Here is a 56,870-nt window from a genome sequence, read left to right on the forward strand (position 1 = left end):
CCAAGGCCGCCCCTACTAGGGGCGGTGGCATCCCGTAGGGATGACGGTGGGGTTTGACCCCAGCTGCTGCTTACGGCTCAGCCCCCGCTAGTAAGGAGCCCTTGTCAAAACCAGAACCTCTCCTCTTCGCGAGAGGGCTTCACAAAGGAGGAACCGCCCTTGCATCATCTGCTTTCACTTCTTTGCCGTCTTTATTGCTTTCTGTTGGCCCCTTCTGCCGCCCACTACATCAACGGCGGGCCCAGCCTGCCGCCGCCGCTGACACCGGAACAGGAAAAGGCCCTGCTGACCCGGATGATGGCGGGGGATGCCGCCGCGCGCGATGACCTCATCACCCACAACCTGCGGCTGGTGGTCTACCTTGCCAAAAAGTACGAGAACAGCGGCGTGCCGCAGGAGGACATGATCTCCATTGGCACCATCGGGCTGATCAAGGCGGTGAACACCTTTACACCCGCGCGGAACATCAAGCTGGCCACCTACGCCAGCCGGTGCATCGGCAACGAGATCCTGATGTACCTGCGCAAAAGCTCCAACCGGCGGCAGGAGGCCAGCATCGATGAGCCCCTGAACACCGACGGCGACGGCAACGAGCTGCTGCTCTCGGACGTGCTGGGCAGCGACGAGAACCTTGTGGGCCTGCAATTGGAGCAGGCCGCCGAGCGCGCCACCCTCCGGCGCTCCGTGGAGCAGCTGGCCCCCCGGGAGCGGCAGATCATGGAGCTGCGCTTCGGCCTTGTGGACGGCGTGGAGCACACCCAGAAGGAAGCCGCCGATGCCCTTGGCATCAGCCAGAGCTACATTTCCCGGCTGGAAAAGCGAATCATCCGTCAGCTGAAAGAGGTGCTGGAGCGGGAGTAACCCCACCGACATCCCTGCGGGATGCCACCGCCCCTAATAGGGGCGGCTTTGGCATAATGGGTAACTTTATGGGTACTGCCAAGGGCCCCACTATTAGGGGGGCTGTCACGCAAAGCGTGACTGAGGGGTTTAGTCTCCAAAAAGTTCCTCGTATTCCCCGCACGTTCCGTGACCATACTTCCGGTATCAACGTAACCGGAGGTTCGGGGGATGTACAACAAAGTGGAATTATGCGGGGTGGACACGTCTCAGCTGCCGGTGCTTTCAGAAACGGAAAAGCGGCAGCTGCTCACCCGGGCGCGGGCAGGCGATGCCGCCGCCCGGCAGGCCATGATCGAGGGCAACCTGCGGCTTGTCCTGAGCGTGGTGCAGCGGTTCGCGCAGCGGGGGGAGAATCTGGACGACCTGTTTCAGGTGGGGTGCATCGGGCTTATTAAGGCCATCGACAACTTTGACCCGGCCCAGCCGGTGCGTTTTTCCACCTACGGCGTGCCCATGATCATCGGGGAGATCCGGCGCTTCCTGCGGGACAACAACGCCCTGCGGGTCAGCCGCAGCCTGCGCGATGCCGCCTACAAGGCCATGCAGGCCCGGGAAGCGCTGGAAAAGCAGCTGGGCCGGGAGCCCACCGTGGACGAGGTGGCCCGGCAGGCAGGACTTTCCCGCCGGGAGGTAAACGCGGCGCTGGAATCGGTGGTGGAGCCCATCAGCCTGGAAGAGCCCCTTTACACCGATGGCGGCGATGCCATGTATGTCATCGATCAGGTGCGCGACCCGGACAGCGAGGACAGCTGGATCAGTGGGTTGGAGTTCCGGCAGACCGTGGCCGGGCTGACCCCGCGCGAAAAGCGGATCATGGAGCTGCGCTACCTCAAGGGCGAGACCCAGATGGAGGTGGCGCGGGAGATCGGCATCAGCCAGGCGCAGGTCTCCCGGCTGGAAAAGGCCGCGCTGGAGCAGTTCCGGCACAAATAAACAGGAGAGCGGCACAGGCCTCCCTGCACCGCTCTCCTACTTTTTGTATTTGCGTCTGGTCGCCGCCCCGCCCCGCAGATGGCGCTCGGCCTTGTTGCGGGCCAGCACGGCCTGCACCCGGGCAAACAGGGCCGCATCCACGGCCCGCAGGCGGGTGGATACGTCCTTGTGCACCGTTGATTTGCTGCACCCGAACGCCCGGGCGGCTGCCCGCACCGTGGCACTGTGCTCTGCAATGTACTCTCCCAGCAGCGCCGCACGCTGCTCCGGCTCCACGTTCATCCGGTCACGCCTCCCCTGTTTGCGGTCTCCCTAAAAAATATGAGCCATCAGCCGCCAATATGCCCGCCGGGGCTTGACATTTGGGCGCTGGCCGCTATACTGGGAGCTGGACATAAAAACAGGGGCGCTGAAAAGCTGAGATCCGCACCTGAGCGGAGTACCCTCGAACCTGATCCGGGTAATGCCGGCGTAGGTAGTTTGCGGAAAGGTCCACCCTCTTCACAAACGAAGCCCATGCGCCTGCTTTTTTGTGCGGGTGCATTTGTTTTTGTGTACTATTATCTGAGAAGAGGAATCTCCCATGTCAAAAACCTATTCCAAGACCCGCATTCTTGTGGAGTGCGCCCTGATGATTGCCATTGGTACCGTGCTGAGCAACATCAAGTTCTTCACCCTGCCCAACGGCGGCAGCGTTACCCTGCTGAGCATGCTGCCCTTTGTGCTGGTCTCCTTCCGCCACGGCGTGAAGTGGGGCCTGTTCACCGGCTTTGTCAACGGCTGCCTGCAGATGCTGCTGGGCTTCTGGGCACCCCCGACCCCGACCTTCCTGTATTTCCTGGGTGAAGTCCTGCTGGACTACCTGGTGGCCTTTATGGCGCTGGGCACTGCTGAGTTCTTTGCCCGTCCCTTCAAGAACCGGATGGTCGGCGTGGCCGTGGGCACCTTTATGGCAGGCTTCCTGCGTTTTATGTGCAGCTTCCTGTCCGGTGTGCTGGTCTGGGGCAACCTGAACGAAGGCCTGTCTGCCTGGACTTACAGCCTGGTGTACAACGGCAGCTACATGCTGCCCGAGACCCTGCTGACCATGGTGGCCGCCGTTCTGCTCTGCCGTGTGGCTCCGCAGATCTTTGACCGCCAGCACGCAAAGGCCTAACCCATCCTCACTTTGTTCCGCGCCCTGCCCGGCTCTGTGCCCGGCAGGGCTTTTTTGTTTTTGCAGACTTTTTCAAATTGGGTGTTGACAACCGCCCGCCCAGCTGGTATAATAACTCACGTCGCAAGACACCAACCGAATATGTGGGGGATTAGCTCAGCTGGGAGAGCGCTTGCATGGCATGCAAGAGGTCAGCGGTTCGATCCCGCTATTCTCCACCAAAAAAGCACTGTACTTCGTAGGAAGTATGGTGCTTTTCTTTTTTGTTCCGACAAAAAGATCAGGGGTGCACCGCTCGCCATGCAGGCGGGCCAGTGACACCCCCGATTTCAATCGAAACCGTTATCTGATTTAACGCTTGCAGTGTTTTCCGCGCCGCGCCGCCAGCTCCATGCCAAGGCCCGCCAGCGTATCTCTACGCTGACGGTCTTTTATGGGCGCGGGTGGATTACGCAAGCCGCGCATCTAAAAAAGCCCCGCAGGGGCTTTTTCCCCCGCCGGACTGTTCGGCGGGTCGATGCTGTTCGAATCCACCCGCCTAGCCTCCGGGAAGGTTATTACAAAACAGAAACTCCAGTACCCGGTTCGGATACTGGAGTTCTTGGTGGGCGCGGGTGGATTCGAACCACCGAAGCTGAAAAGCAGCAGATTTACAGTCTGTCCCCATTGGCCACTCGGGAACACGCCCATATCTTATTTACAGTCATCGCTGACTGCCTGTATATTTTATCATCTGAAGTGGCATTTGTCAACTACTTTTTCCACGGATTTTCTCTTTTTCTGTCGTTCTCTATTTTCCTGCGTTTTACCGCAATAAAAGCTCTTTTCTATAACAGCAAAAGACCCCAAAACGTTTTCCGTTTTGAGGTCTTTTTGGAGCTAGTGACAGGAGTTGAACCTGCAACCCATTGATTACAAATCAATTGCGCTGCCATTGCGCCACACTAGCATCGGCTACCTAAATAGTATACCACCAGCGGGCGGGTTTGGCAAGGCTTGATTTCTGATTCTACGGTTATTCCACGGTCACGCTCTTGGCGAGATTGCGGGGCTTATCCACATCACAGCCGCGCAGAACAGCCATATAGTAGGCAAACAGCTGCAGCGGAACGATGAGCTGCAGGGGCATCAGCAGGTCATCGTAGTCATCCAGACGCACCACATAGTCGGCCACGCCATCGGGCACCACGGCATCCTGGGTGGTGAAGAGCAAGACTTTTGCGCCACGGCTCTTGGTCTCCTTGGCGTTGGAGATGGTCTTTTCGTAGACCTGCTTCTGGGTGGCAAGGGCGATCACCGGCACGCCGTCTGTTACCAGACTGATGGTGCCATGCTTGAGTTCACCCGCCGCATAAGCATCCGAGTGGACATAGCTGATCTCCTTCAGCTTCAGGCTGCCCTCCAGCGAGAGCGAATAGTCGAACCCGCGGCCGATGAAGAAGCAGCTCTGGGTATTGACGAAACGGCTGGCCAGATACTTGATCTGCTCACAATCGGCCAGGCGGGGCTTGATGACTTCCCCGGCCCGGAGCAGCTCTGCCGTCAGGCGGCGGATCTCGGCATCGGTCTGCATTCCCCGGGCGTAAGCCAGCCGCAGGGCGAACAGGTAGAGCACGCACATCTGCACCATATAGGCCTTGGTGGAGGCCACAGCGATCTCAGGGCCGGCATAGGTGTACATGACATAATCCGCCGCGCGGGCAATGCTGCTGCCCACCACGTTCACAATGGCCAGCACCGGCACGCCTCGGCTCTTAGCCAGCTTGAGGGCAGCCAGCGTATCGCTGGTCTCGCCCGACTGGCTGATGATGATGACCAGATCCTCCGGCCGCAGGATGGGATTCCGGTAGCGGAACTCGCTGGCGATCTCCACCTGTGCAGGCACCCGGGCCAGCGCCTCGATGGCGGCCTTGCCCACCATGCCCGCGTGCATGGCCGTGCCGCAGCCCACCAGATGCACCGTGCCGATGCGGCGCAGCCGCTCATCCGTCAGTTCAGGAACGCGCAGGTCGGGCAGACCGTTTTCCACACGGGGGCTCACCGTGGCCGTGATGGCCGCAGGCTGTTCGTTGATCTCCTTCAGCATGAAGTGCGGGTAGCCGCCCTTTTCAGCGGCTTCCTGATCCCAGTTGGCGGTCAGAACTTCCCGCTCCACCGGCTCCGCGAACTCATTGTAGAAGCGGATACCGTCGGCGTTCACCACCGCCATGTCCCCCTCTTCCAGCACGCTGTACCGGCGGGTATATTTCAGCAGCGCCGGGATATCCGACGCAATAAAGTTTTCCTCTTCGCCCCAGCCCACGATGAGCGGGCTCTCCCGCTTGACCGCGAACAGGGTATCCGGGAAATCCCGGAACAGAACAGCCAGCGCATAGCTGCCCCGCACCATGGCCAGAGCGGCGCGCAGGGCTTTGAGGGGCTCTCCCTCATAGCAGCTGTCGATGAGCTTGACCAGGACCTCGGTGTCGGTCTCGCTCTCAAAGGTATAGCCCTTGGCCATGAGCCGCTCCTTCAGCACACCATAGTTCTCGATGATGCCGTTGTGGACGATGCTCACCCGGGGCGTGGAATGCGGGTGGCTGTTCACATCGCTGGGTTCCCCGTGGGTCGCCCACCGGGTGTGGCCGATGCCGCAGCCGCTCCGGGCCAGGGCCTCCACCGCCAGCCGCTTGCGCAGCTCCGCCAGACGGCCCTTGCTCTTGACCACCCGGATGCCGCCCTCCAAAGCCAGCGCCACACCGGCGGAATCATAGCCGCGGTACTCCAGCTTTTCCAGACCATCCAGCAAAACATCCTGTGCATTCCGTTTTCCAACATAACCAACAATGCCACACATACAAAACACCTCCATGCCGACAGCCCGGCGCAAAAAACGCGCGCAGCACAGCTGTCAGCCTCCTGTAACAGTTTATGTTCTTGTATGGCTTTCTTTGAGGGGATCTGTTACGGTATCACTGCCGATTTTTGCCCCTCTCTGCGGCTGGTATAGCCCATGGTCAGCCGGAGAAACATCCGCCGAATTTTTCGATGATTCCTCTCCTCGTCACCCTCACGGCTGTCACCCGTGTGGCCCGGCGCTTTGTGTCAACTGGTGGTAGACATCACTCCTCTCAATTAGAATCCTCTTAGACAAAGCCCTGCTATTAACCCCCACCGTCATCCCTTCGGGATGACACCGCCCCTACTAGGGGCGGCCTTGGCAGAGCAATACAGTTTGTGTATATAGGGAAACTTTACGAAATGCCAAGGGCCCCACTATTAGGGGGGCTGGCGGGCGTAAGCCCGCCTGAGGGGTTTGACCCATTATCTTTTTCCCAGCATCTTATGCAGCTTCGGCCGCCACACCAGCTGATACACCTGCAGCAGGTTGTGGAGCGCCCGGTCATACAGCAGAAAGGCAACATTGCCCATGGCAAGGGTGGCCAGCGAGACCGCCAGCGCGGTGGTCTTCAGCTCCTGCGAAATGCTGCCCGCAGGCACCAGCAGCAGCACCAGCCCGTACATGGCCAGCACGGCACCGTTGCAGAGCAGCAGCTTGCACAGCACCCGCACCAGCGGCAGACGGATGCGCTCAAACCGGGGCTTGACCAGCGGGTAATATCCCAGCAGGAACACAAAGACCAGTGCCACCTCCTTATCCGGCACAAAGAGCAGGCTGAGCAGGCTCACCGCGCCGTAGGCTGTCAGGGCCATGGTCCTGCCGCACTCCACGCAGACCGTGGCGATGAGCAGGCTGGCCACCGCCGGGGCAATGAACATCAGCACCGGCACCACAGCCCCCAGCAGCATCAGGGCCACGCTCAGGGCAGCCGCCATGCCGCAGTAGGCCATCGCCCAGCTCTTGCGGGCTTTCACGGCAGCTCCCAGCGCACGGGCTGGTTCTCCGGGTCCAGCGGCTCCACCGCATGGCGCAGGCCCAGGATCATAATATTGTCGATCAGGCTCTTGTTCAGCTTGACATCCAGCATCCCGTAGGCGCGCACCAGATCGTTTGCCGCAGCCAGCGACTGCCGCCGGGCATTTTCCAGTGCAGCACCGGGGTCCTCGACACCATTGACCAGATACACATTGTACCGCTCGGCCCGCTTGTCATCGGCCACACGGCCCGCCTTATCCAGCAGGTAGAACACCCGCCCGATGCAGCTGCCGATATAGCGCATACTCTTGCGCTGGCTGTTCTCATCGGTGGCAAGCGTGGAGTAGAGCGCGCCGTAGATGTTGCTCATAGGCTCGGCAACCTCGGTGTAGTTCTTGGCGTTCAGGTTCATCTGAACGATCGCCTGCTCCTGCTCCTGTTCAAACAGCCGCTCCAGCGCGGGGTTCTCCCGCACGGCCTTTTCATAGGCGCGGCGGAGCAGGATGCGGTCGATGGTGCGCTTCACCCGCTGTTTGAAGGGCAGCTCGTCACTGCGGCGGTCCTGCAGCTTATGCCAGCCCAGCAGCACCTCCACCTGCGCGGCCAGCCGGATGCCCTGGGTCTGGCACATCATCGGCCTCCAGCAGAGCGTCCAGGGCAGGCGCACCTTTTTGCAGGTCGCCTCCCGCCCGGCCAGGCTGTCTGACAGCAGTGCGAACAGAACGCCGTTGTGCTGCAGCTGACTGCACGAGTAGAGCCCGTAGGTCGTGTTCAGCTGATACTGCACGCCCCGCAGATACCATTGGTAGATATTATAATCCCGGATGGTAAGCTCCGGAAGATAAGGCCGCATCCGACCGTCCATGTCTTTTTATTCTCCTGTTTACTTTTTCTTGAACTCGGCGGTACGCTTCCCGTCAAAGCCCTGCTTGGGCATCGGCTTTGCCTTGTGCTCAAACTTGGGGGCCTCGTAGTACATATACAGCTGGCAGGGGATCATACCGTTGTACATCTTGCGGCGCTTGTTGGCGCGCTTGCCGTAGTGGCTCTCAAACTCCATATCGGCAGTGATGGCGTACAGGCCCGCGCAGGGATGCTCGGCCATCTGCCGGCCCAGGGTGCGGGCCAGCTTGGCGGCACCCTCGATGGTGTTCATCCGCTCGCCGTACGGGGGATTGGTCAGAACGATGGCTTCGGGCTTTGCCGCAAAATCAGCGACATCGGCCACCTCAAAATGGCAGCGCTTTTCCACACCGGCCAGCTTTGCGTTGGCATTGGCCAGTGCCACGGCGGCGGGGTCGATATCGTAACCAAAGGCTTCAAAGCCCACATCCAGCTTGGACTCTGCCAGCGCTTTCTGGCGCTGCTCGGCCCAGAGGGAAGCGGGCACAAAGCTGTAACGCTCGGCGGCAAAGCGGCGCTTGAGGCCGGGGGCAATGTTCATGGCCTTCTGGGCGGCTTCGATCAGCAGGGTGCCGCTGCCGCAGAAGGGATCTTCCACCAGACTGTCGCGGCGGACACGGCCCAGGTCGGCAATGGTCGCGGCCAGCGTCTCACGGATGGGGGCCTCCATGGCGTTGCGGCGGTAGCCGCGCTTGTGCAGGCCCTCGCCGGTGGTATCCAGCATGATCTCGCAGACATTCTTGCGCAGCATGAAACGGATCTTGTACTCCGCGCCGGTCTCGGGCAGAACAGAGGTATGATGCTTGTTCATCAGGCGCTTGACCACAGCCTTTTTGATGATGCTCTGGCAGGCAGGCACACTGGTGAGCTGGCTGTTCAGGGAAGAGCCGGTCACAGGGAAGGCGGCATCGGCGGGCAGCAGCTCTTCCCAGGGGATGCTGTACACGCCGTCAAACAGCTCATCGAAGGTGGAAGCGGGGTAGGTGTTGAGGAGCAGCATCACGCGCTCCACCGTGCGCAGGTTCAGGTTGGCGGCAGCGATCATCTCCGGCCCGCCCGCAAAGGTCAGGCGGCCATCCCCTACCCGGATGTTCTCGGCCCCGATGCGGGTCAGCTCAAATTTCGCAGTTGCCTCGCAGCCAAAGAAGCAGGGTGCGATCAGTTCAAATTTTGCAGGCATTCTGGTTCCTTTCTTGTCCGTGGGCGTTGCCGCACCACCAAAAAACAGGCCCGCCCCGCTGGGGCAGGCCAGGTTCGTTCTATGGCTCAGCGGCCGCGGCGGGAGCGCGGTGCATAACCGCCGCCGCGGCGGTTGTTGGTCTCGTGGTCGAGGTCGGCCATCTTTTCCTCGCTCTGGCTCTTGAAGCGGCTCATCATATCCTCAAAGCTCAGGTTATCGCTCTTGGCCGGGGCCTTGGGCTGCCACACACGGGGTGCTGCATCCCGGGCAGGGCCGCGTCCGCCCTCACGAGGGGGCCGTCCGCCGCCGCGGGAATTACCGAAATGGCCGCCCTCGCGGGGGCCGTTCTGGCGCGGGCCGCCGGGCCGGGGCCCACGGTCACTGCGCGGCTGACGGGGTGCCGGCGGCAGCAGCCGCTTGATGGACAGCGCGATCTTGCCGTCCGGTGCAATGTTGATGACCTGCACCTTCACAGCATCGCCGTCGTGCAGCACCGTGTTGATATCCTGCACATATTCATTGGACACCTCGGAAATGTGGACCATGCCCGATTTGCCCTCAGGCAGCGCAACAAATGCACCAAAGGGCTTTACGCCGGTCACACGGCCTTCCAGTACGTTCCCTACCTCAATTGCCAAAACTCAATACTCCTTGCTCTCTTTTTGTGGGGGCACCGGGTCTGTCCGCAGAGCTGCCCGGCGGGGTGTGCCCTCAGTTGCCGGTCACATCCACAAAGATGCGCTCGTTGGGGGCTGCGTAGTTGTAAGAATCCCGGGCGACCCACTCGGTCACATCGTCGGCATCGCCGCTGAGGATGCGCTTCATCTCCTCGTTCTGGGTCTTTTGCTGTTCGATCTGCTCGCTCAGCGTCTGCAATTCCGCACGCCGGGAGCTGATGGACACCTGATTGGAGATGTAGGCCACCAGCATACTCAACAGCAGCAGAATGAAGAAAAGACGAAGGATCGTCCGCACAAACGGGCTGCGTCTGCGCTTTTTCCGGGTGGTATTTGCCATTTTTCAGCGCCTCCTGTGCTCAGCAGGCCCGAAACGCCTGTACTCTTACTTTGATACGTTAGAATTATACAACAACCGCCGTGTGCTTGGCAAGTTCTTTTTCGGTTTTTTTGCGCTTCTTTTTTGCGCGCGGCGCGCTCTGGCCTGCTCCACCCGGTTTTTGCGGGCTGCTGCCAGCGGCTGCAATGCCCGCCGGGCCAGCCGGAGCGGCCCCGCCGCCAGCCAGAGCAGCCCCTGTTCCAGTGCCTGCAGAGCAGGCCGCAGAAGCCGTTCGGCCCCAAAAGCGCAGAGAAAGGCGCTGCCCGGCATATACCACCGCAGCACGCCCCCGGCGCTCAGGGCGGCGGCATAGCTCTGCAGCCCCAGCAGGACAGCCCCTACAAGTGCCATATCCGGCAGGAACGCCGCCCGCCCCCTGACCGGAAACACCGCGCGCACGCTGCCCAGCACAAGGCCCAGCAGGGCGCAGGCAGCCGCCTCCTGCCCGATGAGCGCGGGCGCAAGAGCCGGTGCCATCAGCGGAGCAGCCGGGACAGAAAGCCGCCCGGGGTACGCGCGGCGGTATACTCCACCGCGTCGATGCGGCCCGTCAGCTTCACTTCCCCGCTGTCGAGGTCAAGGCTGGTCACGTTGAGCTGCGCCCCGGCCAGCTGCAGCACGCCCCGGGCTGTTTCAATGGCAGCACTCTCCGCGTTACACTGCAGCACCCGCCTGACCCCTGTTACCGTCAGCTTTTCCCGGTTCTCCAGGATGAGGTCGCTGTTCCCCGCCTGCTCTGCCATGCACCTCTCCCCCTTCTGGTGAAGGTTATGCAAACAGCTTGCGGGATAGAACCTCTCCGTCAGCCCTTCGGGCTGCCACCCCTCCCAATAGGCGAGGCAAGGATGCAGCAGCATAAACCTGGCACCCCTATTAGGGGAGCTGGTGCAAAGCGCCTGAGAGGTTATTCCGAAATGATCTCGTACATCTCCCGGGCCACATCCTTGGTGCGGGGCTCCACATCAGAGAGCACCTTTACCTTGATGGGCCGGTTGCCGAAGGTGACCTCGATGATGTCCCCTTCCTTGACCGCCTGGCTGGCCTTGGCGATCTTGCCATTGATGAGGATGCGGCCCGCATCGGCCACCTCGTTTGCCACGGTGCGGCGCTTGATGAGCCGCGAAACTTTCAGGTATTTATCCAGTCTCATGTTATGATCCTCCAGAAAAGCAGGCCCTCTCCATCATTGCGCTTTGTCCGCCGCACCTCCGGACAGGGGAACTGGCAGCGCGAAGCGTTGACTGAGAGGTTTTACAAAAAAACCGCCGGAACCACTGCGGCCCCGGCGGCAAAGATCAAACTTACAGGGTATCCTTCAGAGCCTTGCCCGGCTTAAAGACAATGCTCTTGGAAGCAGCGATGGTGATGGGCTCACGGGTGCGGGGGTTGATGCCCTGGCGCTCTGCGCGCTCACGGATCTCGAAAGTGCCAAAGCCGGAGATGGTGATCTTCTCACCCTCAGCCATTGCCTTGCTCAGTGCGTCGAAAGCGGCGTTGACAGCCAGCTCGGCGCTCTTCTTGCTCATCTCGGTGTTTGCTGCAACCTGTGCGATCAGATCGGTCTTGGTCATAATGGGGTACCTCCACAAAATTTTACTCAGCTTTTTCTATCAGACAGTGGCAGGGCGTTCCTGCCCGTCTGAATCTTCGGTCTTTTGCAGCAGCTCCTGACGGAACCGCCCGGATGCAAAGGTCAGGGCCTCTTCCGCGTCCACACCGGCCAGCCGCATGGCATTGGCCGCTGCAAACAGCAGCGCCCCGGCCCGCTCGGCGGCATTTTCCGGCACCGCTTCCTCCCAGCCGCGCTCGGCAGCCTTCAGGGCAGCGGCGGCATCCTCTGCCGTCTGCGCAAACGCGCCCTTGCGGGCGGCACGCTTCTGCATCTTCTGGGCATACATCAGGGCGGGCAGGGTGGCCGGAACCGTGTTCAGCTCATCCGCCAGCGTGGTGCGGCCCTTTTCCTTATTTTTGAGCGCATCCCAGCTGTTTATACCGGCATTTTCAGCCGCCGAAGAGGCAAAGATGTTCGGGTGCCGGAACACCAGCTTCTCGCACACCTCCCGGCAGACCTGCTCGAAATCGAACCGGCCCCGCTCTTCCTCAATGACGGTATGGAACGCCACCTGCATCAGCACGTCGCCCAGCTCCTCGCGCATCATGGCCACGTCGTCGGCATCAATGGCTTCCAGCGCCTCGCAGGTCTCCTCCAGAAAGTTCTTCCGGATGGATGCGTGGGTCTGCACCTTATCCCAGGGGCAGCCGTTTTCTCTGTCACGCAGAATGCGGATGATCTGCAGCAGATCCTCCGCCGTGTAGCGTTCCCGTTCGGGCCAGTCCTGCATGGGTGCACTCCCCTTTCCTCTGCTCAAAAACCTGAGCTCGATTGTACCGCAGAATCTGCGATTTTTCAAGGGGACAAGCGCATTTTCCGGCTTTTCATTTCAATTGTTTCCAGAATTTTCACACTTTACCCTGTTTCTGTGCAGAAAGGGCGGCATCCCCCTACGGGGACACCGCCCTTTCAAGGCTTTTGGGGTTACAGCTGTGCGCCGCACTTGTTGCAGAACAGCGCATCCTCAGAGACCGGCGCACCGCACTGGGGGCAGGTCTTTTTGTCCGTGTCAGGCTTTTTGTCCTTTTCCACGGTCAGCTCAATGGTGATGCCGCTGCCCTCGGCGGGCTCCTCGTCCAGATCGTGGGTGATGACCTCGGCAGCGGGGCCAAGGCTCTCTCTGAGGGCGTTCAGGTTGGCCTCGATGCTGCCGATCATCTCGATATACTTATCCACAAGGGGCTGGTTCTCCTCGTTGCCCTTGGCCAGGCTGTAGACCAGTGCACCCAGCTGACGTTGTGCCCGGGCAAGCTTGGTCTGCTCCGAGACGATCTTTGCCTGCGTTCTGCCGCGCTCTGCCAGATCCATGGCGGCATTGCGGCCCTTTTCCGCATATTCCAGACCCATTTCCTTGATCTTATTGAAATCCATAATGACACCTCTCTTACGGGCATTGGCCCTGTGTGTGCTGTCAGATGATGGTTTCATTATAGCGCACTCAGGCACTGATTGCAACGAATCCACCGCAACTTTTACAGTTTCGTGCGGATTTGGAAACAGTTTTTTCGCATTTGGACAAGAGGATGGAACATTTTCCCCGCAGAGCGCGATTTTATTTTACGGCACTGCCGTAGAACTCCCGCAGCATGCTGTCGGCGGGCAGAAGCTCCAGATCCAGCGGGACCACGTGCTCAAAGCGGCGGGCAGTCTCGTCCCAGAGCTCGGCGTTGTGGCCCTCCAGCGTAAACTGGCGGCGCACGATGCCCAGCAGCCTGGAGATCAGCCCAAGCTCATAGGTAAAGGAGGTGTCCAGCAGAAAGTCCGCCGTGGTCTTGAAGCCCTTGATATACCGGGTCTCGCCGTCCAGCACCCGGTCCCACATGGCAAGGGTCTTTTCGGGGCTGCGGCCCCGGGCGGCAGCGTCCCGCAGGGTGCGGCGGCACAGGCGGATGTCCTGGGTGTTGATGACCCGGCGGCCGTCGATGGCATATTCCTCCCGCAGGCCGGCGTAGATGCGGTAGACATCCTCCGCAGGCACAAGGCCGGTGAGCTCCGGGTTCAGGGCATGGATCCCCTCCACGATGCAGACACCGCCCTGCAGGTCCACGGCCTCGGTCTCGTCGGAGCGCCGCTCGTTGGCAAAATCATAGATTGGCAGGGTGGTCCGGCCCGTCTCGCTCAGCTCATGCAGGCACTGCCGGACAAGGGGCAGGTCCATGGTATCGGGGTTTTCGTAATCCAGGGTACCGTCGGGCAGGCGGGGGTAGAACTCCGCCCCACGGAAAAAATTATCCAGGCTGACCACATGGGCGTATGTTCCCTGCCGGATCAGCTCCTCAGCCAGCTTGTGGGCGCTGGTGGTCTTGCCGCTGGCCGACGGGCCGGTGAGCATGACGATCTTGGTGCCGGAAAAGCGCACCTTTTCGGCGGCGTACTTCACGCGGTCGCGGTAGCTCTGCTCACTCAGGGCGGCAAGTTCCTGCGGACTGCGGGCGGCAACGTTGTACAGCCCGACTTCAACCAGACGTTTCGGGACCCAAATCGTGATCATAAAAATCAGCCACTCCTTTTTTGCGCTCCAGTACCTCCGCAAAGCGCTGGATATACTCTGTCGGATACTTGAAATTGAAGATGCGCTGCATCCGTCGGCCACCGTCGGCCACCAGCTTGGTGCTGCCGCCTGCTCCGGCCGAAAGGATGGTCTGGACTTCCTCCATGATATAGATATTATAGTACCCCTCGTGGCCCGGCTTGCACCAGCCCACATTTTCCAGATTCTGCAGGGTGTTCTTCTGGCGGTAGAGGTAATAGGGGCGATATCCTGCATCGGCCAGCAGCTGGCATTTTTCCAGCATGGCCGCTACGTCTGCATAGTCGTTCTCCTTCTGGTCCTCGATGACGATGCGGGAGGCCCGCTTGAGGGTCAGGGTGTGAACGGTGATGTTCTCGGGGTCCAGCGCGATGGCCTGCCGCAGGCTGTGCTCAAAGCCCGCGACCGTATCGCCGGGCAGGCCCGCGATGAGGTCCATGTTGATGTCCTCATGGCCCGCCCTCCGGGCATCGGCATAGCAGTCCAGGATATCCTGCGCCGAGTGCCTGCGGCCAATGCCCGCCAGCACCTCGTCCGAGAAGGTCTGGGGGTTGATGGAAATGCGGGTGGCACCATACTCTTTGATGACAGCCAGCTTTTCGGCATCGGTGCAGTCAGGGCGGCCCGCCTCCACCGTGTACTCCACCACCTTGGAAAGGTCGAAGTTCTCCCGCACCGTGCCCATGAGCTGGCGGAGCTGGTCAGCGGACAGGCTGGTGGGGGTGCCGCCGCCGATATAGATGCTGCACAGCTTCAGTCCAGCCTTGTCGGCCTGCTCCCGGATGGCCTCTACCTCTCTGCACAGGCAGTCCACATAGGGCTGCACCAGCTTGCGGTCCCGGTCAAGGTTGCAGCTGACAAAGCTGCAGTAGCTGCACCGGGAGGGGCAGAACGGGATGCCGAGATACAGGCTGTACGTTTTGGGGGCGCTGCCCAGCTTCAGGATGGGTTCCTGCAGGTCGGCGATGGCCTTGGCCATGTCGTACTTCTGCCGGGAGCAGTCAAAGCGCTCCAGAAAGAACCGGTCGATGTCGGCTTTGGTCCAGCCCGCGGCCCGCTTGTCATGGATGAGCCGCACCGGGCGCACGCCGGTCATCTTGCCCCAGGGCGGTCGGATGCCGGTCCAGCTCCGCAGCAGGTCATAGGTCAGGCTGGCAAGGGTGAACTCCACCGTCTCGCCGCCTGCTTCCACGGGGCGGGGCAATGGAGCCGCCGCATCCCTGCTCTGGCCCTGCTCCCGCACCATGGCGTACAGACTATCCTCTTTTTTCTCGGCCCAGACACAGTCCTCGCCCTCTTCCGGCGGGGTAAGGGTGAGCGGAGCCATAGGGTAAAACAGGCGCACCAGATGCTCCACCTCGTAGCCGGAGGGCAGGCCGGTAATATAAATCTTCATGTTTTTCTCTCTTTATCCTTAAAAATCCGCATTCCCGCCGCGCAGGGCGCTGCGGATATAGAAATTGTTTGCCAGTTCCTCGCCAAGGGTAGAAAAATCCCCGTGGCCGGGCAGCAGCTGGGTCTCCTTGGGGATGGGCAGGCCCGCCAGCTTGCGCAGGCTGGCATCCATTTTCTGCATACTGCCGCCCTCCAGATCGGTGCGGCCAATGCTGCCCTGGAACACGGTATCGCCCACAAAGAGATAGTCCCCGCACAGCAGCACCACACCGCCCTCGGTATGGCCGGGGGTGTGCCAGACGGTAAAGGTCAGCTCATCCACGGTGAGCTTTTCCCCCTCCTGATAGCCGCTGTCCGCGCTTTTCAGGGGAAAGAGCTGGCTGCCCCTGCAGTCGGCAGGCTCACAGTAGATCCTGGCCTTCCACTCCCGGCTCAGCACCCCTGCACTGCCCACATGGTCATAGTGGCCGTGGGTGCAGAGGATGGTGGTGAGCGTCGCGTTGTTCTCTTTGAAAATTTTATCGTACTCCTGCACTTCGGCGGCAGGGTCAATGACCACTGCATGGCCCGCATCGGAGATCAGGACAAAGCTGTTGGTATAAAGCGGCGCAGCGCCGAGAAGATGAAATGCTTTCATATCCTATATCCTTCTAACTATTCAGATGTTCCGGCTTTGCCAGGGGCGGGCCGTTACGAGTGGTGCGCCCACTCGTCCGTGTCGATGACAATGGTACAGGGCCCCTCGTTCACCAGAGACACCTGCATATCCGCGCCGAACTCGCCGTGCTGCACGTCCCTGAGGCCCTGCCGGTTCATCTCGGCAAGGAACAGCTCGTAGGCATCCACCGCAAGCGGGGCACGGGCCGCTTTGATAAAGCTGGGGCGGTAGCCCTTTTTCGTGTCGCCGTAAAGCGTGAACTGGCTGACCACCAGTGCCGAATAGCCCAGGTCCTTTGCGCTGAGGTTCAGCTTGTCGTTTTCGTCCTTGAAGATGCGCAGGCCCGCGCACTTATCCGCCAGCTTGGGCACAATGTCCAGCGTATCGGTATCCCGGACACCCAGCAGGATGACCAGGCCGGGGCCGATGGAGCGGGGCTCCCCGCCGTTGACCCGGACAGAAGCGGAGGACACTGCCTGAATGACTGCACGCATGGTTTAACTCCTTGTCACTTTGAGCACATCCTTGACCTTGGACAGACGCGCCACCACGCGGTTCAGGTGCTCGGTATTGTTGATGCCGATGGTCAGGCTGACCACGGCGCAGTTGTTTTCCACCTGACGGGCGTTCATGGTGTAGATGGGCACCCGGATATCGGCCAGAGCGCTCAGCACATCCCGCAGCAGCTCGTTGCGGTCCAGCGCCACGATCTCAAGGCCGGCCTTGTAGCTGTCCTTGACGCTGTCGGCCCAGTAAGCCTTGACCCAGCGGGGGGCGTTGGTGGGGTCCTTCATGCTGGAGATGGCATTGACACAGCTCTGCTTGTGGATGGACACGCCAAAACCGCGGGTGATAAAGCCCACGATGGGGTCGCCGGGCAGCGGACTGCAGCACTTGGCGAACTTGATGGGGGTGTTATCGAAGCCCTCCACCACCACACCGTCGGTGGCGTGGACCTTGCTCAGATCCACCTTGGCCAGCTGCTCGTTCTTGCCCTCCTCGCTCTTCCGCTTCTGCCACTCTTCCTTCAGCTTTGGCAGGCAGTTGGCAATGGTGATGCCGCCGTAGCCGATGGCGGCATACAGCTCCTCGGCGTTGTTCTGGCGCAGGCGGCGGCAGCAGCTGCCGATGAATTCATCCAGCTCGTCGTCGGGGATGAAGATCATCTCCCGGCGCAGCTCCCGGGCCAGCGTGTCGCGGCCCTCCTGGATGTTCTCCTCCCGGCGCATCTTCTTGAACCAGTTGCGGATCTTGCTCTTGGCCTCGCTGGTACGCACGATCTTCAGCCAGTCGCGGCTGGGGCCCTTGTCCGCCGGGCCGAGGATGACTTCAATGATCTCGCCGGTGGAAACAATGTGGTCAATGGGCACCATCCGGTTGTTGACCTTGCAGCCCACCATCCGGTTGCCGACGGCGGAGTGGATGGCATAGGCAAAGTCGATGCAGGTGGCACCCGTGGGCAGGTTGATGACATCGCCCTTGGGGGTAAAGGCAAAAACCTCCTCGGGCAGCAGGTCGCTCTTCAGGTCATGGAGCAGGTTGCCGGAATCCTCGCTGACGCGCTGGTTTTCCAGCAGCTGGCTGACCCAGGCCAGGCGCTCGTCCAGCTTATCGTGGCCATCCAGCCCTTCCTTATACTTCCAGTGGGCGGCAACGCCGTACTCTGCCTGTTCATCCATCTTGCGGGTGCGGATCTGCACCTCAAAGGGGATGCCCTCGTGGCCGATGACGGTGGTGTGCAGGCTCTGGTAGCCGTTGGGCTTGGGGGTGGAGATATAATCCTTGAAGCGGTTGGGCAGCGGGTGGTACATATCGTGGATGAGGCCCAGGGTGCTGTAGCACTCGGCCAGCGTATCCAGAATGACACGGACGGCATAAATATCGTAGATCTCATCGAAAGACTTGTTCTGCATGATGGTCTTGCGGTAGATGCCGTAGATACTCTTGACGCGGCGCTTGATGGTAGCACCCTCGATGCCGCTCTCCTTCAGCCGCAGCTCGATGACACCGGACACTCTGGCAAGGAACTCCTCCCCTGCACGCTCGCTCAGCATCTTGCTGATCTCCTCGTAGCCCACGGGGTCAAGGTAGTGCAGGCTGCGGTCCTCCAGCTCCTCCTTGACGTTCAGGATGCCCAGACGGTTGGCGATGGGAGCATAGACCTCCATCGTCTCACGGGCCTTGTCGCGGCGCTTCTGCTCAGGCCAGGCATCGCCGGTGCGCATATTGTGGAGCCGGTCGCAGAGCTTGATGATCATCACGCGGACATCCCGGCTCATGGCCAGCAGCATCTTGCGCAGGTTCTCGGCCTGCAGCTCCTCGATGTTGGAGAACTGGATCTTGGTCAGCTTGGTCACGCCGTCCACCAGCAGGGCCACTTCCTCTCCAAAGGCGGCGGTCAGGTCCTCCAGCGTGGTGGGGGTATCCTCCACCACGTCATGGAGCAGGGCGGCGGCAATGCTCTCCGAATCCATGCCCAGATCCAGCACCAGGCGGGCCACGGCCAGCGGGTGGCAGATGTAGGGCTCGCCGCTGCGGCGGCAGACCCCGTTGTGCGCCTTGTTGGCAAGGTCATAGGCCTTGGTGATCATCTCCATGTTGTAGGCCTTGCCGCTGGCCTTGATGGCCTCGCAGAGCTTCTCCCAGGTAACGATCTCAGGCCGCACCTCGCTGGGCAGAGCACCCTCGGGTGCGTCGGCCGGCAGGGCCGTGGCGTTCACGGTAGACACCTCCGGCACCGGCTGATGCAGATGCGTTTTTGCGGAGTAAATATCCTCCGCCGGTTTCTTTCCCTCTGGCATATTTTTACTCCTCCAGACATTTCAGGATGGGGGCATCGGCCAGGTTTTTCTTGCCTGCCGTGGGAACCAGCTCCCAGAACTTTGCCCCGCCGCGCTCCACGGCGGCGATCAGGCCCACCTGTTCCAGGGCCGTCAGGGCCACCAGCGTTTTGCCGGTGTGCTCCTCCCCCAGCTTTGCAAACAGGGGCTGCATATCCTCGGCGTGCCAGCGCCGGGCCTGCAGTTCCCGGTAAACGGTAATGATATCACTGCGCTCCGGTGCGATCAGGGCGCGCTGCTGGGCAGTCAGCGGGCTGCCGCGGCGCAAGGCCTGCACCAGCGCGGTCTGCTGGGCGGCGGCGTTGCCAAAGCCCGCCGGGTGCAGCTCCAGAATGCGTCCCGAAAGCTGCGCGCCCCGGGCAGCCTCGTATACCGAGAGGCTCAGGGCCGCGTCCACCACATCGCCGGTGGCATAGGGCAGCTGCTCCGGGTGCATCCCGAACCAGACCGCATAGATGCAGGCATTGCCCTGCCGCAGGCGCAGGCGGCAGTGCCGCCCCTCCGAGACAGGGTAGACTCCCTCCACCACGGCCTTTTCCAGCAGGAACACCGGGGCGGGGTTTTCGGCACCGTAGGGAGCCAGCTGGTCCAGCCGCCGGACAGATTCCACGGTGATGCGGTCAAGATGGATGGACAGGTCGCATTCCAGCGGCGGAGTCACCAGCACCGGGCACTCCCGGGCGGCCCACTCGTTCAGGCGGCGGCGCAGCTCCGGCAGGTTCTCCTCCCGTACCGAAAGGCCCGCCGCCATGGCGTGGCCGCCGAAGCGGAGGAGAAGATCCTCGCAGGAGGCAATGCAGGCGTGCAGGTTGAAGCCCTGCACACTGCGGCCGCTGCCCTTGCCCTCACCGTGCTCATCAATGGACACCACGATGACGGGGCGGCCGGTCTTTTCCACCAGCCGGGATGCCACGATGCCAATGACACCGGGGTGCCAGTCCCGGCCCCAGATCAGGATGACCCGGTCCTCCAGAATGGCGGGTTCGGCCTCCAGCTGGGCCTGCGCGGCCTTGGCGATCTCGCCCTCGGTCTCCTGCCGGGCGGCGTTGATCTCGTTCAGTTTATGTGCCAGCTCGGCAGCGCGTTCCTCATCCTCACACAGCACCAGCTGCAGGGCGGTCACAGCGCTGTCCATCCGGCCCGCCGCGTTGATGCGGGGGGCAATGGCATAACTGACATTCTCGGCGGTCACGGGCTTGCCGCCCAGCCCCACCTCATCCAGCAGGGCCAGAAGGCCGGGCCGGTCAGAGTGCTGCAGCAGGTGCAGGCCCGCCTTGACCAGAGTGCGGTTCTCGCCGGTCAGGGGCATCACGTCTGCCACGGTGCCCACGGCGGCAAGGTCGCCGCAGTAGTCCAGCATCTCCTCGGGCGGGCAGCCGTCCAGCGCGGCACAGAGCTTGAAGGCCACACCTGCGCCGCACAGGCCCTTGAAGGGGCTGGTATCATCGGCGCGGCGGGGGTCCACCACGGCAACGGCTTTGGGCAGGGTATCATGGGGCAGATGATGATCGGTGACGATCAGGTCCACCCCCAGTGAAGCCGCAAACTCGGCCTCCTCCAGCGCGGAGATGCCGTTGTCCACCGTCACGATGAGCTGGTAGCCCTTATCGTGGATGGACTGGATGGCATTTTTGGAAAGGCCGTAGCCATCGCCTTCACGGCTGGGCAGCATACACTTGACGTTTGCTCCCATCCCCTTGAGGTGCTGGTAGAGCAGGGCGGTGGCGGTCACGCCGTCCACATCGTAGTCACCAAAGACAACAATGGTCTCCTCCCGGTCAATGGCATCGAGGATGCGGGCACAGGCCTTGTCCATGTCGGTCAGGAGCATGGGGTCGGTCAGTTCCTCCTCGCCCGACAGCAGGGTCAGGGCCTCGGCAGGGTCGGTGATGCCGCGCGCGGCCAGAATGCCTGCCAGCAGGCCCGCCTCCTTCTGCTGGGCGGCCAGCGTCATCTGATATTTTTCCTCGCTCCACGGCTCCGCATCCATCGTTTCCATGGCGCGGTTTTCCAGCTCCTCGGTGCTCTGCTGGGCAATGGCCGCGGTCAGCTCTTTCAGGGCAGAGCGGTCCAGCGGCTTCAGGTTCCAGGCCCGGTAGGTCGTCATAACAGTCCCTCCCCGGTCAGGCCGTCATTGGCCAGCATTCCCTGCAGCGCGGCAATCTCGCTGGAGACATCCATGGCAACGTCAGAAAGCAGGTTATCATACAGGTTGCTGTAAGCCTGATTCAGGGTGTGCAGGATGCCCGCGATATCCCGGCGGATGGTCTCTGCATTTTCGCCCTGCTGGCCCTGCACATCGTTGTAGGTGTGCAGCAGCTTGAGGGTGGTGGGGATATAGTATTCCGCAAAGCGGCGGGCCTTGGGCAGGCTTTCCGGGTGCGCTTCCAGCCACTCACAGATGGCGGTGGTGGTCTTTTGCATCGTTTCCAGCTCTTCCCTGCCCTGTGCGTCCTGCATGAGCTGCTGCTCCTGCTCCAGCACCTTGGCAAAGCGGCGGGCCGTTTCGAGGTTCAGGGGCGTTTCCGGCGCGGCCTCCTGCTCCGGCTGCGGAGCCGGGCGGGCGTGCTCTGCGGCGAGGGCCTCCTGTGCGGCGCGGTAATCCTCCGCCGTCAGGTACACAGTCTCCGTTTTCGCATCCAGCCATGCATTCAGCCAGCCCTTGCGGATGCTTTTTTTCAGCCGCTTGAGCGTTTTTTTCTTTTTCTGGTGGGTCAAGTCGGCCAGCATCTCCACCGGCAGGCCCTTGCCGCCGTCCATGCTGTCGGCAAGGTCGGCCAGCTGGCCCATCTGCCTGCCCGCTTCCCTCTGGGAAACGCCGCAGGCCGTCATCCAGCCAAAGCCCGCCGTGGCAAGGCCCAGCACGCTGCTGACGATGCCAAGCACATTGTAGGCGGTGTTCATAGCGTAGTCCGTGCCCGTCATCAGGATGCCGCCGCCCTCAGCAGTCGACACCACAACGTCGCCCAAAGCAGCCGGCGAAATAAAGCCCAGCCCGATGAGGCAGCCCAGCGTCCCCAGCCCGAAAAGCACCGCAAAGATGATGCCCACGGCCAGCAGAGCCACGCCCGAGCTGTAACGCTCCTTGGCGCATTTCCGCAGCTTTTCCACCGGGGTCAGCTCCGGGCGCGATGCAAAGAAATTTCTGGCCCACTGGGGCATCCCGGCGTACTGCTCTGCCGTGCCGCCGTTGGCATGGGCCTGCCGCCGGCTCTGGTAGTAGCTGTCCCGGGCCTGCCGCATGGCCTTGCCCGCCTCCGAGATGCCGTAATTGGCCGCATGAACAGCGGCCTTGCCCACATCAAAGGCCCGGTCGCCGATGTCCATGCCCCGGCCCTCAAAGCCGTGGGCAAAGGCATCGGACATGGTGTCGCCAAAGGCGCGCAGCTGCTCTTCCAGCTCCTGCTGCACCTGTTTTCCCTCGTTTTCTTGTGTTGAATCGTTTTCACGATGATTCATCAATATTCTCACCCTTCTGCCGGTGCATACCGGCCGATGATCGCACGGGCGACCCGCAGGCCGTCCACGGCGGCGCTCATAATGCCGCCCGCATATCCGGCCCCCTCGCCGCAGGGGTACAACCCCGCCAGCTGGGCCGATTCCAAGGTCTCCTCCCGTTTCAGCCGCACGGGGCTGCTGGTGCGGGTCTCAAGGCCGGTGAGGATGGCTTCCGGTGCGGTGTAGCCCGCAATTTTACGCTCGTAGGCGCGCAGGCCCGCCCGCAGGGTATCGGCCAGCTCCCCGGGCAGCAAAGCTCCCAGATCCGCATCCACAACGCCCCGGTCATAGGTAGGCTCCACCCGGCCGATGTTCAGCTGGCCTTTTCCCTCAAGGAAGCTCTGCACGTTCTCAGCCGGGGCCGCATACGCCCCGCCCCGGCGGCCTGCAGCGTAGGCTTTTGCCTCCAGCTCCCGCTGGAAAGCAATGGCCCTGCGCGGGTCGCCCGCAAAATCCTCAGCTCCCACGCTGACCACCACCGCCGCGTTGGCGTTTTTGCCGTCCCGGGCGTGGTAGCTCATGCCGTTGGTGACCACGTGGCCGGTCTCGCTGGCCGAAGCCACCACCTGACCGCCGGGACACATGCAGAAGGTGTACACGCACCGGTCTCCCACATGCTGGGAGAGCTGATACTCCCCGCGCGGCAGGGCCGGATGCCCGGCAGCCTCGTGGTACAGGCTCTTCTCGATCTCGCTCTGCAGGTGCTCTGCCCGGAAACCCACGCTGAAGGGCTTACACTCCAGCACAAGACCGCTGTCCATCAGCATCCCGAAGGTATCCCGGGCCGAGTGGCCCACGGCAAACACCAGCGCTTCACAGGGGAAGGTCCCGCCGGTGGTAAAGATGCCGGTCAGCCGTCCGTTCTTCTGCTCAAAACCGGTGAGGGCCGTGTTGAAGTGCACCTCGCCGCCCAGAGCTTCGATCTCCCTGCGGATGGAGGTGATAACACCTCGGAGCAGGTCGGTGCCCACATGGGGCTTCTGCTTCCAGGCGATCTCCGCCGGGGCACCGTGCTGCAGAAACACCTCGGTGACAAAGCCGCAGAGCTCATCCCCGATGCGGGTGGTCAGCTTGCCGTCCGAAAAGGTGCCTGCGCCGCCCTCGCCAAACTGGATGTTGGCATTGGGGTCCAGCTCGCCGGTGGCAGAGAAGTGCTCCACCGCCTTCACACGCTCGTCCAGCGCCGGGCCGCGCTCCAGCACGATAGGCTTGTAGCCCTGCCGGGCCAGCAGCAGCGCCGCAAACAGGCCCGCCGGGCCCAGCCCGCAGACCACAGGCCGGTGGGGCAGGCGCTGGGTGCCGTTCTGAACGCTGAGATCCGTTTTGCCGCGGATAGCAACGCAGGGCGAGGCCCCTGCATACGCAGATTCCTCACCCTCGTCCTTGAGCGTTACCGCTATGGTATACACCAGCTTTGGCTGCCCGTGGCGGGCATCCACCGACAGCCTGGCTACGCCCAGATGGGCCGCCTTGCTGCGGGGGATGCGCGCCAGATGCAGCGCTTTCTCGAATGCCTGCGGCTCCCCGGCAGAGAGCGGCAGGCGGATATCTCTTACTAGTATCATCTATCAGGTTTCGCTTTCTATTTTCAGCCTCCTCGCCCTCTCCGTCATTGCTAACGCAATGCCACCTCCCCCAAAGTGGGAGGCCTTGGCAGTATTTGCAAACTTCATCTTTATGCCAAGGGCTCTCCCTTCGGGAGAGCTGGCGAGCGAAGCGAGACTGAGAGGGTGAGCCAGCTCAGTTACTTTCTATCTTGCACTGGATGACATAGCTCCCCAGCGCAAAGATCTTACCATTGGAGGGCACATACAGGCGGCAGGCAATGTTCTGCTGCCCTGCGGCCACATAGAAATCATCCGCATCGATCTCAATGACCACCTGCTCGGGCACCAGCGTATCCAGCAGACCCGCCGGGCCGCAAAGGGTCACGTTCATCAGCCGCTCGGTCTGCACGGTCAGAGTATAGGTGGAGGGCAGATTGACCACCTGCACGCAGCTGGCGGGCAGGTTCATGGTCTTGGTCTCGAGCTTGGAGCTGTCGAAGCTGACCGTGATGCTGGAAATGTTGTCCAGCAGGCGGATATTGCCCGGCAGCTCGATGGGCAGCTCATACACCTTGTTCGGCGCAAAGGTGGAAAGATCGATGGTACCCACAGACAGGGTGGAGAGCTTTTCGATCTGGCTCTCAGGCCCGGCGACATTCAGGGTCTGCTTGCTCAGGGAGTAAACCAGCACCGAGGGATCAAAATTCCGGGGCGCGTTGATAAAGCTGACCGACACGGGCAGGGTGGCCATCTTGTAGACCTCCAGCGTGACCTCCACGCTGGACTCCTCCAGATTCGTGTATTCAAACTTGACCTCACTGCCGCTCTTGGTATAAAAGCGCAGGGCGGTGTCCAGCGTGACAGAATCGGTGAGCTCCCCCTTGTGGGTCACCTCGGCGGTGCAGGTCTCCACCTTATCGATCTCAGTGCTGGGGCCGGAGAGGGTCACTGTCTCCTTGGAGAGCTCGGTGCCATAGAGGATATAGCCGTCCGCAATGGTCAGGTAGTTGGTGGTCACGGTGATGGGCACCGTTTTCTCCTCCACCACGTCAAACACCACGTCCACGCTGTTGTCGCCGCCCTCAATGGAAACGGACACGCCATTGAGCAGGGTGTTCACGCCCCGCACCTGCAGGTGCAGGGTCTTTTCGCCGCTGTCCCGCACGCCGGACCAGTCCGGGTAGACCACGAAATCAGAGGAAGTCAGGCTGCCGATGGTGTAGCCATCGCCCGAGAGCTTCAGGCTGACGTACTTTTCCGGCGCGCTGACGATGCTCAGGCCCCGGGAGGTGTACGCGGCGGAATCATAGGTAAAATCCACCGGCACGTTGTTGATGGTGCGGGTGGTGCCGGGCTGGACGACGATGGTGACCACCATCCATGCCACAATGGCACCCACGATGGCCAGCAGCAGCCGGACGCGGCGGTCATTCAAAATGCTCTTGGTGTGCTGGATGGCAGGCTTTGTGCCGTTGGTACGATTGCTGCTCACTGCTGCTCATCCTCCTCTTTCTGGTTCATCCAGTTCAGCAGGCTCTTGACCTTGCCGCGCCAGCCGTCGGCAGCTGCCTTTTCGCTGGCGGTCTCCTTGGGGATCATCTCATCCACCAGCCGGGTGTACAGGGTCTGGCGGTCAAAGTGGCGGATCAACACACCGTTCTTTGCCATGGAGATGATGCCGGTCTCCTCACTGACCACAACGGCAATGGCATCCGAATTCTCCGCAATGCCCAGGCAGGCGCGGTGGCGGGTGCCCATATCCTTGCCCAGATCCAAGTTGTTGGACAGGGGCAGCACACAGCCCGCCGCCTTGATGCGGCCATTCTCAATGATGGCGGCACCGTCGTGCAGGGGGGTCCCCTCGTAGAAGATGGTGCCCAGCACCTCCAGATTGACGGCACTGTTCACGGGTGTGCCGGTGCGCACGATCTCAGAGAGGTTGGTGTTGCGCTCCAGCACGATCAGGGCACCGGTCTTGGTCTCGGAAAAGCGCTCGGCGGCATCGCAGATGGCAATGATGGCGCTGCGCCAGGCCCCCTTGAAGCTGGGGTCGTTATAGCGTCCCTTGATGTTGAAGAGCTTACCCGCCCACTGGTCGGTCTGGCCCATCCGCTCCAATGCGCGGCGGATCTCCGGCTGGAACAGGACCACCAGCGTCAGCAGGCCAACCTGCAGCAGCGAGTTCAGCAGCCAGGTGACGGTGCGCATGTTCAGCACGTTGGCCACCAGATAGACCGCCAGCACCAGCAGCGCGCCCTTGGCCAGCTGCCCGGCGCGGGTGCGGTTGATGATCCCCAGCAGCTGGTAGATCAGGAAAGCAATGATGACGATATCCAGCAGATCGGCCAGCTTGAAGGTCTGGAAATTGGCGATGATCGAATTCAGAGTCATCAGAGTGTCTCTCCCGTTACAGCTTCTCGATCAGGGCGACAGCATGGGCGGCAATGCCCAGGCCCTCGCCGGTAAAGCCCAGATGCTCCTCGGTGGTGGCCTTGACGCTCACAGCATCCACCGGCATCCCGAAGGCGGCGGCCAGATTTTCCCGCATGGCGGGGATGTAGGGGGCCAGCTTGGGCTTCTGGCAGAGCAGGGTGGAATCGATGTTCACGATCTTCCAGCCCTTCTCCCGCATGATGCGTGCCACATGCTGCGCCAGCTGCAGGCTGTCGGCACCGGCGTAGGCGGGGTCGGTATCCGGGAAGTGCTTGCCGATGTCGCCCAGCGCGGCGGCACCCAGCACAGCGTCCATCACGGCGTGGGCCAGCACATCGGCATCCGAGTGGCCCAGCAGGCCCTTTTCAAAAGGCACCTGCACGCCGCCCAGGATCAGCTTGCGGTCCTCGACCAGACGGTGAACATCATAACCATGACCAATGCGCATATCATTTCCTTCTTTCTGTTCGGCGCGGGGCAGATCCTCCCGCGTTGTAATCTTCAGATTGGCGTAATCCCCCTGGGTCAGCTGCACCGGGCGGCCGGTCAGTTCAAACAGGCTGCAGTCATCGGTGACCAGGCGGGCTTTTTCCGCATCCAGCTCGTCCAGCGCGGCCAGATACGCCGCGCGGTCGAAGCACTGGGGGGTCTGCACCGCATACAGGGTGCTGCGGTCAGGGGTATCAGTGACCATGCAATGCTCCGGCACAGTTTTGCCATCGCCCCGCACAGCCCGCTTGACGGTATCCTTTACCGGCACGGCGGGGGCGGCAGCACCGCAGGCAGCGGCTGCTTCCAGCGCCGCCGTGATGACAGCCTGACTGACAAAGGGACGGGCGGCATCGTGGACAGCCACCAGCTCTCCGTGGGCGGCCAGCACGCCGTTCTTCGCGCTCTCGGCACGGGTCGCGCCGCCCTGCACCACCTGCACCGGCTTTGTGCAGGCCGCAGCCTGCTGTTCCAGAAATGCCCGGTTCTTCCCGGCCACCAGAACGATCTCGCTGACCAGCGGACACTCCGCAAAGGCCCGGATGCTCCGCTGCACCACGGTCTCCCCGCCCAGATCAAAGCTGAGCTTGTCAAACCCCATGCGGGTGGAGGACCCTGCCGCCACCAGAACGGCTGATACTTTCTTTTCCAATTTCTGCACCTGCCCTGCTCTTATTCTCCCGGGAAATACCACCCGGGGCACAGATAGAATAAACCATGTTTTATTATACCGTATCGCCCGGCAAACTGCAACCGATTTTATACAGCAAAAATGCCCCTCTGCAGCAGGGCAGAGGGGCAAAAACGCTTCTTTTTTCAGGAGATCACTTCAGGATGGGCTCGATGGCGGCAGCCAGAGCATCCTTCTGTGCCTGGGCTTCCTCCAGGGTCTTGCCCAGGGTGGTGAAGTAGGTCTTGATCTTGGGCTCGGTGCCGGAGGGACGCACCACAACGGTCGCACCATTTTCCAGCGTGTAGATCAGGACATTGGCGGCGGGCAGGCCGGTCTCCTCGGGCTTCTTGTAGTCCATGACCTTGACGACCTTGTGGCCGCCGATCTCAGTCAGGGGCTCGTCACGCAGCTTCTGCATGATGGAAGCCATCTTCTCCATGCCGGTCAGGCCGGGGAACTCAAAGCTGTCCACCTTGTTCAGGTAGCGGCCGTACTGTGCGTAGATCTCTTCCAGACGCTGCTTGATGGAGGAGCCGATGCTGCGGTAGTAAGCGGCCATCTCGCAGATCAGCATGGAGCCGATCACGGCATCCTTATCGCGGACATAGGGGCCTGCCAGGTAGCCGTAGCTCTCCTCAAAGCCGAAGATGAAGCGGTCCACTTCACCGGCAGCTTCCAGATTGGCGATCTGATCGCCGATCCACTTGAAGCCGGTCAGAACGTTGCGCATCTCCACGCCGTAGTGCTTTGCCACAGCATCGGCCAGCGGGGTGGAAACGATGGACTTGACCGCCACGGGGTTTGCGGGCATGGTGCCCTTTTCAATGCGTCCGGCGCAGATGTAATCCAGCAGCAGAACGCCCATTTCGTTGCCGGAGACCAGCTCATAGCTGCCGTCCGGGCACTTCATGGCAATGCCCACGCGGTCTGCATCGGGGTCGGTGGCCAGCATCAGGTCAGCACCGGTCTTGGTGGCCAGCTCCAGACCCAGCTTCAGGGCCTCAAAAATCTCAGGGTTGGGGTAGGAGCAGGTGGTAAAGTAGCCGTTGGGGTACTCCTGCTCGGGCACGATGGTGATATCGGTGATGCCCATATCGTTCAGCACATGGGTCACAGGCACCAGACCGGAACCGTTCAGGGGGCTGTACACCAGCTTCAGGCCGGCAGTCCGGCACAGGCCGGGGCGCACCTGACGTGCCTCGATGGCATCGTACAGGGCCTTCTTGCAGTCATCGCCCACAAAGCGGATCAGGCCCTGCTCCACGCCAGCGGCAAAGGAGATGTACTTTGCGCCGGTCAGAACATCGGTCTTCTGGATCTCATCATAGACGATGGCGGCGGCATCATCGGTCATCTGGCAGCCATCCGGGCCGTAGGCCTTGTAGCCGTTGTACTTGGCGGGGTTGTGGGAAGCGGTGACCATGATACCTGCGTTGCACTCGTAGTAACGGGTGGCAAAGCTCAGGGCAGGCACAGGCATCAGGGCATCATAGATGCGCACCTTGATGCCGTTGGCGGCCAGAACACCGGCGGCGGTCTTGGCAAAGACATCGCTCTTCAGGCGGCTGTCGTAGCTGATGGCGACAGTCTGGCTGCCGCCCTGGGTCTTGACCCAGTTTGCCAGGCCCTGGGTGGCCTGACGGACAACATAGATATTCATGCGGTTGGTACCGGCACCCAGCACACCGCGCAGACCGGCGGTGCCAAACTTCAGGGCCACGGCAAAGCGGTCCTTGATCTCCTCGTCATTGCCCTCGATCTTGCTCAGCTCCGGTTTCAGATCCGCGTCCTCCAGATCCGCTGCCAGCCAGCGCTTATACTCATCCAGATACATATTGCACACCTTACCTTTAATTCGTATTTCGCACAGGGATAGTTTTCCAAACCTATTTATACTATAAACCCTTTCTTGGTACTGTGTCAATTCCATATTATGTAAGAATTTTTGCTCCGCAAATCATACAAATACTACAAAGATTTCAGCCTTTTCCATCATTCGGGGCTTTCGTGCTGTCCGCAGAGCCTGCGGCAGTGCCCGCGCATTGACAAGCCCCCTGCCCGACACTATAATTGGGACAATAGAATATTTTGCCGAGACCGGGCATTTTCCCGGTCATTTCCCCGTCGGGCCGCAGATGCGGCGTGAGGAGGCCCCCATGTATTCCGTTCTGAAAAGCTATGGTCTGAACGGCCTGAACGGCTTTGCCGTGGCCGTGGAAGCCGATGTCTCCGGCGGCCTGCCCGCCTTTTCGCTGGTGGGCCTGCCGGATTCCGCCGTGCGGGAAAGCGGCGACCGTGTCCGCTCTGCCGTGAAGAATCTGGGCTACAAATGGCCCGACCGCCACATCACGGTCAACCTTGCCCCGGCGGACATCCGCAAAAGCGGCCCGGTATATGACCTGCCCCTGCTGCTGGCGGTGCTGGCATCCTCCGGCCAGATGGAGGAGCCGCCCGCCGACGCGGCTTTTCTGGGGGAGCTGGCACTGGACGGCAGCCTGCGCCCGGTTTCGGGCGTGCTGCCCATGGCGCTGGCGGCGGCAGCAGACGGCATCCGCAGCCTGTATGTACCCGCCGAAAACGCCGCTGAAGCCGCCGAGGCGGGCGGCGACGCGATGCAGGTCTACCCCGCCCGCACGGCCCGGGAGGTCGTGGATGCGCTGCGGGGCCTTGTACCCCTCTCCCCCGCCGCGCCCATCCCCTTTGACCCCGCTTCCGGCTGGAATGCCGCCCCGGATTTTGCGGACGTGATGGGCCAGCCGCTGGCCCGCCGGGCCATGGTGCTGGCGGCAGCCGGTGGGCACAACGTGCTGCTCATCGGCGCGCCCGGCACCGGCAAATCCATGCTGGCCAAGCGCCTGCCCGGCATCCTGCCGCCCCTGACCCGGGAGGAAGCTGTGGAGACCACCAAGATCTATTCCATTGCGGGCCAGCTGCCCAAGGGGCGTGGCCTGATCTCTGCCCGGCCCTTCCGCAGCCCGCATCACTCGGCCAGCGCAGCGGCACTGGCGGGCGGCGGCACCACTTTCCGGCCCGGCGAGTGCAGCCTTGCCGACTGCGGCGTGCTGTTTCTGGACGAGCTGCCGGAGTTTTCCCGGGACAGTCTGGAAGTTCTGCGCCAGCCGCTGGAAGACGGCCAGATCACCGTGAGCCGCGCGGCAGGCAGCGCCACCTACCCCAGCCGGTTCCAGCTGGTGGCCGCCATGAATCCCTGCAAGTGCGGCTACTACGGCCACCCCACCCGTCCCTGCACCTGTTCGCCCAGTGCGGTGCGGCAGTACCGCAGCCGGGTGTCCGGCCCCCTGCTGGACCGCATCGACCTCTGTGTGGAGATGGACCCCGTTGCCTTTGACGAGCTCCACACCAGCACCCCCGCCGAGAGTAGCGCAGACCTGCGCAAGCAGGTACTTGCCGCCCGGGCCGTGCAGGCCAAGCGCTATGCCGCCCCCGGATACGAGGGCGTGCGCTGCAACGCCCAGCTCACAGCCGGGCAGGTGCGGCGTGTCTGCCGGATGACCCCTGCCGCCGAGCGGCTCCTCCGTGCCTCCTACGACACACTGGGCCTTTCTGCCCGCGCCCATGACCGCATCCTCCGGGTGGCCCGCACCGTGGCCGATCTGGCAGGCAAACAGCTGCTGGATGAGGAGGCCCTGCTGGAAGCATTGCAGTACCGCGCGCAGGAAAAGGTGGAGACGTTCTGACCCGCCATTTTACCGCAGCGTCAATGTTTCTCATCCTCACATTTCACGATCTGATCTCTGGATGCGATCCAGACACCGGAACAGCAAAGCTGAAGACCATCCATTTTCCTGACACCACAAAAGGGACGGCGTGGAGCACACGCCGTCCCTTTTTACTTGTTCTCTCAATCCACCACCGGGATATCCAGCCCGAACTCAAGGGGGCGGAAGCGGGGGCAGACATTTTCCGTGATGCAGATGACCGAGGCGGCCAGGCGGCTGCCGATCTCGCAGGATTCAGCCAGAGTCTTGCCGTAGGTCAGGCCGATGACGGTTCCGGCAAAGAAGGCATCCCCTGCACCGGTGGTGTCGATGACATCCACCTTTTTGGCGGGCACGATGCCGCACTCGCCGTTGGCGCGGGCGAACACAGCACCCTTGCCGCCCATGGTCACCACCATGCAGGGGATGTTGGCGCTGTGCACATTGCCCGCCAGCACCCTGCACATCTCCTCAGGCTCGAGATGGTCGTAATTGTCCGAGAAGAGCAGCCCAGCCTCCTGCTGGTTGCAGACAAAGCAATCGATCTGCTGCAAAAAGTCCCGGCGCTCCATGGCGATGCTCATGTTGGAAACGGCCGCATACACTTTTTTGCCGTACTTTTTGGCATATTTCAGGGTCCGCTTGACCGTCTCCTTTTCAAGGTCCAACTCCAGCGCGATACTGTCGCAGTCGGCAAAGATCTCATCCCCCTGCTCAGCCAGCAGGTCGATGAGCGGTGTGGTATCCGGCCGCTTGGAGATGGCGGCAGTTACATCACCCCTGTTGTCAAAGATGGCCAGCCATGTGCCCATGCCGTCCGGTACCTTTTTGATGAACCGGGTGTTGACCTTGTGATTCTCCAGCTTGTCAATGACATCCTGACCCATGCCGCTGTCATCGACAAGGCTCACGAAGGTGGGCCGGAGCTCCACATTGGCAATATCCTCTGCCACGTTGCGGCTCACGCCGCCGTGGACCTGCTCCATTCTGCCCGCGTTGCGCCCGCCGGGGATATAGGTGGAAAGCGGATATCCCTTGATGTCCACAAACACTGCGCCGATGACTACGATGCCCATAAATTTCTTGATTCCTTTCCGGATTTTACTTTGATATCTCCTATTATATAACAGCTCCTGACAAAAAGCCAATTTTTTCTCTCAAAGCCTACTCTGCCCTTGAAAAACTGTAGCAGAGCTGCCCCGAAGAAAGAGCCTCCGGCATCCACCGATAATCGCTGCTCAGGCTCAGGATCGCATCATACTTCACGCAGTCCGGCCGGGCAGGCGAGGCCAGCAGGTAATCCGCCTGCACAGGGGCCGCAAGCGCAGCACTGCCGCTCAGGGTAACAAAGGTCTGCCCGGCGGCGTGGATGCGGGCCACACAGCCGTTCCGGGTGCGGAGCACCTCCACCTCTGCCGGGCCGCAGCGGACACGGCGGGTGGCATAGAGCGCCATCCGGTCAACGGCAATGCGCTGTTCCGCCCCCATCCGCTGGGCGCTCCGGGGCCTGAGCCGCAGGTCGATCAGACACTCCACGGTCCGGATATTCCGGCGTTCCAGCGTGGTCTCCACGGCGCACCGGGTCACGTCGCCGCCGCGAAAGAGGATGACGGCGCTCTCGTTCCGGCTGATGACCACCGCCGGGGCATTCCGGCTGCCCACCAGCTCCACCCGGACAACATCCCGGTTCAGGGCATTGCCGGTGAAAACAGCAAGCCCCGCCGTCAGCAGAAGGGCAGGCAGGGCCACCCGCAGACGCACCCTGTTATGGAACGCCAGCCAGCAGAGCCCGGCCAGCAGCAGGCAGACCACAGCGGCATAGGCGGTGTCGAACCAGATCTGTGCCCCGGGCCAACCGGACACCCAGAGCGCCCAGCGGTCCAGCACCTCTGCCAGAAATTCCGCGCAGCACGAGCACACCCGCTGGGCCGGAGCCAATGCAGGCACCAGTCCCAGCAGGGCTGCTCCCAGACCGGTGAGCAGGATGGGTTCCACCAGCCAGAGCACCGCCGCACCGGACACCAGCGCGTACAGGCTGGTGCTCATCCCCCGTAGCACCAGCACCGGGAAGGTGGCCATGGAGGCGCAGGCCGAGATGCAGACCGTTTCCCACAGACTTCCCGCAAGCCCAAGCGCTTTCCGCTTCCAGAACCGGAGGCGGGGGTGCTTTTTCTTTGCCCGTTGTTTTTCCCAGGCTTCCTGACTGCGGCGCACCACGGCCCCACCGGCCAGGGTGCCCACCACCGCCGCAAAGGAGAGCTGAAAGCCCACGTCACAGACGGCGTAGCTGTTGCCCGCCGTCATCAGAACACCGGCCACGCCCAGCGAGGTCAGGGCATCCGGCGGGCCGTAGACCCAGACCCCCAGCGCACTGAGCCAGACGGCCCCCGCCGCGCGCAGAACAGAGGGCGTGAAGCCCGTCACTCCCACCAGCAGCAGCGCCAGCACCGCGCTGAACAGTGCCCTGACCCGGCGGCCGGTATAGCCGCGCAGTCGCTTTTTGCGGTTGGGCAGCAGCCTGCCCAGCACATCGCCGCACAGGATCGAAACATGCATTCCGCTGACCACCAGCACATGGGAAAGCCCCGCGCCCCGGTAGGCTGTGCGCAGCTCCTTGGAGAGATGGGTGCGGTCGCCCGTGACCATGGCGGCCAGCACGCCCGCCGGGCCGGATGCCATCCCCTGCCGCAGGGCGGCGCTCAGCCGCTTCTGGAGCCGGGCCGTCCGGGCGCGGAAGGAGGTGCTCTGCCCCAGCAGCGCAAAGCCTTTCTCATAAGCAGCGTTCAGGGCAATGCCATCGGCCAGGGCATTCAGGCGGGCGGTGTCATCGGGTGTTTCCAGCGCAAAGCGGCCCTTGACCCGGTCGCCGGGGCTGCAGGCGGGCAGGCTGGCGCACTCCACCCGGAGGGAGGCCGCCTCCCGATCCACCGTTTCCACCCGCAGGACCGCCCGCACCCTGCCGGGGAAATAGGAAGAGGTTGTACTCTCCACCTCCGCCTCCAGCAGGACACTGCGGCCATCGTAGGCGTTCTGGAGCTTTTCCCATTTTGCCTGCGTGGAGCCGGTCAGCACAAGGCCCAGCACTGCCCCCAGGATCAGGCAGATGCCATAACCCCAGGCCGGGCTTTTGCGCAAACGGCCCGCCAGCGCCCACAGCAGACCGGCAATAAAAAATGCCGCAAACGGCACAAAACGTCCCGTTTGCGGCAAAAAGGCGCACGCCAACTCCAGCCCCAGCGTTCCTGCGCAGAAAACACAGAGCGGGCGGCGCATCTTACTTAGTGGAAGAACAGGGGCAGCGGCTCAAGGAAGATGATATCCTTGCGCTCGGCTGCATCGCCCTCGGCCAGAACAGCAGCCTGGCCCACGATGGTGCACTGGGTCTGCTCTGCCAGTGCGTCCAGCGCCTTCAGGGAGCCGCCGGTGGAGATGACATCATCCACCACAAGCACACGCTTGCCGCTCATCTTGTCCAGCTCCTTGCGGTCGATGACCAGCTTCTGCTTGCCTGCGGTGGTGATGGACTGATCCTCCACCACGACAGGGTCGGCCATATAGAGCTTTTCGCCCTTGCGTGCGCAGATGTAGGGCTTGCCACTCTGGCGGCTCATCTCGTGTGCCAGAGGGATGCCCTTGGCCTCAGCGGTCAGCAGGATATCAAACTCGGGGCACTTTTTCAGCAGCTCGGTGGCAGCAGCCACGGTCAGCTCTGCATCGCCCAGCATGATGAAGGCCGCAATGTCCATGTGGTCGTTCACCTTGCAGATGGTCAGTTCACGGGTCAGGCCCGCAACATTCAGGGTATAGGTCTTTGCCATAACAATTCCCTTTCTTTTGTTCGATCCGTTATTTTTATGCGCGGCTCAGACAGGCAGCTTCTCGCCGCCCAGCACATGGAAATGCAGGTGCTTCACGGTCTGGCCGGCATCCTCGCCGACATTGGAGATCACGCGGTAGCCGTTGTCCAGACCGACTTCCTTGGCCAGCTTGGCGATCACGGCAAAGATATGGCCCAGCAGGGCACCGTCCTCCTCCGTCAGGGCAGCGGCACTCTGGATGTGCTTTTTGGGCACAACAAGAAAGTGCACCTTGGCCTGAGGGTTGATATCGTAAAACGCCACGACCTGATCGTCCTCATACAGCTTATTAGAGGGGATCTTGCCCTCGGCGATCATGCAAAACAGACAATCTTCCATGGGAATTGCTCCTTTCGATATTTATAAACAGCCTCGCCCTCTCCGTCACGGCTTACGCCGTGCCACCTCTCCCAAAGTGAGAGGCCTTGGCAGTACGGTAAACCTTCTGGTTTTGCCAAGGGCTCCCCCTTTGGGGGAGCTGGCGAACGAACGTGAGCCTGAGAGGGTGAGCCCGCTTTCACTCAGCCCAGCTGCTTCTCAACGATGCCCTTGACAGCGGCCAGAGCCTCGTCGATCTTGGTCTCGTCCTTCAGGCCGGCCATTGCAAAGTCGGGTTTGCCGCCGCCCTTGCCGCCTGCGATGGCGCTGATCTCCTTGACCAGCACGCCAGCCTTGAGGCCCTTTTCCTGTGCCAGCTTGTTCACGGTGACAGCCATGGTGACCTTATCCTCAGCCTTGCCCACCAGAACAGCGACCACAGGGTTGACAGCCTTGTCGCGGATGCTGTCGCACATGCCGCGCAGGGTGTCGCCGGTGGTGCCGGTGAAGTAGGCGGAAGCGATCTTCACGCCGCTCACTTCCTCAGCATTGTCGAACAGACTGTTGACCTTGGAAGCGGCGATCTTTGCCTTGACCTCTTCCAGCTCCTTGCTCATGGCCTTGTTCTCGGCCATGACGGCCTCGGCACGGATGGGCAGAGAGGTGATGTTGTTGGCCTTCAGGGTGTTGGCCACGGTGTGCAGCATTGCCTCCTGCAGATTTGCACGGACGAGCAGGTTGCGGCCGGTGACAGCCTCGATGCGGCGGATACCGGCGGCAACAGAGGATTCGCTGACGATCTTGAAGCCGCCAATCTGGGCGGTGTTCTTGACGTGGGTGCCGCCGCAGAACTCGGTGGACCAGCCCTCGATGTTCACAACGCGGACGACCTTGCCGTACTTCTCGCCGAACAGGGCCATTGCGCCCAGCTTCTTGGCCTCCTCGATGGGCATCTCCTTGACGGTGACGTTCATCGACTCGTAGATCTTATCGTTGACGATCTTCTGCACCCGGGCCAGCTCCTCAGGCGTGACGGCGCTGAAGTGGGTGAAGTCGAAGTGGGTGATCTCCGCATCCTGATAGGAGCCTGCCTGATGGACATGGTCGCCCAGCACCTCACGCAGGGCAGCCTGCAGCAGGTGGGTCGCAGTGTGGTTGCGGCAGACAGACATCCGGTATTCCTTGTCCACCTGAGCGTTCAGGTGGTCACCCACCTTGACGATGCCGCTCTCCAGCACGCAGGTGTGGACGTAGTAGCCCTTGGGGGTCTTTTTCACGTCCAGCACACGCAGGCTGCACTCGGGGCCGGTCAGCAGGCCGTTGTCCGCCACCTGACCGCCCATCTCAGCGTAGAACGGGGTCTTGTCCAGAACCACCAGCACGCCGTCCTTTGCCTCCTCATCGGTGGCAATGGCATCGGTCAGCGTCTCCTCGTCGCTCAGGGCAACCACAACGCCGGTGTCGTTCAGGGTCTCATAGCCGGTAAAGACAGTGGGCTCAACGGTCAGGCCGCCGAACAGGTCCTCGCTCCAGCCGGAGATGTTCTTCTTCAGGCGCTCGGCACGGGCGCGCTCCTTCTGCTTCTTCATCTCAGCATGGAAGCCGTCCTCGTCGATCTCAATGCCCTGCTCGGCAGCGATCTCCTTGGTCAGATCGAGGGGGAAGCCGAAGGTATCGTTCAGCTTGAACACGTCCAGACCCTTGAGCAGGTGCTGGTGTGCCTTTTCCAGGCCGTCGATCATGTTGTTCAGGATGTTCATACCGGCATCGATGGTGCGGGCAAAGTTTGCCTCCTCGGTGCCGATGACCTTCTTGATATAGGCATCGTGCTCACGCAGCTCGGGGTAAGCGCTCTCGCTGGACTGGATGACCGTCTCCACCAGTTCCACCAGGAAGGGGCGGGAGATGCCCAGCATCCGGCCATGGCGGGCAGCGCGGCGGAGCAGACGGCGCAGAACGTAGCCGCGGCCCTCGTTGGAGGGCAGGATGCCGTCAGACACCATGAAGGTGCAGCTGCGGATGTGGTCAGTGATGACACGGATGGAGATGTCATCCTTGGCGTTCTCACCGTAGGTCTTACCGGCAATGTGCTCCACATGGTGCAGCACGCTCTGAACGGTATCCACCTCAAACAGGTTGCCCACGCCCTGCATCACGCAGGCCAGACGCTCCAGGCCCATGCCGGTATCGATGTTGGGGCGTGCCAGACGCTCGTAGTGGCCCTTGCCGTCGGCATCGAACTGGCTGAACACCAGGTTCCAGATTTCCATATAGCGGTCGCAGTCACAGCCCACGCCGCAGGTCGGCTTGCCGCAGCCGTACTCGGGGCCGCGGTCAAAGTAGATCTCAGAGCAGGGGCCGCAGGGGCCGGAGCCGTGCTCCCAGAAGTTGTCCTCCTTGCCCAGACGCACCATGTGGTCCGGAGCAATGCCCACCTTCTTGGTCCAGATATCGTAAGCCTCGTCGTCCTCTTCGTAGACGGAGATGTGCAGCTTATCCTTGGGGATGGCCATCCACTCATCGCTGGTCAGGAACTCCCATGCCCAGGGAATGACCTCTTCCTTGAAGTAATCCTGGAAGGAGAAGTTGCCCAGCATCTCAAAGAAGGTGCCGTGGCGGGCGGTGATGCCCACGCGCTCGATATCCGGAGTGCGGATGCACTTCTGGCAGGTGGTCACACGGTGGCGGGGAGGCTCTTCCTGAGCCAGGAACCACTTTTTCATGGGGGCCATGCCGCTGTTGATCAGCAGCAGGCTGGGGTCGTTCTTCGGCACCAGCGGGAAGCTGTCCAGACGCAGGTGGCCCTTGCTCTCAAAGAAGCTCAGGTACTTTTCACGCAGTTCATTCAAACCGGTCCATTGCATAGGTTTTCTCTCCTCAATTGTCCTTGGCGTTTGCACGTCAGTTTTTATGATGTTATGGCAGAGGGGCGGGCAGGCGCAAAAACAAAAACAGCCCCATCCCAAAAGGGACGAGGCTGTGTAAAACTGCTCCGTGGTACCACCCAAATTGCAAAGGATAAAACTGCTTGTCCCCTGCCGCTTTCGGCGCGGTAACGCTGCGCTGCGTCCGACTTGTTTCGCCGGAAGCTCCGGGGCGGCACGAAACGAGACCTGCCGGAGCGCCTTGCAGCTGGGAGCGCTCTCTCTGGGCGGCGGTGTGCATTTCTGACCCCATCATTGCCATCTGTCATAATTCACGTTTTGCCGCAAAGGCGCATATTCGCCCCTTGCGTACACTTAAATTATAGCATGGGCTCTGCGTTTGTCAACGGGTTTTCCACAAATTTTACGGCACCCAGATGCGGTCTACATGGGTCATCTCGCCGTTTTGGATGGTCACGGTCGTGTTTCCCGCATTCCACCCATAAACATCTTCTTCGCTGCTCATTGCATCGCAAACCGCCCGGTCTCCCTTGACCATCACTGGGTCGGCTCCAAAGTCTGCTGCGCCGTCCGATAGTTCGATATCGTCTGCCATAACAAGCTGCTTCACCACACCAACTTCATAATAAGCGGGAAAATCATCCCATGTCAGAGTCCGGTAATGGTCCTCCTCTTTGCATAAGTCGATGCCGCCTTCTTCTATTCCGCCGTTGATGGTCACATAGTTGTTTTCCCGCTCGATGCTCTCCACGGTCAGGGCTGTAGTTTCCTCTGTCCCGTTTAGATGTGTTACAATGGTATCGCCTTCGCTCAATGCTTCTATCTCTGGGGCTGTGTACCGGTCATAGTCGTATACGACCGCGTCGTTGATGGTATTCTTGCGTTCACCGACCCATACTTTATCGCTTTCAAAGCTGATGTGATAGGTGCCATCCGAAAGGGGGTCGCTCAGTAAAACGCCTTGCATGGGCTGTACTTCCGTTTTTTGCGCCTCCTACGCCTCCGAAGAGGTCGTGCTTGGCGTGGAAGCCGCTGTGCTTCCCGCCGTGGAACTGGAGGCCCCACAGCCCGCCATGGTGATCCCAAGCGCCAAAAGCACCGTAAATGTTCCTATTTTATGGTTCCATCTCATACGAAAACCTTCTTTCTCTTGCTTGACGGAACGTTTCCGTTCCGCTACAATAAAAACGATTCAAAGACACATTCTATTTCAAGATAGAGAGGAAAATTTCCGTGAAAATCTTAAAAGTAAAATGTCTGGCCCCCACCCGGCTGGACAACTATCTGATGCAGCAGTTCCCGGCGCTGAACCCGGGCCGCCTGAACAAGGCTCTGCGGGAGAACAAGATCAAGCTGAACGGCAAAAAGCAGCCCCTTTCCACCCGCGTGATGGCGGGCGACGAGATCAAGCTGTTCATCCTGGACGAGGTGCTGGATGCCGACAAGCGGGTGGAAGGCCCGGCGTGGAAGAACGCCCGCGGCCCGGCACAGGTCATCTACGACTGCCCGCAGATCCTTGTGGTGAACAAGCCTGCTGGCCTTGCCGTGGACGGCCCCGAGGACGACACCCTGCTCAACCGTGCTCTGCTCTACCTCAACCAGCAGGGTGAGTACAAGGAGAACGATCTGTACACTCCGGCCCTCTGCCACCGGCTGGACACCGGCACCAGCGGTCTGGTCATCATCGCCAAGACCCCCGAGGCCGAGCAGCTGTTCCTTGAGGTCATCAAGAACCGCGAGGTCAAAAAGACCTACCTCTGCGTCACCTTTGGCCGCCCCACCCCGCCGGACGGCACCCTGGGCGGCTACCTGCTCAAGGATGCAGACCGGGGCATCGTGAAGATCGTGCCCGACAAGCAGCCCGGTGCCAAGGACGTGGAAACCCAGTATGAGACCGTTGCCGTCTCCGGCCGTCTGGCCCTGCTCAAGGTCCGGCTCATCACCGGCCGCACCCACCAGATCCGTGCCCACATGGCAAGCATCGGCTGCCCCATCCTGGGCGACAGCAAGTACGGCAACAACACCGCCAACCGGGAGCTTAAGCTGAAGTATCAGGCCCTCTGCGCCTGGGAGCTGGTCCTCCCCCGCTTCACCTCCCCCGACTTCGTCGACCTCTCCGGCAAGACCTTCCGCGCACCGAAGCCCTGGTATTACCAGCAGGTGCTGGATGGAACGTTGAAGTAAGTTTCCTCCGCAGCCCAAAACGGCATCTCTCCATTTGATTGGAAAGATGCCGTTTTTCTTACTTATTTGCTTGAAAAATACTCATCACAGAATGCAAACCAAAGTTTTTCATAATCCTCATGCTTTACCTCAATCAATTGATACGGAGATACAATATTCCGTTTGATAGCTTCTGCTGCAAAATCTCTGACATAATCGCCAGCCTCTGTATAAAATCCATACACATTTTGGATTCCTTTTTCAGCTGCCACAAACAATCGTGTATGACCATCCACGGAAACATTATGGCCTTCCCAATTCACAAGCGGAATTATCAAGTCTTCTTCTGTATGAACAAAGTCACTTACAGCTTGCTTTTTGATTTCATCCACATAAAACTGTGAAGGCTGAATCTCTGCCATAGGAATCTTCACTAGTTCTACCGCAGGGTATGTTTTCACCAGATTATTTGTTTCGTCCCAAAAATTCGTAATATGTTCGGCATAAAATCGAAATTCATCTATCACAGCTTCATAGAAATTCGAGTTCTTTCCTCTTATAATCGCATCTGTTTTCGACACAATTTCCACTTCATACGGGTCATCTCCAACAAGAAATGCTCCATGTTGATTCAGAACTTTTTTCAAAAATCGATCATCCAGATATGTGTTTACTCGATTTACTCCAGGCATATATTCTTTTTGCTTCATCGTTTTATATTTCATCCTTTTATCTTATCGGCCCCACCGATTTCCCGAACCACCAGCTTCATCTTACCATAGTTTCTGTTCTGTGGCAACAAAACGCGGCACCTCTCCGTACAACCGGAAAGATACCGCTTTTCTTGTTCCTATATGTTCAAATCAGAAGTCCTTATCCTTCCGAATCTCGAACTCCATGCCGTGGATATTTTCCTTCCGCACAACATCATACTCGTAGCCCGGGAAGTCTTTGCGAATCGTAACTGTGTTCAGGCAGTCATAACCCAATTTCCGATACAACCGGATAGCCGCTTCATTGCGAGCGGCGGCTTCGATGTAAAGGGAAACCGAATACTGCTTCACGATTTCTTCCAGCTGGTGAATCGCTTCGCTGCCAAAACCGTGGCCCTGCCATTCCGGCAGGATGAACAAATCTTCCAGCCAGTCCATTTTACCGCCGCGGCTTCCCAGATGGGCAAAGCCCACATTGACGGCATCGTTCTGGATAAAATAAATCATATGGCCCGGTTTTGTCCAGTTCTGCAAATCTTCCAGCGCTTCCGCTTCGCTCTGGTCATAATGACTGTGTGCTTTCCAGAAGCCCTGAATGAGTGGGATGATTTGTGCTTCTTCGTTCGTGTACTGCTTTAGTGTAATCATAACAGAATCCTCTTATTGTATCAGGCCTCCACCTTTTCCACGCTCCACCAGCTCCATCATATCATAGTTTCTGTTTCAGAGCAACCAAAAAACGGCACCACAGTTTTCAGCTGTGATGCCGCTTTCATTTTACCTATCAGATCCTCACCATATCCCGGGTGATCTCGGCCAGAGAGTGTGCGCCGCACATCTGCATGGTATCGGCCAGCTCGGCGGCAATTTTGTCGATGTAGCACTTCACGCCTTCCTCGCCGCCGCCGTAGACTGCGGTGACAAAGGGACGGCAGATGAGCACAGCGTCAGCACCCAGAGCCAGCGCCTTGAACACATCCACGCCGGAGCGGATGCCGCCATCCACCAGAATCTTCACACCGCTGCCCTTGAGGGCCTCTGCGATCTCCGGCAGGACCTCGGCGGTGGCGGGGCACTGATCCAGCACACGACCGCCGTGGTTGGAGACCACGATAGCAGCAGCACCGGCTTCCTTGGCCTTGAGGGCACCCTTGACGGTCATCACGCCCTTGACGATGAAGGGGCGCTCGGCCAGCTTGACGATCTCGGCCAGCTCGGCAACGCTCTTGCTGCCGGCGGGCGGGGTCATATTCTTCAGGAAGGGCAGACCGGCGGCATCCACGTCCATGGCAACGGCAAAGCAGCCGCTGGCCTTGGCCTGCTCCATCTTGGCCTTGACAGTGTCGATGTTCCAGGGCTTGATGGTGGGCACACCGCAACCGCCTGCAGCGCCAATGGCCTTGGTGGCCATAGTCATCACGTCGGGGTTGGTGCCGTCACCCGTAAAGGCGGCAATGCCGTTTTCGGCACAGGCGCGCACCAGCACGTCATTGTAGGTCATATCGGTGTAGGTGTCGGAATAGTGGAGGTTCACCGCACCCACAGGGCCTGCAAAGAAGGGATACCTGAAGGTTTTGCCAAACAGCTCCACACCGGTGTCGGGGGTGCTGTTCTCGCACAGGGTGTCCATGTTCACCCGGATCTCCGCCCACTTATTATAATTGCGGATGGCCGTATCGCCCACGCCCTTGGCACCGGGGCCGGGGATCTGGTTTTTGCAGGCCACACCGTTGCACACGGGGCAGGCCTTGCAGTACTGCCCGATGCACTGGCGGGCATTGTTCAAAACATCAGCGTAATTCATATCGCATCCTCCTGTTCAGGTTCCCTTTTTCGAGCGGAACCTGCAAATTCCAACCGTTCTCTGCCCACATCATAGTCCGTTTTTATGGGTTCGTCAAGGGGATCATCGGGTTCTGCTTTTTTAAACGAAAAAACGTATGGCGTAGAAACGTTGATTTTTAGATTTTTCAAATTTTTTCAAAAAAATCCTTGACAAAAGTCATCCTTTCAGGTATTATAGTGGAGCGCTGAGGGCCACGGCCCGAAACGCTGAAAACTGAAGATGTGGAAAGATGGCTGAGTTGGTCTAAGGCGCACGACTGGAAATCGTGTAACGTGTCAAAAGCGTTCTGGGGTTCGAATCCCCATCTTTCCGCCAGAAACCCCGGAACGAATGTTCCGGGGTTTTTCTGTTGTCCAAGCCTCTCAGTCCCGCTTCGCTCGCCGGCTCCTATGATCGGAGAGCCCCTGGCATAACGGACAGCTTCCATCTGACTGAGCAAAGTTTCTAATAACGTAAAAAGTAACGTAAAGGGAGTTTTTACAATGTCTGCTATTACGATTGCAATGCCGCGCATGGTGCCGAACCAGCTGCTGGCGGAGGCCCATGCAAAATATCCCGAAAGCCTTGCCCGGGCCGGGGCAGAGATGCGCTGGATCGAGCTGGACGACCCCGAAAAGGCCGTGCAGGATGCGCTGGCCTGTGACGGCCTGCTGCTGCCGGGCGGCGGCGATATCGACCCCAAATTCTATGGGCAGGAGCGCATCCCCGCCTGCGGCGAGCCCAACGTCCTGCGAGATACCGCCGAGCCGCTGCTGCTGCGCGCCTTCCTTGCCGCCGACAAGCCGGTGCTGGCCATCTGCCGGGGCATCCAGCTGATGAATGTTGCGCTGGGCGGCGATCTGTATCAGGACATCAAACCCTTTGCGCACGTCCCCCACAACGACCATTGGGGCAAGATCCACACCGTCACCGTGCGGCGGGATACCCTGCTCTCCCGCATTCTGGGGCAGGATACCGTTCTGGTCAACAGCCAGCACCATCAGGCGGTGGACAAGGTCGCCCCCGGCCTTGTGCTGTCGGCCCTGAGCGAGGACGGCATCGTGGAGGGCATTGAGAAGCCGGACGCAAAGTTCTGCCTGGGCGTGCAGTGGCACCCTGAGTGGCTCAGCGCTGCCGACCCCGCCATGCAGGGGATCTTTGATGCCTTTGTGGCAGCCTGCAAATAAATTATAAAAAAATCAAAGTCAACTTGAACGATTTTCAAGCTCTGGATCGTATTCCTTATAAAGAGAACAGGAGGTTCTGCCATGAAATCTTCCAAAAAGCGTTCCCGCGCCGTGGTCACGGTAGTGGCCTGCATTCTGGCGGTGTGTCTGGTGGCTGCGCTGGTCCTTTTCAGTCTGGTCAACAGCAAAGTCCGTGCCTTACAAAAGGGTGCGGCCTTTGAGTTCAGCTATAACATCACCGCACAGGACAGTGCCAGTACCCCGGCCCTGTACAATATTCTGAAACAGGTGGGTGCAACCTCCGGCGATGTGGCCGGGCTGTATTCGCCGGGGCAGCTGCAATTGTACCTGTACCCCTCCGGCGGGCTTGCCCGCGCCGAGACCGGCGGCACCGACTTTTTCACCGACCTCTATATTGATGCCAACGACACCTACTTCGATGCCGGGCGGCTCTACCGCACCCTGCGGGATTCCATCGCGGACAGCGCGCCGCTGGTGGGTGCGTTCCTGCCGGAGTGGTCTCTGCCCAACTACATCACGCAGGCCCAGCTGGCAAAGATCCTCGGCGTACCCAACACGCAGGTGGCCATGCAGGAGATGTCCGGCTATACCATGACCCTCAGCCGCCAGTGCATCGTCCACCCCGATTATGCCAAGAAGGACTACACCTACTATCAGTTCCCGTCTGAGGGGGAGGACGCGGCTGTCCTTGTGGTGGGCCTGCCGCTGAAGTCCCTGCTCTTCGATGACACCATCCCCGTGGATGTGCATGTGGAGATCCCCGCCCACGGTGTCAACGCAGCCCTGAGCGGCACACTGAAAGCCGGTGTCAACAGCCTTTCGGCTCCCGTCAGTGTCATTTCGGACAGCGACATCGATTCCATCGTCCAGCTCCGGGAACGTCTGGAGCAGTTTGCCGATCTCATCAACACAGCGTTAAAGCGTGTGCAGTAACAAAAAAGCAGAGCCGTGCAGCGTTTGAACTGCACGGCTCTTATCTATCTCAGCGCTTATGCTCAATGTGTTCCTGGATCCATTTGCCGCCATCACCGCTGCCCACCGCACTGTTATAGACAATGCCGGTCAGCTCACTGGTCAGGTCGGACTTCATCTTTTTGTACTCCTGCTCTGCCTGATCCGCAACGCTCTGATCGCGGCCATTCTCCCGCAGGTACTGGCGCAGCTCTTTCAGGATGGCGTTGAACTCCTTGTCACACTCGCCCTGAACACCGGTCAGCTTTGCGGTTTTGGACACCACGATGGAGACCTTCATCCCCAGATTGCGCTCCTCCACCGGGTGGGAGATATACTCATCGTAGGCTTCGTAGATCACGCCGTAGAGCTTGGATTCCGTCTGCTTCTTCAGGTTCTGCAGCTGGCGGATGTAGCTGTCGATCCTGGCATCCACCTCATTCTCCGAAGCAGCGGAGCTGCCGGAGGCATGGCTGCTGCCGGGGGCCTGACTGCTGGCCGCATGGCTGCCGGAAGCCGCAGAGGACGCGGGCACCGAGTGTGCGGCACTGGAACCGGACACTGCGGAGCTCACACTGTCCGCCTTGCCTGCGCTGGCGGCAGAGGAGGCCTCACTGGACGAAGCTGTCTCCGAAGAGGAAATGCCAAGTTCCTCTTCCAGCTGTTCCAAAAAGGACGAAACCGGGGATTCTTCCGTCACCTCACTGCTGACGGCGCTCTCGCTGGAGGCGGCGGCGCTGGAGGGTTCCTCAGCTTCCCCGCCGGACAGAGCGGAGGACGGCACAGAGCTGGCCTGTGCCTCGGACACAGGGGTGCTTTTCCGCATCCCTGTCAGGATCAAAGCAGCTGCCACGGCCACCACAAGAACGATGGCCGCAGCCAGCTGATAAAGCTTCTTTTTCTGCATCTGGTACAAAATTCTCCCACTTCAGATTTCGTTCCCGGCCTTTTGCCGCGCAGGAACAGGTCTATCATATCATCCCCGGGGGAGAATTTCAATGGATAAATCGTGAAAAATGTCGCCTAACTGCCTTTTTATAACCGGATTTCGTCCCATTTCACAGCCTGCCGGAGACGCGGTCAGCCCCTGCTGCGGGGACAGAAAAAAGGCATCCCCGCACTTCACGGACGAGGATGCCTTTCTCAAAACGGTTTTCTGCCCCAAAGCGCCCGTTCCGGCGTGGAGCCGGGCCGGGTCTCCGGCGCAGAGGCTTACATTGCAAACTGGACGGCGCAGAAGGCTGCATAGATGCAGAGCAGCAGCACGCCCTGCCAGCGGGAGAGCCTGCCCTTGAGCAGAGCGGGCACAGTCAGGAGGAGCATGACTGCAAACATCACGGGCAGATCCATGACCAGAGAGGAATTGATGCCCATGATGGTGGAGTTCTGCGGGATGCTGAAGGGCGACACCGTGATGGACATGCCGCTGACCAGCACCAGATTGAACACGTTGGCACCGATAACATTGCCCAGCGAGAGGGAGCCGTGGCCCTTTGCCAGCGAGGTGATCGCCGTGACCAGCTCAGGCAGAGAGGTGCCCAGCGCCACAAAGGTCAGGGCGATGACGGATTCCGGCACACCCAGCGCCTGCGCGATCAGGGTACCGTTGTCCACCAGCAGGTTTGCGCCCACAGCGATCAGGGCCGCGCCGAGGATGAGCAGGCCGATCTCCTTGGCAAAGGACATCTCCTTTTCCGGCTCGTCCTCATCGTCTTCCGGGGCGGGGGCGTTTTTCATCGCCAGCACATTGCAGACCATGTAGGCCACGAACATTGCCAGCAGCACAATGCCGATGGGGCGGCTGAAGTAGCCGGTGGTGTAGGCCACACCCGCATACAGGGCCGCCGCCACAAAGAAGAACAGCACCGGCACCCGCAGGCTCTTGGGGTCCACCTTGCCCGGGCGGACCGCAATGGTGATGGCCGCGATCAGGGCCGCGTTGCAGATGACCGAGCCAATGGCGTTGCCATAGGCGATCTCGCCGTGGCCGGTCATGGCCGAGGTGGTGGAGACCATGACCTCAGGCAGGGTGGTGCCGATGGACACCACCGTGGCACCGATGAGCAGCTCCGGCACCTTGAAGCGGCGGGCGATGCCGGTTGCACCGTCCACGAACCAGTCGCCGCCCTTGATGAGGCAGAGCAGGCCCACGATAAACAATAATACAGGGATCAGCATATAAAATCTCTCCTTTTTAATCCAAAAAGTATTATACCTGTTTTCCCTGCAAAACGCAAGCAAAATCGTGCATTTTTACCCAGCCTTCTCCACCTTTTTGGCGTTGGGGTAGATGCGCTCCATCCGGGCATTGTCAAAATGCTCATCCAGCAGCACATCCACCGCATTGGCCGGAGCCGCGCCGCTGGTGCGGGCATCGTAGCGGGCCAGCGCCAATGCACTGGTCACAAGGTTCACGGCCATGAACACGGCCAGCAGAGCGGTCATCCAGGGGCGGATCCTGCGCTTGACCGCCCTCATCCCCTTTGCCACCAGTGGGTAGCCATAGCGGATCCAGGCCACGGCCGCAATGCCCCAGAAGAAGCAGTACAGCAGGTTGATGCGCCCGCCCAGATTGAACTTGAAGCCGCTGTAATCCCAGAACACGGTGCCAAACAGCAGCTCTGTCACGGCGCTGCACACATACTCATACGCACCGCCCAGGATCACACCGAACCAGAAGATGCGGCTCTCGCTCTTCTGTTCGCCGCCCCGCAGCAGGATGGCGGCCAGCACCAGCGCCAGCCCCCACACCACGCTGAACGGGCCCCAGACCAGGCTGGAACGGCTCATCCAGACCCCGGCGGTGATGCGGCAGAAGATGGTCTCCACCACATCTCCGAGGAAAGCCCCGATGACAAAGAGCCAGAGCAGGTCGGCAAGGGAGAGCTGCTTTTCGGCACTGGTGGTGGGCTCCGGACGAGCCGCAGCAGGGTACGCCCGCTGGATCCGCTTTTCCACGCTGGCGGTAATTTTCTGCCGCAGCCTCTCCGAGCCCCTGCCCAGCTCCCGATTCAGCTGCTCGAGCCTTGGGTGGCGGTTCGCATACCGGCTGACCACCACCATGGCAGAGATCTGGTCCAGGACGGCCAGCGCCATGCCGACCCACACCACAGCGTGGAACAGCAGCGGCGGCAGGTGGGCGCAGAGCCGGAACAGCAGGTCGTTGCCCCAGCGGACTGCCGCCATGCCCAGCAGACCCCACAGCAGGGAGTATTGCAGGCAGACATAGCCGTCCAGATTGAACTTTTTATCGGAGTAGTCCCACCAGCGACGGTGGTGGATCCGTTCCAGCAGTTTGGCGGTCAGCCACTCCACCACCGTGGCATAGATCATGCTGCCGAAAAACAGTGCCGCCAGGCTGGTGCGCTGGTCATTCAGGCCGATGGTGATGAGCACTCCTGCCGTGCCGTACACAAAGCAGAAGGGGCCGGAGGCCACGCCGCGGTTGGTGAACCGGCGGCCCTTTGCGGTTGCAACAACGGTCTCGCCTACCCAGCCTAAAAAGGAATATACCAGATAAATTACACAAAGAGTATAGAAATTCAGGTTCATAGCGCTCCTTTCCCGGAACAAAAAGGGGCCGGGAAGCGGTGTTCCCGACCCTCTTTGTTCAGTTTACGAATTACAGCTGGCTCTTATACAGTGCCTCGATCTCCTCCACGCTGGTATCGCGGGGATTGCCGGGGCGGCAGGCATCTGCAAAAGCAGACTCGGCCAGGAAGTGGATGTCCTCTTCCTTCAGGATGCCCTGCAGGTTTGCGGGGATGCCCACATCCGCGCTCAGTTGCTTGACAGCGGCGATGGTGGCATCGGCGGCCTCGGCATCGTTCATCTCGTCAATGCCCTTCACGCCCATGGCCTTGCCGACCGCGCGGTAGCGCTCCCCGGCAACGGTCTTGTTGTACTCCAGACCCACCGGCAGCAGGATGGCGCAGGCCACGCCGTGGGGGGTATCATACAGAGCGGACAGGCCGTGTGCCATGGAGTGGACGATGCCCAGACCCACATTGGAGAAGCCCATACCGGCGATGTACTGGCCCAGAGCCATGCCCTCGCGGCCCTCCGGGGTGTTCTGCACGGCACCGCGCAGGTTCTCGCTGATGAGCTTGATGGCTTCCAGATGGAACATATCGGAGATGGTGCAGTGGCCCTTGGTGATATAGCCCTCGATGGCGTGGGTCAGAGCGTCCATACCGGTGGCGGCGGTCAGGCCCTTGGGCATGGAGGACATCATATCGGGATCGACCACAGCGATTTCGGGGATATCGTTGGTGTCCACACAGACGAACTTGCGCTTCTTCTCCACATCGGTGATGACGTAGTTGATGGTGACCTCAGCCGCAGTACCGGCGGTGGTGGGCACGGCAATGGTGAACACAGCGTGCTTCTTGGTGGGAGCCACGCCTTCCAGAGAGCGCACATCCGCGAACTCGGGGTTGTTGATGATGATGCCGATGGCCTTTGCGGTATCCATGGAGGAGCCGCCGCCGATGGTCACAATGCAGTCTGCCTCAGCAGCCTTGAAGGCTGCCACGCCGTCCTGCACGTTGGCGATGGTGGGGTTGGGCTTGATCTCGCTGTAAACAGCGTAGGCGAAGTTTGCAGCATCCAGCAGGTCGGTAACTTTCTTGGTCACGCCAAACTTGATCAGGTCGGGGTCAGAGCAGACAAAAGCCTTCTTGTAGCCGCGGGCGGTCAGCTCGGGAACGATGTTCTCAATGGCACCGTGGCCATGGTAGGAAATGGTGTTCAGAACAATGCGGTCAGCCATAATTATTTTCCTCCAAAATCATTCTGCCCGCCTGCCAGCGGGCACTCTCTGTTGTTAAGGATACCACATTGTTAAACAATATTCAATGTACTTTTCTTTTGATTTCTATGAATTTTTTACACTTTCCAGCAAAAGAAAACGCTGTACCACTCCCTCAGTCTCGCATTCGCTCGACAGCTCCCTCTAGGAGGGAGCCTTCACGCGGCGGCCAACGCAAAAGCCTCCCTCTGAGAGGGAGGTGGCATCGCATCAGCGATGCCGGAAGGAGTGATACAGCGTTTTTATCGTTTCATTTACCACAGCCGGATGACCTTGATGACTCCCTCGGCCTTATCGCGGGCCAGCTCAAGGTGATGCTGCAGCGCATCGGCGGCGGTGTTCCAGTTGTCGCTCAGGGCGGCATTCAGAATTTCCAGATGCTCCTCACAGGTCTGATCCTGATTGATCATGCTCACCTTGCCGGTCATAATGCGGAAACGGGTGTTCAGACCGGTGATGCGGTCATAGCCAGAGCGCAGATATTTGTTGGGCAGGCTGCTCATCAGCAGCTCGTGGAAATCATCATCGGATTTGCAGAAGTCATCGATCCGCTCGGGGTGGTGCATCAGCTCGGTGTAAGCCTCCAGCTGCTCCCGGGGGATCAGGTTGCCGTAGGTGCGCAGGGCGTAAGGCTCCACCAGCAGGCGCATCTCGAACATGCTGTGCACGTCCTCTTCGGTAATGCCGGAGACCATCAGCCCCTTTTTGGGCAGGATGGTGATCAGCCCCTCCTGCTCCAGGCGGCCCAGCGCGTCACGCATGGGGGTGCGGCTGATGTTGCCCATCTCGGCGCAGAGCTTCTGCTCGTTCAGAAATTCGTTGGGGCGGTACTCGCAGTTTAGAATCTTCGTTTTCAGGTACTGGTAAGCCTGCAGCTTCAGGCTGGTCTTTGACTGGGAATCCATCTCTTTCATTGTTCTATCTCCTAGTTCGCAAGCAGGACCATTCAGGCAGCAATCAGTCGCCCGCCGGACAGCTTGTATCCCTTAAATAATCCAAGTAATCATTAACATTATTATCACATATCCGGACAATGTTTACAAGACTTTTTTGAAAACTTTGGGAGCTTTTCCGTTTTGAACAGATATCATGCATTATTTTGCTATAAATTGAACAGTTTTTTTGTGCTTGTCGCCAGTGTTTCGCTCTTGTTTTGCATCGAAGGATAAATTGTGGTACACTTGACCCAGAAAGGAAGGCTGATACCATGGCAGGTCGCGGGGGGTACAACACCAAAACCCGGCAATTGATCCTGGATTATCTCATCAACAACCGCCAGCACGCGGTCAGTGCATCCAACATTCTGGAACATCTGGAGGCAGAGGGGGCCAGCCCAAATCCCACCACGGTGTACCGGTATCTGGACAAACTGGCAGGCGAGCAGCGCATTATGAAATATGTGGCCGATAAGGGCGAAAAGGCCGTGTTCCAGTATGTGGACGAGGGCCGCCACTGCCGCGAGCACCTGCACCTGAAGTGCGTGCAGTGCGGGCGCATTTATCACCTGGACTGCCACTTTATGGACGAGGTGCGTGCCCATCTGATGGCGGAGCACGGCTTCACCCTGCAGTGCGAGGGCAGCGTTTTGTACGGATTGTGCCGCAGCTGCGCACAAAACAGCCCCCATCCGGGGCAGACCGCACAAAAATGCGAACACTGTGTTGACACGGACAAAGAGCCGTGATACAATGCAGGCAGGAAAAGCGTTGATCGGGAAAAGTAAGTGCTCAAGGTTCTTTTGCAGCGAGTGCGGGCCGGTGGAAGCCGCACAGAGAACGAGCCCCGAACGAACCCCCGTGAGCTTCCCCCTGAACCTGCTTCGGGCAGTTAGTAGGGGCCGACGGCAGCCGCTCGTTATCGCGGCAGTGCTTTCAACGGGGAGAGTACACAAAAGTGACTGGTGTGTTCGCGCACCGGTAATTTAGGTGGCACCACGGATACGGCAGCATTCGTCCTAGCAATGGGATGAAGGCTGCCGTATTTTTTTATTTGCAAAAACCTCTCAGTCACCGGGAAACTTGCCTTTCCTATCAGGAGAGGTGGCAATGCGAAGCATTGACGGAGAGGTTTAGAGAGAGGGGTAAGAAATATGTGTTGTGTTATGGGTTACACGGGGCACGACCTGAGTGCCGCCAAATTCAAGGAGTATCTGCTGCGCACCGTGATGCGCGGGCCGGACGACCAGCGTGTGGTGGAAGGGCCTTTTGGTCTGATGGGCTTTGGCCGCCTTGCCATCATGGGCCTGACCCCGGAGGGGATGCAGCCCTTCTACCGCGGTGCCGACTGCGTGGTCTGCAACGGTGAGCTTTACGGCTTCCGCTTTGAGAAGGAGATCCTGAAGCGCCGGGGCTACAAGTTTGCCTCCGACTGCGACTGCGAGATCCTGCTGCCGCTGTATTACGAGTACGGTCTGGATATGTTCCGCCACATGGACTCCGAGTTTGCGCTTATTCTGTATGATTCCCGTAAGGACCGGCTGATCGCAGCCCGCGACCCCATCGGCATCCGTCCGCTGTTCTACGGCTATTCCAAGTCCAGCCACCAGATCGCCTTTGCCTCCGAGATGCAGAACCTGATCGGCTGGTGCGATGACATCCGCCCCTTCCCCATCGGCAGCTACTACTGCGATGGCCGCTTTGTCCGCTATGAGGACATTGCCGACGTGCCCGCCCCCATGGAGGATGACATGGAGACCACCCTGCGGAACATCCGCGAAAAGCTGATTGCAGGCGTGGAAAAGCGTCTGGATGCCGATGCACCTGTGGGCTTCCTGCTCTCGGGCGGTCTGGATTCCTCGCTGGTCTGCTCCATTGCAGCCAAGAAGCTGGGCAAGCCCATCCGCACCTTTGCCATCGGCATGGACACCGATGCCATCGACCTGAAATATGCCCGCCAGACCGCCGATTATCTGGGCAGCGAACACCATGAGATCATCATCAACCGGGACATGGTCATCCAGAGCCTGGAGGAGGTCATCCGACTGCTGGGCACCTGGGATATCACCACCATCCGCGCCAGCATGGGCATGTACCTGCTCTGCAAGGCCATCCACGAGCAGACCGATGTGCGCGTGCTGCTGACCGGCGAGATCTCCGATGAGCTGTTCGGCTACAAGTACACCGACTACGCCCCCACCGCCGATGCCTTCCAGCAGGAGAGCCAGAAGCGCATCCGGGAGCTGTACATGTACGATGTCCTCCGGGCCGACCGCTGCATCTCCGCCAACAGCATCGAGGCCCGCGTGCCCTTTGGCGATCTGGATTTTGTGCGCTACGTCATGGCCATTGACCCCGAAAAGAAGCTGAACAGCTACGGCAAGGGCAAGTACCTGCTGCGCAAGGCCTTTGAGGGCGACTGGCTGCCCCCGGAGATCCTCTGGCGCGAAAAAGCCGCCTTCTCCGATGCCGTGGGCCACAGCATGGTGGACGACATCAAGGAGTATGCCGAGAGCCTGTACACCGATGAGGAGTTCCAGCTCCGCCGGGCAAACTACTCGGCCCACTGTATGCCCTTTACCAAGGAGAGCCTGTTCTACCGCGAGATCTTCGAGAAATACTACCACGACCAGAGCCGCACCATCGTGGGCTTCTGGATGCCGAACAAGGCATGGCCCGGCTGCAACGTCAACGATCCTTCTGCCCGTGTGCTGGCAAACTACGGCGCTTCCGGCGTGTAATCCTTTTTCCAGACAGCAAAAGGCGGTGTGTCCGCTCCGGGCACACCGCCTTTTTGTTTACTCCAGATTCAGTTTATTTTTCATCAGCCACCGGGTCAGGAAGAAGTATGCCGCCGCAATGGCTGCAGTCACGGCAAAGCAGAACAGATAGCCAACGTCTGTTCCAAGTGCCGCCGTCAGCCAGCGCATCGGGGTCACTCCATAGCTCACACCGGTCACGTTCACACCCACGACCCGGTACGTGACATCCACGATCATACTCACATCATTCGTGCCCAGCAGCTTATCGAGCTGGGTCTCCACGATGTTCAGGCCGATAAACGCGAGGATCCCGGCCACCATCACATGCTTGGGGAATTGATGGGCGATCATACAGGCAGCGTAAACGCAGAGGATGAGGCTTGCCAGCCGGGCCAGATTGATGAGGATGGTCCAGAACGTCACCAGCCAGAACTCCGGGCCTATCTCCTCGTACAGCATCTGCCACAGCTGCTTCCAGCTGTTCCAGTCCACCATGCCGAAGGTCTCCGAGTCAATCACACCGATGCTGACCATCACCGTGATGCAGACAATGCCCACAAGGCCGCTGCACAGCACCCAGACCATGCTGGTGAGGAGCTTGGAGAGGATGAGCTGGTTCTCATTGACCGGCAGCGTGTGCATCAGGTAGCCTTCCCGGCCCAGCAGGTTCTGATAAAAGCGCTGGATGGTGTTCACGAAGCAGAGCACCGCGATGGCAAGGATGACCGAGACATACACGATCATCAGAATCACTTCGAGATTCTGGAAGCTTGTGCTGTGAGCCAGCGCGTGTTCCTGCCGGAAGGTCACGCCCAGCACCACGCTCAACAGCGCCAGCGCCAGATACAGCCCGAAATACAGGCGTTTCGTGGCCTTGAACTCATATTTCAGCAATTGTTTCAGCATTTGAATACCTCCCGGAAATATGCATCGACGCTCTTGCCCTCGGTCTCGCGGATATCATCCACAGCGCGGTGCGCAAAGATTCGGCCGTCCTTCAGGAACACGGCCTCGTCCAGCACTGGCTCAATGTCCTCGATGAGGTGGGTAGAGATGACAACCGTCGCGTCCTTGCTGTAGTTGGAAATGATGGTGTTCAGGATGTAGTCCCGGGCCGCAGGGTCCACGCCGCCGATGGGCTCATCCAGCAGGTAGAGACGGGCGTTGCGGCTCATGGCCAGCACCAGCTGAACCTTCTCCTTGTTGCCCTTGGAAAGGGTCTTGAGCCGGGCCTTGGGGGCGATGTTCAGCCGGGCCAGCATCTCATTGGCTTTGGCGGCGTCAAAGCCGATGTAAGCCTTGGCCTGACTGGGCGTGCCGTAAAAATCCCGGAACATCTCCACCAGCTCCTCCACCCGCATCCAGTCGGGCAGCCAGTCGGCGTCCGGCAGGTAGGAGACCAGCTCCTTGGTCTCCGGGCCGGGTGCCATGCCCGCGATCCGGATGCGGCCTTCCGTGGGCTGCAGCAGACAATTGGCCAGCTTGAGCAGGGTGGTCTTGCCGCTGCCGTTGGGGCCCAGCAGCCCTACGATGCGGCCAAAATCCAGCTCCAGATCGATGCCGTCCAGCGCGGTCTTTTCCTTTCCGTATACTTTTGTCAATTTTTCACAGGTCAGCACCTTACTCATGGGGTTCTACCTCCTCTGTATCCCAGTGCTCCAACAGGGCTGCCGCCTTTTCCGGCGTGTAGCCGATGCTGCGCATCTTCTCCAGAAAATCTGCCGCGATGTCATGGGCGGCGGCAGCCCGCAGTTGTTCGATCAAATTCGTATCCTCCGTGACGTAGCGTCCGCTGGTGCGCTCGGTGCGCACAAGGCCCTCACTTTCCAACTGGGCCAGAGCCCTCTGCATCGTGTTGGGGTTGACCCCGGCAGCTGCGGCCAGATCCCGCACCGAATCCAGATGGCCCCCCGGCGGGTAGGTGCCCGCCAGAATTCTGGCTTTGAGCCGTTCCACCAGCTGGGCATAGATCGGGCGGCTGGCATCAAACTGTTCACTCATTCTGCTTTGCCCTCCTTATGTGTTGCTGTATTAAGCAGCTAATACAATAATACACATTTTTGCATTTCTGTCAAGAGGAAACCCAAAAGTTTTTTCGGACAGCAAAAAGGGACCCCGCAGCCAACCGGCTGTGGGGTCCCTCTGATTTATGGATTACTGCTGCTCCTGCGCGGCGCGCTTGGCTTCCAGCGCCAGAATGGCATCGCGGCGGCTCAGGTTGATGCGGCCCTGCTGGTCGATGTCCGTGACCTTGACCACGATGGCATCGCCCACGGCGACCACATCCTCCACGCGCTCCACACGCTTGGTGTCCAGCTTGGAGATGTGCACCAGACCTTCCTTGCCCGGTGCGATCTCCACAAAGGCACCAAAGTTCATCAGGCGGGTGACCTTGCCCTTGTAGATGGCACCGATCTCGGGATCCTCCACAATGGTCTTGATGGTGAAGATGGCGCGCTTTGCGTCCTCCTGATCCACGGCGGAAACGAACACATGGCCGTCCTCCTGCACATCGATCTTGCAGTTGCAGGTGGCGCAGATGTCCTGGATGACCTTGCCGCCCTTACCGATCACGTCCTTGATCTTATCGGTGGGGATCATCATGCTGAACATCTTGGGAGCCCAGCGGCTCAGCTCCTCACGGGGCTGTGCGATCACGGGCTTGATGATCTCGTCCAGGATGTACAGGCGGCCCTTGCGGCACTTCTCAAAGGCCTCGGCAATGATATCGTAAGTCAGGCCGTCGATCTTGATGTCCATCTGGATGGCAGTGATGCCCTTGCGGGTGCCGCCCACCTTGAAGTCCATATCGCCGTGGAAATCCTCCACGCCCTGAATGTCCAGCATGGTCATCCAGCGGTCACCCTCGGTGATCAGGCCGCAGGAGATGCCGGCAACAGGTGCCTTGATGGGCACACCGGCATCCATCAGAGCCAGCGTGGAACCGCAGATGGAAGCCTGAGAGGTGGAGCCGTTGGAGCTCAGGACCTCAGAGACACAGCGGATGGTGTAGGGGAACTCCTCCAGAGAGGGCAGCACGGGAACCAGAGCGCGCTCTGCCA

General features: G+C 60.3%; 52 protein-coding genes, 4 tRNA genes, 1 riboswitch and 1 other annotated feature (1 of these 58 running past the window's edge). Of the genes, 11 read left to right on the forward strand and 45 right to left on the reverse strand.

The window, feature by feature from the left end:
• The first annotated feature begins 168 nt into the window (after window positions 1-168).
• Window positions 169-861: a sigma-70 family RNA polymerase sigma factor gene (locus J3353_RS06875; RefSeq protein WP_187115630.1), complete on the forward strand. Its 693-nt coding sequence runs from the start codon at window positions 169-171 to the stop codon at window positions 859-861.
• A 210-nt stretch (window positions 862-1,071) separates the two neighbouring features.
• Window positions 1,072-1,836: an RNA polymerase sporulation sigma factor SigG gene (gene sigG, locus J3353_RS06880; protein ID WP_207684493.1), complete on the forward strand. Its 765-nt coding sequence runs from the start codon at window positions 1,072-1,074 to the stop codon at window positions 1,834-1,836.
• Between the two features lie 36 nt (window positions 1,837-1,872).
• Here the strand turns inward: sigG and J3353_RS06885 are convergent, their stop codons facing one another.
• Window positions 1,873-2,118: a sporulation transcriptional regulator SpoIIID gene (locus J3353_RS06885; RefSeq protein ID WP_005932131.1), complete on the reverse strand. Its 246-nt coding sequence runs from the start codon at window positions 2,116-2,118 to the stop codon at window positions 1,873-1,875.
• Between the two features lie 110 nt (window positions 2,119-2,228).
• A riboswitch (TPP riboswitch) is annotated at window positions 2,229-2,331 on the forward strand.
• Window positions 2,332-2,419: 88 nt separating this feature from the next.
• On the opposite strand from J3353_RS06885, the gene thiT reads away from it, so the two are divergent.
• Window positions 2,420-2,992 carry an energy-coupled thiamine transporter ThiT gene (gene thiT / locus J3353_RS06890; protein WP_005932129.1) on the forward strand — a complete coding sequence of 191 codons (573 nt, stop codon included), beginning with the start codon at window positions 2,420-2,422 and terminating at the stop codon, window positions 2,990-2,992.
• A gap of 145 nt (window positions 2,993-3,137) precedes the next feature.
• Window positions 3,138-3,213, forward strand: a tRNA-Ala gene (locus tag J3353_RS06895).
• Between the two features lie 381 nt (window positions 3,214-3,594).
• Here the strand turns inward: J3353_RS06895 and J3353_RS06900 are convergent.
• From J3353_RS06900 to J3353_RS07025, 26 genes are all read right to left on the reverse strand, one after another.
• Window positions 3,595-3,680 (reverse strand) — tRNA-Tyr (locus J3353_RS06900).
• 186 nt (window positions 3,681-3,866) lie between these two features.
• Window positions 3,867-3,941 (reverse strand) — tRNA-Thr (locus J3353_RS06905).
• A 66-nt stretch (window positions 3,942-4,007) separates the two neighbouring features.
• On the reverse strand, window positions 4,008-5,828 hold the full coding sequence (gene glmS / locus J3353_RS06910; protein ID WP_181967168.1) for a glutamine--fructose-6-phosphate transaminase (isomerizing): 1,821 nt from the start codon (window positions 5,826-5,828) through the stop codon (window positions 4,008-4,010).
• A 467-nt stretch (window positions 5,829-6,295) separates the two neighbouring features.
• Window positions 6,296-6,847: a hypothetical protein gene (locus tag J3353_RS06915; protein WP_156065940.1), complete on the reverse strand. Its 552-nt coding sequence runs from the start codon at window positions 6,845-6,847 to the stop codon at window positions 6,296-6,298.
• Complete coding sequence (locus J3353_RS06920; RefSeq protein ID WP_207684494.1) at window positions 6,844-7,713, reverse strand: DUF5685 family protein; 870 nt, start codon at window positions 7,711-7,713, stop codon at window positions 6,844-6,846. The genes J3353_RS06915 and J3353_RS06920 overlap by 4 nt, the downstream gene beginning before the upstream one ends.
• Before the next feature lie 18 nt (window positions 7,714-7,731).
• The gene (locus tag J3353_RS06925; protein WP_207684495.1) at window positions 7,732-8,931 is read right to left on the reverse strand and encodes a class I SAM-dependent RNA methyltransferase; all 1,200 of its coding nucleotides are present in this window, start codon (window positions 8,929-8,931) and stop codon (window positions 7,732-7,734) included.
• 86 nt (window positions 8,932-9,017) lie between these two features.
• Window positions 9,018-9,569 (reverse strand): S1 RNA-binding domain-containing protein, encoded by a 552-nt coding sequence (locus J3353_RS06930; protein WP_097772496.1) that lies wholly within the window; start codon window positions 9,567-9,569, stop codon window positions 9,018-9,020.
• Window positions 9,570-9,642: 73 nt separating this feature from the next.
• Complete coding sequence (locus J3353_RS06935) at window positions 9,643-9,948, reverse strand: septum formation initiator family protein (protein WP_035393978.1); 306 nt, start codon at window positions 9,946-9,948, stop codon at window positions 9,643-9,645.
• Window positions 9,949-9,993: 45 nt separating this feature from the next.
• Entirely contained in the window at window positions 9,994-10,464 is a 471-nt protein-coding gene (locus J3353_RS06940) for a hypothetical protein (RefSeq protein WP_207684496.1), read from the reverse strand.
• Window positions 10,464-10,730, reverse strand: coding sequence for a YabP/YqfC family sporulation protein (locus tag J3353_RS06945; RefSeq protein ID WP_207684497.1), 267 nt, complete (start codon window positions 10,728-10,730; stop codon window positions 10,464-10,466). The genes J3353_RS06940 and J3353_RS06945 overlap by 1 nt, the downstream gene beginning before the upstream one ends.
• 161 nt (window positions 10,731-10,891) lie before the next feature.
• Window positions 10,892-11,137, reverse strand: coding sequence for an RNA-binding S4 domain-containing protein (locus J3353_RS06950; protein ID WP_005933461.1), 246 nt, complete (start codon window positions 11,135-11,137; stop codon window positions 10,892-10,894).
• A 151-nt stretch (window positions 11,138-11,288) separates the two neighbouring features.
• Window positions 11,289-11,558 carry an HU family DNA-binding protein gene (locus J3353_RS06955; protein WP_005933459.1) on the reverse strand — a complete coding sequence of 90 codons (270 nt, stop codon included), beginning with the start codon at window positions 11,556-11,558 and terminating at the stop codon, window positions 11,289-11,291.
• A 39-nt stretch (window positions 11,559-11,597) separates the two neighbouring features.
• Window positions 11,598-12,329 carry a MazG family protein gene (locus J3353_RS06960; protein WP_207684498.1) on the reverse strand — a complete coding sequence of 244 codons (732 nt, stop codon included), beginning with the start codon at window positions 12,327-12,329 and terminating at the stop codon, window positions 11,598-11,600.
• A 194-nt stretch (window positions 12,330-12,523) separates the two neighbouring features.
• Window positions 12,524-12,970, reverse strand: coding sequence for a zinc ribbon domain-containing protein (locus J3353_RS06965; RefSeq protein WP_097771017.1), 447 nt, complete (start codon window positions 12,968-12,970; stop codon window positions 12,524-12,526).
• Window positions 12,971-13,151: 181 nt separating this feature from the next.
• Window positions 13,152-14,090 (reverse strand): uridine kinase, encoded by a 939-nt coding sequence (locus J3353_RS06970; protein WP_207684499.1) that lies wholly within the window; start codon window positions 14,088-14,090, stop codon window positions 13,152-13,154.
• Window positions 14,056-15,525: a coproporphyrinogen dehydrogenase HemZ gene (gene hemZ / locus J3353_RS06975; protein WP_207684500.1), complete on the reverse strand. Its 1,470-nt coding sequence runs from the start codon at window positions 15,523-15,525 to the stop codon at window positions 14,056-14,058. Before hemZ ends, J3353_RS06970 begins: the two co-directional genes overlap by 35 nt.
• 18 nt (window positions 15,526-15,543) lie before the next feature.
• Window positions 15,544-16,161, reverse strand: a complete 618-nt coding sequence (locus tag J3353_RS06980) for an MBL fold metallo-hydrolase (RefSeq protein ID WP_097771015.1) — start codon at window positions 16,159-16,161, stop codon at window positions 15,544-15,546.
• 53 nt (window positions 16,162-16,214) lie between these two features.
• On the reverse strand, window positions 16,215-16,676 hold the full coding sequence (gene dtd, locus J3353_RS06985; protein ID WP_097771014.1) for a D-aminoacyl-tRNA deacylase: 462 nt from the start codon (window positions 16,674-16,676) through the stop codon (window positions 16,215-16,217).
• A 3-nt stretch (window positions 16,677-16,679) separates the two neighbouring features.
• Window positions 16,680-18,983: a bifunctional (p)ppGpp synthetase/guanosine-3',5'-bis(diphosphate) 3'-pyrophosphohydrolase gene (locus J3353_RS06990; protein WP_207684501.1), complete on the reverse strand. Its 2,304-nt coding sequence runs from the start codon at window positions 18,981-18,983 to the stop codon at window positions 16,680-16,682.
• Window positions 18,984-18,987: 4 nt separating this feature from the next.
• Window positions 18,988-21,129, reverse strand: a complete 2,142-nt coding sequence (recJ, locus tag J3353_RS06995; RefSeq protein WP_207684502.1) for a single-stranded-DNA-specific exonuclease RecJ — start codon at window positions 21,127-21,129, stop codon at window positions 18,988-18,990.
• Window positions 21,126-22,481, reverse strand: coding sequence for a 5-bromo-4-chloroindolyl phosphate hydrolysis family protein (locus J3353_RS07000; RefSeq protein WP_207684503.1), 1,356 nt, complete (start codon window positions 22,479-22,481; stop codon window positions 21,126-21,128). Before J3353_RS07000 ends, recJ begins: the two co-directional genes overlap by 4 nt.
• A gap of 8 nt (window positions 22,482-22,489) precedes the next feature.
• Window positions 22,490-24,085, reverse strand: a complete 1,596-nt coding sequence (locus J3353_RS07005; RefSeq protein ID WP_207684504.1) for an NAD(P)/FAD-dependent oxidoreductase — start codon at window positions 24,083-24,085, stop codon at window positions 22,490-22,492.
• Between the two features lie 175 nt (window positions 24,086-24,260).
• Window positions 24,261-25,559 carry a CdaR family protein gene (locus J3353_RS07010; RefSeq protein WP_207684505.1) on the reverse strand — a complete coding sequence of 433 codons (1,299 nt, stop codon included), beginning with the start codon at window positions 25,557-25,559 and terminating at the stop codon, window positions 24,261-24,263.
• Window positions 25,556-26,458 (reverse strand): diadenylate cyclase CdaA, encoded by a 903-nt coding sequence (gene cdaA, locus J3353_RS07015; RefSeq protein ID WP_005933418.1) that lies wholly within the window; start codon window positions 26,456-26,458, stop codon window positions 25,556-25,558. The genes J3353_RS07010 and cdaA overlap by 4 nt, the downstream gene beginning before the upstream one ends.
• Before the next feature lie 16 nt (window positions 26,459-26,474).
• Window positions 26,475-27,641: a 2-C-methyl-D-erythritol 2,4-cyclodiphosphate synthase gene (ispF, locus tag J3353_RS07020; RefSeq protein ID WP_207684506.1), complete on the reverse strand. Its 1,167-nt coding sequence runs from the start codon at window positions 27,639-27,641 to the stop codon at window positions 26,475-26,477.
• Between the two features lie 172 nt (window positions 27,642-27,813).
• The gene (locus tag J3353_RS07025) at window positions 27,814-29,496 is read right to left on the reverse strand and encodes a phospho-sugar mutase (protein ID WP_097772507.1); all 1,683 of its coding nucleotides are present in this window, start codon (window positions 29,494-29,496) and stop codon (window positions 27,814-27,816) included.
• Window positions 29,497-29,818: 322 nt separating this feature from the next.
• On the opposite strand from J3353_RS07025, the gene J3353_RS07030 reads away from it, so the two are divergent.
• Window positions 29,819-31,360 (forward strand): YifB family Mg chelatase-like AAA ATPase, encoded by a 1,542-nt coding sequence (locus J3353_RS07030; protein WP_005933402.1) that lies wholly within the window; start codon window positions 29,819-29,821, stop codon window positions 31,358-31,360.
• A 164-nt stretch (window positions 31,361-31,524) separates the two neighbouring features.
• Here the strand turns inward: J3353_RS07030 and J3353_RS07035 are convergent, their stop codons facing one another.
• The 6 genes from J3353_RS07035 to J3353_RS07060 all read right to left on the reverse strand — a co-directional run bounded on the left by J3353_RS07035 (window position 31,525) and on the right by J3353_RS07060 (window position 39,408).
• A complete protein-coding gene (locus J3353_RS07035) occupies window positions 31,525-32,457 on the reverse strand; it encodes a carbohydrate kinase family protein (RefSeq protein WP_207684507.1) in 933 nt (310 codons plus the stop codon).
• Window positions 32,458-32,545: 88 nt separating this feature from the next.
• The gene (locus tag J3353_RS07040) at window positions 32,546-34,570 is read right to left on the reverse strand and encodes a ComEC/Rec2 family competence protein (protein WP_370569178.1); all 2,025 of its coding nucleotides are present in this window, start codon (window positions 34,568-34,570) and stop codon (window positions 32,546-32,548) included.
• Between the two features lie 89 nt (window positions 34,571-34,659).
• Entirely contained in the window at window positions 34,660-35,199 is a 540-nt protein-coding gene (locus J3353_RS07045; RefSeq protein WP_117505307.1) for a phosphoribosyltransferase family protein, read from the reverse strand.
• A gap of 45 nt (window positions 35,200-35,244) precedes the next feature.
• A complete protein-coding gene (locus J3353_RS07050; RefSeq protein WP_005933383.1) occupies window positions 35,245-35,577 on the reverse strand; it encodes a histidine triad nucleotide-binding protein in 333 nt (110 codons plus the stop codon).
• 182 nt (window positions 35,578-35,759) lie between these two features.
• Window positions 35,760-38,420 (reverse strand): alanine--tRNA ligase, encoded by a 2,661-nt coding sequence (alaS, locus tag J3353_RS07055; protein WP_207684509.1) that lies wholly within the window; start codon window positions 38,418-38,420, stop codon window positions 35,760-35,762.
• A 424-nt stretch (window positions 38,421-38,844) separates the two neighbouring features.
• A complete protein-coding gene (locus J3353_RS07060; protein WP_097772716.1) occupies window positions 38,845-39,408 on the reverse strand; it encodes a hypothetical protein in 564 nt (187 codons plus the stop codon).
• A gap of 266 nt (window positions 39,409-39,674) precedes the next feature.
• Between J3353_RS07060 and J3353_RS07065 the strand changes: the two genes are divergently transcribed.
• A complete protein-coding gene (locus J3353_RS07065) occupies window positions 39,675-40,625 on the forward strand; it encodes an RluA family pseudouridine synthase (protein WP_207684510.1) in 951 nt (316 codons plus the stop codon).
• Between the two features lie 62 nt (window positions 40,626-40,687).
• Here J3353_RS07065 and J3353_RS07070 read toward each other — a convergent pair whose 3' ends face one another.
• From J3353_RS07070 to J3353_RS07080, 3 genes are all read right to left on the reverse strand, one after another.
• Window positions 40,688-41,314 (reverse strand): hypothetical protein, encoded by a 627-nt coding sequence (locus J3353_RS07070; protein WP_050762791.1) that lies wholly within the window; start codon window positions 41,312-41,314, stop codon window positions 40,688-40,690.
• Window positions 41,315-41,467: 153 nt separating this feature from the next.
• Window positions 41,468-41,965: an N-acetyltransferase gene (locus J3353_RS07075; RefSeq protein WP_156065533.1), complete on the reverse strand. Its 498-nt coding sequence runs from the start codon at window positions 41,963-41,965 to the stop codon at window positions 41,468-41,470.
• Window positions 41,966-42,101: 136 nt separating this feature from the next.
• The gene (locus J3353_RS07080) at window positions 42,102-43,121 is read right to left on the reverse strand and encodes an alpha-hydroxy-acid oxidizing protein (RefSeq protein ID WP_207684511.1); all 1,020 of its coding nucleotides are present in this window, start codon (window positions 43,119-43,121) and stop codon (window positions 42,102-42,104) included.
• Window positions 43,122-43,386: 265 nt separating this feature from the next.
• Between J3353_RS07080 and J3353_RS07085 the strand changes: the two genes are divergently transcribed.
• From J3353_RS07085 to J3353_RS07095, 3 genes are all read left to right on the forward strand, one after another.
• Window positions 43,387-43,478, forward strand: a tRNA-Ser gene (locus J3353_RS07085).
• Between the two features lie 167 nt (window positions 43,479-43,645).
• Window positions 43,646-44,329, forward strand: a complete 684-nt coding sequence (locus J3353_RS07090) for a gamma-glutamyl-gamma-aminobutyrate hydrolase family protein (RefSeq protein ID WP_207684512.1) — start codon at window positions 43,646-43,648, stop codon at window positions 44,327-44,329.
• Between the two features lie 81 nt (window positions 44,330-44,410).
• Entirely contained in the window at window positions 44,411-45,283 is an 873-nt protein-coding gene (locus J3353_RS07095) for a hypothetical protein (RefSeq protein ID WP_207684513.1), read from the forward strand.
• A 49-nt stretch (window positions 45,284-45,332) separates the two neighbouring features.
• On the opposite strand, the gene J3353_RS07100 is transcribed toward J3353_RS07095, so the two are convergent.
• The 5 genes from J3353_RS07100 to J3353_RS07120 all read right to left on the reverse strand — a co-directional run bounded on the left by J3353_RS07100 (window position 45,333) and on the right by J3353_RS07120 (window position 51,025).
• Complete coding sequence (locus tag J3353_RS07100) at window positions 45,333-46,208, reverse strand: hypothetical protein (protein ID WP_207684514.1); 876 nt, start codon at window positions 46,206-46,208, stop codon at window positions 45,333-45,335.
• A 305-nt stretch (window positions 46,209-46,513) separates the two neighbouring features.
• Entirely contained in the window at window positions 46,514-47,479 is a 966-nt protein-coding gene (locus tag J3353_RS07105; RefSeq protein WP_156061972.1) for a calcium/sodium antiporter, read from the reverse strand.
• Between the two features lie 75 nt (window positions 47,480-47,554).
• A complete protein-coding gene (locus tag J3353_RS07110; protein ID WP_207684515.1) occupies window positions 47,555-48,853 on the reverse strand; it encodes a putative ABC transporter permease in 1,299 nt (432 codons plus the stop codon).
• A 70-nt stretch (window positions 48,854-48,923) separates the two neighbouring features.
• The gene (fucO, locus tag J3353_RS07115) at window positions 48,924-50,072 is read right to left on the reverse strand and encodes a lactaldehyde reductase (protein WP_035394173.1); all 1,149 of its coding nucleotides are present in this window, start codon (window positions 50,070-50,072) and stop codon (window positions 48,924-48,926) included.
• A 293-nt stretch (window positions 50,073-50,365) separates the two neighbouring features.
• A complete protein-coding gene (locus tag J3353_RS07120) occupies window positions 50,366-51,025 on the reverse strand; it encodes a GntR family transcriptional regulator (RefSeq protein WP_156061970.1) in 660 nt (219 codons plus the stop codon).
• A 293-nt stretch (window positions 51,026-51,318) separates the two neighbouring features.
• Between J3353_RS07120 and J3353_RS07125 the strand changes: the two genes are divergently transcribed.
• Together J3353_RS07125 and asnB are read left to right on the forward strand one after the other, a co-directional pair.
• On the forward strand, window positions 51,319-51,795 hold the full coding sequence (locus tag J3353_RS07125; RefSeq protein ID WP_005933149.1) for a Fur family transcriptional regulator: 477 nt from the start codon (window positions 51,319-51,321) through the stop codon (window positions 51,793-51,795).
• Window positions 51,796-51,808: 13 nt separating this feature from the next.
• Window positions 51,809-52,071: a binding site (T-box leader), on the forward strand.
• Between the two features lie 141 nt (window positions 52,072-52,212).
• Window positions 52,213-53,787: an asparagine synthase B gene (gene asnB, locus J3353_RS07130; RefSeq protein ID WP_005933147.1), complete on the forward strand. Its 1,575-nt coding sequence runs from the start codon at window positions 52,213-52,215 to the stop codon at window positions 53,785-53,787.
• Between the two features lie 57 nt (window positions 53,788-53,844).
• On the opposite strand, the gene J3353_RS07135 is transcribed toward asnB, so the two are convergent.
• The 4 genes from J3353_RS07135 to J3353_RS07150 form a co-directional block, all read right to left on the reverse strand.
• Window positions 53,845-54,714, reverse strand: a complete 870-nt coding sequence (locus J3353_RS07135; RefSeq protein ID WP_207684516.1) for a hypothetical protein — start codon at window positions 54,712-54,714, stop codon at window positions 53,845-53,847.
• Entirely contained in the window at window positions 54,708-55,436 is a 729-nt protein-coding gene (locus J3353_RS07140) for an ABC transporter ATP-binding protein (protein ID WP_207684517.1), read from the reverse strand. The genes J3353_RS07135 and J3353_RS07140 overlap by 7 nt, the downstream gene beginning before the upstream one ends.
• On the reverse strand, window positions 55,429-55,809 hold the full coding sequence (locus J3353_RS07145; protein ID WP_005933142.1) for a GntR family transcriptional regulator: 381 nt from the start codon (window positions 55,807-55,809) through the stop codon (window positions 55,429-55,431). The genes J3353_RS07140 and J3353_RS07145 overlap by 8 nt, the downstream gene beginning before the upstream one ends.
• Before the next feature lie 153 nt (window positions 55,810-55,962).
• A protein-coding gene (locus J3353_RS07150; RefSeq protein ID WP_005933140.1) for a polyribonucleotide nucleotidyltransferase crosses the window boundary here: on the reverse strand, window positions 55,963-56,870 show its end. 1,237 nt of this gene lie beyond the right edge of the window; 908 of the gene's 2,145 nt are visible here — the last part of the coding sequence; the start codon falls outside the window, past its right edge; it ends in the stop codon at window positions 55,963-55,965.

The sequence above is a fragment of the Faecalibacterium sp. Marseille-Q4137 genome (assembly GCF_017377535.1).
Lineage (GTDB): Bacteria > Bacillota > Clostridia > Oscillospirales > Ruminococcaceae > Faecalibacterium > Faecalibacterium duncaniae.

Coding starts and splice junctions, on each gene's coding strand:
- sigG (WP_207684493.1), top strand. CDS start 1,072: ATGTACAACAAAGTGGAATTATGCGGGGTGGACACGTCTCAGCTGCCG.
- J3353_RS06885 (WP_005932131.1), bottom strand. CDS start 2,118: ATGAACGTGGAGCCGGAGCAGCGTGCGGCGCTGCTGGGAGAGTACATT.
- thiT (WP_005932129.1), top strand. CDS start 2,420: ATGTCAAAAACCTATTCCAAGACCCGCATTCTTGTGGAGTGCGCCCTG.
- glmS (WP_181967168.1), bottom strand. CDS start 5,828: ATGTGTGGCATTGTTGGTTATGTTGGAAAACGGAATGCACAGGATGTT.
- J3353_RS06920 (WP_207684494.1), bottom strand. CDS start 7,713: ATGGACGGTCGGATGCGGCCTTATCTTCCGGAGCTTACCATCCGGGAT.
- J3353_RS06925 (WP_207684495.1), bottom strand. CDS start 8,931: ATGCCTGCAAAATTTGAACTGATCGCACCCTGCTTCTTTGGCTGCGAG.
- J3353_RS06935 (WP_035393978.1), bottom strand. CDS start 9,948: ATGGCAAATACCACCCGGAAAAAGCGCAGACGCAGCCCGTTTGTGCGG.
- J3353_RS06940 (WP_207684496.1), bottom strand. CDS start 10,464: ATGGCACCGGCTCTTGCGCCCGCGCTCATCGGGCAGGAGGCGGCTGCC.
- J3353_RS06945 (WP_207684497.1), bottom strand. CDS start 10,730: ATGGCAGAGCAGGCGGGGAACAGCGACCTCATCCTGGAGAACCGGGAA.
- J3353_RS06950 (WP_005933461.1), bottom strand. CDS start 11,137: ATGAGACTGGATAAATACCTGAAAGTTTCGCGGCTCATCAAGCGCCGC.
- J3353_RS06955 (WP_005933459.1), bottom strand. CDS start 11,558: ATGACCAAGACCGATCTGATCGCACAGGTTGCAGCAAACACCGAGATG.
- J3353_RS06960 (WP_207684498.1), bottom strand. CDS start 12,329: ATGCAGGACTGGCCCGAACGGGAACGCTACACGGCGGAGGATCTGCTG.
- J3353_RS06965 (WP_097771017.1), bottom strand. CDS start 12,970: ATGGATTTCAATAAGATCAAGGAAATGGGTCTGGAATATGCGGAAAAG.
- J3353_RS06970 (WP_207684499.1), bottom strand. CDS start 14,090: ATGATCACGATTTGGGTCCCGAAACGTCTGGTTGAAGTCGGGCTGTAC.
- hemZ (WP_207684500.1), bottom strand. CDS start 15,525: ATGAAGATTTATATTACCGGCCTGCCCTCCGGCTACGAGGTGGAGCAT.
- J3353_RS06980 (WP_097771015.1), bottom strand. CDS start 16,161: ATGAAAGCATTTCATCTTCTCGGCGCTGCGCCGCTTTATACCAACAGC.
- dtd (WP_097771014.1), bottom strand. CDS start 16,676: ATGCGTGCAGTCATTCAGGCAGTGTCCTCCGCTTCTGTCCGGGTCAAC.
- J3353_RS06990 (WP_207684501.1), bottom strand. CDS start 18,983: ATGCCAGAGGGAAAGAAACCGGCGGAGGATATTTACTCCGCAAAAACG.
- recJ (WP_207684502.1), bottom strand. CDS start 21,129: ATGACGACCTACCGGGCCTGGAACCTGAAGCCGCTGGACCGCTCTGCC.
- J3353_RS07000 (WP_207684503.1), bottom strand. CDS start 22,481: ATGAATCATCGTGAAAACGATTCAACACAAGAAAACGAGGGAAAACAG.
- J3353_RS07005 (WP_207684504.1), bottom strand. CDS start 24,085: ATGATACTAGTAAGAGATATCCGCCTGCCGCTCTCTGCCGGGGAGCCG.
- cdaA (WP_005933418.1), bottom strand. CDS start 26,458: ATGACTCTGAATTCGATCATCGCCAATTTCCAGACCTTCAAGCTGGCC.
- J3353_RS07025 (WP_097772507.1), bottom strand. CDS start 29,496: ATGTATCTGGATGAGTATAAGCGCTGGCTGGCAGCGGATCTGGAGGAC.
- J3353_RS07030 (WP_005933402.1), top strand. CDS start 29,819: ATGTATTCCGTTCTGAAAAGCTATGGTCTGAACGGCCTGAACGGCTTT.
- J3353_RS07035 (WP_207684507.1), bottom strand. CDS start 32,457: ATGGGCATCGTAGTCATCGGCGCAGTGTTTGTGGACATCAAGGGATAT.
- J3353_RS07045 (WP_117505307.1), bottom strand. CDS start 35,199: ATGGCAAAGACCTATACCCTGAATGTTGCGGGCCTGACCCGTGAACTG.
- J3353_RS07050 (WP_005933383.1), bottom strand. CDS start 35,577: ATGGAAGATTGTCTGTTTTGCATGATCGCCGAGGGCAAGATCCCCTCT.
- alaS (WP_207684509.1), bottom strand. CDS start 38,420: ATGCAATGGACCGGTTTGAATGAACTGCGTGAAAAGTACCTGAGCTTC.
- J3353_RS07060 (WP_097772716.1), bottom strand. CDS start 39,408: ATGCAAGGCGTTTTACTGAGCGACCCCCTTTCGGATGGCACCTATCAC.
- J3353_RS07070 (WP_050762791.1), bottom strand. CDS start 41,314: ATGAAGCAAAAAGAATATATGCCTGGAGTAAATCGAGTAAACACATAT.
- J3353_RS07075 (WP_156065533.1), bottom strand. CDS start 41,965: ATGATTACACTAAAGCAGTACACGAACGAAGAAGCACAAATCATCCCA.
- J3353_RS07080 (WP_207684511.1), bottom strand. CDS start 43,121: ATGAATTACGCTGATGTTTTGAACAATGCCCGCCAGTGCATCGGGCAG.
- J3353_RS07090 (WP_207684512.1), top strand. CDS start 43,646: ATGTCTGCTATTACGATTGCAATGCCGCGCATGGTGCCGAACCAGCTG.
- J3353_RS07095 (WP_207684513.1), top strand. CDS start 44,411: ATGAAATCTTCCAAAAAGCGTTCCCGCGCCGTGGTCACGGTAGTGGCC.
- J3353_RS07100 (WP_207684514.1), bottom strand. CDS start 46,208: ATGCAGAAAAAGAAGCTTTATCAGCTGGCTGCGGCCATCGTTCTTGTG.
- J3353_RS07105 (WP_156061972.1), bottom strand. CDS start 47,479: ATGCTGATCCCTGTATTATTGTTTATCGTGGGCCTGCTCTGCCTCATC.
- J3353_RS07110 (WP_207684515.1), bottom strand. CDS start 48,853: ATGAACCTGAATTTCTATACTCTTTGTGTAATTTATCTGGTATATTCC.
- fucO (WP_035394173.1), bottom strand. CDS start 50,072: ATGGCTGACCGCATTGTTCTGAACACCATTTCCTACCATGGCCACGGT.
- J3353_RS07120 (WP_156061970.1), bottom strand. CDS start 51,025: ATGAAAGAGATGGATTCCCAGTCAAAGACCAGCCTGAAGCTGCAGGCT.
- J3353_RS07125 (WP_005933149.1), top strand. CDS start 51,319: ATGGCAGGTCGCGGGGGGTACAACACCAAAACCCGGCAATTGATCCTG.
- asnB (WP_005933147.1), top strand. CDS start 52,213: ATGGGTTACACGGGGCACGACCTGAGTGCCGCCAAATTCAAGGAGTAT.
- J3353_RS07135 (WP_207684516.1), bottom strand. CDS start 54,714: ATGCTGAAACAATTGCTGAAATATGAGTTCAAGGCCACGAAACGCCTG.
- J3353_RS07140 (WP_207684517.1), bottom strand. CDS start 55,436: ATGAGTAAGGTGCTGACCTGTGAAAAATTGACAAAAGTATACGGAAAG.
- J3353_RS07145 (WP_005933142.1), bottom strand. CDS start 55,809: ATGAGTGAACAGTTTGATGCCAGCCGCCCGATCTATGCCCAGCTGGTG.